This window comes from Sphingobium vermicomposti, assembly GCF_011762025.1.
Taxonomy (GTDB): Bacteria; Pseudomonadota; Alphaproteobacteria; order Sphingomonadales; family Sphingomonadaceae; genus Sphingobium; species Sphingobium vermicomposti.
Genome location: NZ_JAASQR010000002.1, coordinates 228,137 through 284,775, shown reverse-complemented (window position 1 = coordinate 284,775; position 56,639 = coordinate 228,137). Strand labels below are relative to the sequence as shown.

Here is a 56,639-nt window from a genome sequence, read left to right as displayed (position 1 = left end):
CGATGCGGTCCGACATCACGATCATTTTCGAAACAACCGTCAGAGGGGCCCGGCCCGCAGTCCTTATATGGACAGGCGATCGAAATCTTCAAGTTGTTCTTGTTGCAGAGTTACCAGCGTTTGGCATAGCGATCCGTGGAGCGCTGCATGGTGGCGATAAAATTTGAGTAATCGATGAATTCTGTAGCGATATACGGTGAGCATTTTCATCATGACGCTATAAATACAAAATATGGCGATATCGCCCTTGTTTCTGTATTTGACGTAACTATGTCATCCGTGATGAACTATTCATATTCTTGTGGCGAGGCTCAGAGCCTAATATTCGGCGACTAGCCGGACGCTGTCGTGGAACACGTGGCGTCCGGGAGTGATTACTCGAGGCGGTCTGCACTTCATAAAAGCTGACGGCTTTCCTCCCCTGCATCTTACAGGGAGACCACCTCTCCATCTTGTAAATCTGTCAAGTTCTGAGGGATAGTTCAATGTTGACGTCGTATAATCGGCTGCGGCCGGTCTCAAATTCATTGATCGAGCTTGAAGCTCTACTTGACCGATACCCCCAAGTTCACAAGAATGAAATTGCGGAGATCGGCGGGCTAGTTGCTCGACTATCGTTGATAGAAGAGGCCATTCTGTCGTCCAGGAAGGATCGTGCGGAAAAGCTGTACAATTTCCGCCGGGAACATGGCGACCACCATCGCGTGCCGACGACGGAATTGGTCGCCTTTCTCTCCTTTCCAATACTGATCGCAGCTGCCCTGTTATGGTGGGCATTCGCTTGATTTTTGTGGCGATCTGCTCGGCGACATCGAAGTTTTGAGATGCTATTGATTTATAGCCAAACGGAGGCCGCGAGCCGTGCCAGTCTAGGAGGTGATCCCATGAAACAAATCTTGGTTGCCACAGATTTCTCGACCAGGTCTGATCGGGCACTGCGGAGAGCTGTTTTGACAGCACGGCAGGTCGAAGCGGAGCTGACGCTTGTTCATGTCGTCGATGACGATCAACCTAACTATCTGATCGAAAGACAAAAAACTGCTGCGACCGAAATTTTGCAGCAAACGATCTCCACCTTGGCAGATGTGGATCAAGTGCGGGCCGAATGGCTGATCACAACGGGAGATGCTTTCACTGGCATACTGCAGATGGCCGAAGAAGCCGATCCCGCCCTCATCATCGTGGGCCCGCATCGTCGCCAATTTCTGGATACCTTCATCGGTACCACGGCTGAGCGAACAATCCGCCGTAGTCGACATCCCATCCTCATGGCCAATGGGGTTCCATCGGGCCCCTACCGGCGGAGCCTTGTGGCCGTCGATTTTGACGACGCTTCCCACGCAGCGATAAACGCGACGTCCGAGCTCGCTATCTCTGCGGCAGGCGACATGATCGCACTGCACCTTTTTGATGCGCCGGCGGTCGGGATGATGAAGAGAGCTATGGAGGTACAGGACGCGATTGATCATTATGTGAGTCAGCAGGAGGATCGGGCTCGGTCTGAGTTGACCTCGTTCCTCGCGAAATGCGGATTGGATTGCGCGCAGCTCATGCTTAGTCCGCTCAAAGGCTTAGCCTCAGCTGCAATCAGCGCCTGCGCAAGCGAGCAGGAAGCTGATCTGATCGTGCTTGGGACAAACCAGCGGAAGGGCTTGGAGCGATTTCTGCTTGGAAGCGTCGCCCAGGGGGTGCTGCTGGATGCCACACAGGACGTGCTTATTGTTCCCGTAATAGCGGCGGATGATCTCACCATCAACGGCTGACGAAGTCCCTGAGCCTTAGCCAATTTGAGTTTTGACCGGAGGCAAGGAGGCAGCTAGCAGGGATAGAAGCGCCAACCGTTTGGAGAGCGATAATCACCTCACCAAATACCAGCTTGCTGTGGTTAATCCTGCTCCTCCCGTTTTTGGGCAGCCTCGCCGCCGCCTTTCTGTCCTCAAGGGCGCGTGATACTGCCGGGATCATCGCTGGCATGGTCGCGCTTGTCGGCACGCTGCTGACCGCTTTTCTTTACCCGGCTGCGGCCGACGGAACAGTCCTTCGCAGCGAGATAGAATGGCTTCCCACCCTGGGGCTGAACTTAGTGGTTCGGCTCGACGGCCTATCATGGATCTTTGCACAGCTTGTCTTGGCAATCGGCTTTCTCGTTGTTCTGTATGCACGCTATTATATGTCGCGGGACGATCCTGTTCCCCGCTTCTTTTCATTCCTGCTCGCCTTCATGGGATCGATGCTTGGCTTGGTCATGTCTGGCAACCTGGTTCAGCTTGCCTTTTTTTGGGAGCTGACGAGCCTCTCTTCCTTCCTGCTGATCGGCTATTGGCACCAGAATGAAGCCGCGCGCAGTGCCGCGCGCATGGCGTTGATCGTCACGGCGGCGGGTGGGCTTTGCCTGCTGATCGGCCTGTTGCTGATAGGGCGTATCGTCGGAAGCTACGACCTGGAAGCGGTGCTGGCATCGGGCGACGCCATCAGGTCGAGTGAACTGTACCTGCCTGCGCTGCTGCTGATCCTGATCGGCGCCTTCACCAAGAGCGCGCAATTCCCGTTTCACTTCTGGCTGCCCCATGCGATGGCCGCCCCGACGCCGGTGTCGGCCTATCTCCATTCCGCCACGATGGTGAAGGCTGGCATATTCATACTCATCCGGTTGTGGCCGGTGCTCGCAGGGAGCGAGGCCTGGTACTACATCGTGACAAGCGCGGGACTGTTAACACTGCTGATTGGCGCCTGGGCCGCGATCTTCCAACAGGATCTGAAAGGCCTACTGGCATATTCCACCATCAGTCACCTCGGCATCATCACGTTGCTGCTGGGCATCGGCAGCCCGCTTGCGGCCGTCGCCGCTATCTTCCACACGCTCAACCATGCGACGTTCAAAGCCTCGCTGTTCATGGCGGCCGGGATCATCGACCATGAAGCGGGCACGCGCGACCTGCGACGGCTGAGCGGGCTGTACCGATTTATGCCGATCACTGCGACGCTGGCCATGGTCGCTGCCGCGGCGATGGCAGGGGTGCCGCTGCTGAACGGCTTCCTGTCAAAGGAAATGCTGCTTGCCGAAGCCGTGACAGATTATAACGACACGTGGCTGGACCAAGCCCTACCCTATTTGGCGACGCTGGGCCTGACCTTCAGCGTCCTTTACTCACTGCGCTTCATCCACCAGACCTTCTTCGGCCCGCGACCAACGAGCCTGCCGCGCACGCCGCACGAAGCACCACGCTGGATGCGGGCGCCGATCGAAGTGCTGGTCGTCGCCTGTCTTGTCGTCGGCATATTTCCTGCGGTGACCATGGGTCCTGTGCTTGAGGTCGCGGCCCGGTCGGTGCTGGGGCCGAACATGCCCACATACAGCCTCGCAATCTGGCATGGCTTCACCCGCCCGCTTTTCCTCAGCATCGTCGCGCTGGCGGTTGGGGCGGCCGGATATTTCGTCTTTGCACGACGATTGAATACCGCATCCGCCGTGCCGCTGCTGGGACGGCTTAAGGGCCGGCGGATGTTCGAGACGGTGCTGTCGATCCTGATCGGCGCGGCGCGACGGCTGATGAAAGTGGTGGCGACTGAGCGGCTCCAGTCGCAGCTGCGCGTGCTGGTGCTGGTCGGGTGCCTCGCGGGACTTCTGCCGTTCCTACGAGCTGGCTATGGGGTCGGGGAACTTGGCGTCACGCCGCTGGATCCCGGCTTCGGCGCGGTCTGGCTGGTGGGAGCAGCCTGCGCACTGGCCGGGGCATGGCAAGCGAAATATCACCGGCTGGCAGCCGTCGTGCTGGTATCGGGAACGGGGCTTGTCAGCTGCATCAGCTTCGTATGGCTGTCGGCGCCGGATCTGGCGTTGACGCAGTTGTTGGTCGAGACCGTCACCACGATCCTGCTGCTGCTGAGCCTGCGATGGTTGCCCAAGCGGCTGCCCGACGTCTGGCCGGAAGCGGGCACGCCGATCAGCGTCCGCGCGCGCAGGGCGATCGACCTTGTAATCGCGGGAGGCGCGGGCCTTGGCCTGGGGTTGCTGTCCTATGCCATCATGACCCGATCTCTGCCTGACACGGTCTCGCGCTTCTTCATCGAACGGTCTTATCCGGAAGCGGGCGGCAGGAATGTCGTCAACGTCATCCTCGTCGACTTTCGTGCGTTCGATACCCTGGGCGAAATCACGGTGCTAGCGATTGTCGCGCTGACCGTATTTTCCCTGCTGCGGCGGTTTCGACCGGCGAGCGAAAGCGTGCGCAGCCCGCTGCAGCAGCTTCAGCAGGATGCGTTCGACGAGGAACGAGACGACCGGTCGCGGGGCGATACACTGGCTGACTATCTGCTCGTCCCACGCGTGATTATGGAATGGCTTTTCCCCTTCATAACGGTGCTGGCGCTTTATTTGCTAATACGGGGACACGACCTGCCTGGGGGCGGTTTCGCCGCGGGAGTGACGATGTCGATCGCCCTCATCCTCCAATATATGGCGGCAGGCACGCGCAGCATCGAGGCGCGATTGCGTATCAAGCCGCTGAACTGGATGGGCATCGGACTGCTGACAGCGGTCGCAACCGGGCTGGGCGCTCTGATCTTCGGCTATCCTTTCCTGACCTCCTTCTTCCGCTATTTCGACGTGCCGCTGGTTGGAAAGGTGCCGGTCGCCAGCGCATTGCTGTTCGACCTGGGCGTCTTCCTGCTGGTGGTGGGTACGACCGCCCTCATCCTGATCGCCATCGCGCACCAGTCTATCCGGACCACCGGGCGCCGCCAACCCGAAGCGCGCCCTCAACCGCATGCGGGAGAGCAAGGCTGATGGAACTCGTTCTTGCGCTTGGCATCGGTATATTGGTGGCATCGGGCGTCTGGCTGCTGCTGCGCCCGCGCACGTTCCAGGTCATATTGGGGCTGTCGATGCTGTCGTATGCGGTAAACCTGTTCATCTATGCGATGGGCAGGCTGGCCGTCGACGCGCCGCCGCTGGTTGGATCGGGGCCACCCGATCCCGCGCTGTACGACGACCCGTTACCGCAAGCGCTGGTGCTGACCGCCATCGTCATTTCCTTCGCCATGACGGCGCTGCTGCTCGTCGTGCTGCTGGCGTCGCGCGGCCTCACCGGCACCGATCACGTCGACGGGGAAGATGGCGAATGACTGGCGGATGGACCCAGCATCTGATCGTCCTGCCGATCCTGATGCCGCTGATCGGTGCAGCGCTCATGCTGCTGCTCAACGAGCGCAGGACGATGGCCAAACGGATCATCGCGCTCTTTACCGTGACAGCGCTGCTCGCCACATCGATCACCCTGTTGGCCGGGGTTGCAGCGGCGGGCTTCAACAGCTCGCCCGCTACCCGCGCCTATCTGGTCGGCAATTGGGCGGCGCCTTTCGGTATCGTGCTTGTGTTGGACTGGCTGTCGGCGATGATGCTTGTGCTGACAGCGACGTTGGGCCTCACCTCCCTCATCTACGCGTTGGCGCGATGGGACCGTGCCGGCCCGCGCTTCCACGCGCTCTTCCTGCTTCAACTGATGGGCCTTAACGGGGCATTTCTGACTGGCGACCTGTTCAATTTGTTCGTTTTCTTCGAAGTGCTGCTAGCGGCGTCATTTGGCCTTTTGCTGCACGGATCGAGCAAGGCGCGTGTGAAGGCAGCGCTGCACTATGTGACGCTTAACGTTGCCACATCGCTCCTCTTCCTGATCGGCGCGTCGCTGATCTACGGGGTGACTGGGACACTCAACATGGCTGACTTGGTCGTGCGCATACCGGCCGTTGCGAACAGCGACGTGGCGCTGGTGCAGAGCGGGATGGCAATATTGGGCATCGCCTTCCTAGTGAAGGCGGGCATGTGGCCGCTCGGCTTCTGGTTGCCGCGTACCTATGCGGCGGCGGCGCCCCCCGTCGCCGCGCTCTTCACCATATTGAGCAAGGTAGGCATTTACGCGGTGCTACGCGTCTATCTGCTCCTCTTTGGTGGCGATCTGGGTTGGACCGGCAGCTATGGTGAGGAATGGCTGCTGTTCGGCGGCATGGCAACGATGGCGTTCGGCACAATCGGCGTGCTGGCCGCCCGCACATTGTCGCGCGTTGCGGGCTATTCGCTGATCATCTCGGCGGGCACGCTGATCGCGGCGATCGGCGCGGGCGCAGGCGATGTCCTGGCCGGCGCACTCTTCTACCTGGTCAGTTCGACGCTAGCGATCAGCGCCTTCTACCTGCTGATCGAGCTCGTCGAGCGGCAGGAAGCGTTGCCAGCAGGGGTCAGCGAACCGGTGTTCGACGATGAATATACCGGCGCGCTCAAAGAGGATGGGGAGGAAGAGATCGGCATCATCATCCCTGCCACCATCGCCATATTGGGCATAGGGTTCGCCTTCTGCGTGCTGCTGATCGCCGGCCTCCCGCCGCTCTCCGGCTTCATCGCCAAATTCGCGATGATCGGCGGATTGCTCGGACTGCAGGACAGGATCACAGGGTCGACCTGGGGCCTCATTGCGCTATTGATCGGATCAGGGCTGGCGGTGCTGGTCGCGACGACTCGCGCTGGCATCGATCTGATCTGGGCGCCGTCGAACAATCCGCAGCCGGTGCTTCGCCTTGCCGAAGTAGTACCGGTCGCGATGCTGCTGGCGGTGTGTCTCGGTCTCATGATCTTCGCGGGCCCGACGATGCGCTACATGGAACGGACCGGGCAGTCGCTGGGCGATCGGGAGGGCTATGTCGGCGCGGTCCTGAGCGCGCAGCGCGTGGGGGCTGGACGGTGAGGCGGCTCCTCCCCCATCCTTTGCTTGCGCTGCTGCTGTTCGTCACTTGGCTGTTGCTGACCCAGTCCTTCTCGCCAGGTCAAATGCTGATGGGCGCGATCGTTGCGTTTCTCGCCACCCAAGCGATGGCAGCATTGAAGCCGGAACCGGTGAAGCTGCGACAGCCCGCGGCCATTGCTAAGCTGCTGTCGATCGTCGTTGCTGACATCATCCGGTCGAACTTTGCCGTCGCATCGCTGGTGCTGTTCCGACGCCGCGGCCGGGTTTCCGGGTTCATCCACCTGCCGCTGGAGATTACCAATTCCTATGGGCTCGCGATTCTAGCCGTAATCATAACGGCAACGCCCGGCAGCTTGTGGGTCGAATTTGATCGACACCGCAGCACGGTCCTGGTCCATGTCCTGGATCTCGTTGATGAGGATCAGTGGATCGCCTTGATCAAGCGTAGGTATGAAGCTTTGTTGCTGGAGATATTCGGCCAATGACGTCCCTGCTACTCGCCTTGGCAATCACAGTGGCGCAAGTCATGCTGGGCTTGGCGATGATGTGCGCTGCCTACCGCATGATCCGGGGGCCCCGCGCGCAGGATAGGGTGCTAGGACTGGATACTTTGTACACCAATTCGATGCTGCTGTTGCTGAGCTTCGGCATACAGACCGGGCGAACGCTGTATTTTGAGGCAGCATTGGTCATCGCCCTTCTGGGCTTTGTCGGGACGGTCGGCCTGTCGAAGTTCCTGATGCGGGGGGAGGTAATCGAATGATCCAGGCACCGGACCTTCCGGGCTGGGCGGCGGTGCTAGTGGCGCTGCTGCTGCTCGCGGGTGCGCTAACGACGCTGATCGGGTCGATCGGTCTGTTGCGGATGGAGAGCTTTTACGAACGCGTACATCCGCCGACGCTTGGTAGTACACTGGGCATGGCGTTGATCGTGTTGGCGTCGATCATCTGCTTTTCCGTGCTCCGGTCGCGCCCTTCCGCCCACGAAGTACTTATCGGCCTATTCCTGACGGTCACAACGCCGGTCGCCTTCATGCTGCTAGCGCGGGCGGCACTGTACCGCGAACGGGTCGAAGGCGGCGGGTATTCCCCGCCAGTCGACGAAGGTGAGAAGTAGCTTAAGTTACTGCGCTGTTGACGCCTTCGTCGCGTGCATGGCCACCATCAGCGGCTTCTGCCACCAACCTGTTCGCGATCCACCATTTATCATCACCGATACCAGGCGAGTTTGCCGCCGCACAGCAAAAAGCCAAGCCGTGGAGCATTTGAACTCAGGCCAGCGGCACGGTAACTGTGCGATTTACCGAGGCAACGAGAGCACGTCCGCTCCAAACTGACGAGCCGGGCAAAAGGTGCTAGAGATCACCCGCTCCCTCATTGCTAGATAACCCCCATTGCTGCCATCGCTTCGGCGACGCGGACGAAGCCGGTGATGTTCGCGCCGAGGACGTAATTGCCGGGCGCGCCATATTCTTCGGCGGTCTCGGCGCAGCTGTCATGGATGCGCCGCATGATCGCGGCGAGGCGAGCCTCGGTTTCCTCGAAGGTCCAGCTGTCGCGAGACGCGTTCTGCTGCATTTCCAGCGCGGACGTAGCGACGCCGCCTGCATTGGCCGCCTTTGCAGGGCCGAACAATATGTTCGCATTCTGGAACAGGCGGACAGCTTCGGGAGTGCAGGGCATGTTCGCGCCCTCTCCTACGGCGACGACGCCGTTGCGGATCAGGGTCGCGGCATCATTTCCATTGAGTTCATTCTGCGTCGCGGACGGGAGCGCGACTTCGCACGGAACGTCCCACACGACGCCTTGCTCGACAAAATAGGCGCCTGCCCCCTTCAACCGCGCATATTCGGAAATGCGTTCGCGGCGAACGAGCTTGATTTCCTTGAGCAAGTCGAGGTCGATGCCTTCGTCGTCGACGATGTAGCCGGAGGAGTCCGAACAGGCGACCGCCTTGCCTCCGAATTCCTTGATCTTCTCGATCGCGAAGATGGCGACATTGCCGGAGCCTGACACCACCGCCCGCTTGCCTTCCAGGCTTTCGCCACGGGTCTTTAGCATCTGGTCCACGAAATAGACGGCGCCATAGCCGGTCGCTTCGGTGCGCGCGCGGGAACCGCCATAGATCAGGCCCTTGCCGGTGAGCACGCCCGCTTCATAGCGGTTGGTGAGGCGTTTATATTGGCCGAAGAGATAGCCGATCTCCCGCGCGCCGACGCCGATGTCGCCGGCCGGAACGTCGGTATATTCGCCAAGGTGGCGGTATAGTTCGGTCATGAAGGACTGGCAGAAGCGCATGATTTCGCGATCCGAGCGGTCGCGCGGATTGAAGTCCGATCCACCCTTGCCGCCGCCGATGGGAAGGCCGGTCAGCGCGTTTTTGAAGGTCTGTTCAAAGCCCAGGAACTTGATGATGCCGACATTGACCGATGGGTGGAAGCGCAGGCCGCCCTTATAGGGGCCGAGCGCCGAGTTGAACTGCACGCGGAAACCGCGGTTGATGTGGGTCTGCCCCTTGTCATCGACCCAGGGCACACGGAAGATGATCTGGCGTTCCGGCTCGCAGATGCGCTCGATGAGGGCGTTGTCCATATATTGAGGATGCTTGGCGACGACGAGCCCCAGGCTTTCCAGCACTTCTTCGACAGCCTGGTGGAATTCGGTTTCACCGGCATTCCGCCTCAACACGTCTTCGAATATCGGCAGGAGTTTCTCGTCGATACGGGGCAATGTCTTCTCTCTCTTTGTCGACATGAAATGGAATATTCGGGTTACCCGCGTGAGGGGCCGGGCGCGCTAATACCGCTCCGTCTAGACAGCTGCCTTCAGAGCATTTTCTAGATCGGCCAAAATATCGCTGATATGTTCTAGCCCGATGGAGAGGCGCACATACCCGGGCGAAACGCCTGACGCAAGCTGCTCCGCCTCATTCAACTGGGAATGAGTGGTGGAAGCAGGGTGTATAGCCAAGCTACGCGCATCACCGATGTTGGCGACGTGGTAAAAAAGTTCCAAGGCATTGATAAACTTCCGCCCAGCTTCCACCCCGCCGACAAGCTCAAAGCCCACGAGTCCCCCGTGGCCACCAGTCAGATATCGGTCGGCCCGCTCCTTGATGAGGCCATTCTGCTTAGATGGATAGATGACCCTCGTTATTGCGGGATGCTGCGCAAGATGGTCGGCAACGATAGCGGCGTTGGCACAGTGCCGCTCCATCCTCAGTGACACTGTCTCTATGCCCTGGATCAGCTGAAACGCGTTGAACGGGGACAAGGCTGCCCCCAAATCCCTCAACAAAACCACTCTTGCACGCAGTATGTAGGCGATTGGGCCAAGTGGCTTTGCCGCCTCGGTCCAGATGGCTCCGTGGTATGAGGAATCAGGCGTGTTCAGAAGCGGCTGTCTCTCCGGGGAGGCGGTCCAATCAAAATTGCCGCCATCAACGATCAATCCGCCGATTGAGGTCCCATGACCGCCCAAATATTTGGTGGCTGAATATACGACGATCGCCGCGCCATGCTCGATGGGTCGACACAGCAGCGGCGCGGCTGTGTTGTCCATGATCAAGGGAATTCCAGCCTCCCGGCCTATTGCAGCAACATCCGCAATGGGGAAGACTTCAAGCTTCGGATTGGGCAGCGTTTCCGCATAATAGGCTCGTGTCCGCTCGTCTGTTGCCCGCCGAAAATTTTCCGGATCGGAAGGATCGACAAAACGCACCTCAATGCCTTGATCCTTAAGCGTGTTGGCAAACAAGTTATATGTGCCGCCGTAAAGCGCTGTCGAGCTCACGACGTTGTCGCCACAGCGCGCCAGATTCTGTATCGCGTAGGCAGATGCAGCTTGTCCCGAGGCGACTGCCAGGGCAGCAGCGCCCCCTTCGAGGGCGGCTACGCGCTTCTCAAGCACGTCGGTAGTCGGATTCATGATCCGGGTGTAAATGTTGCCGAGTTCCTGCAATGCGAAAAGCGAGGCCGCATGCTCCGCATCGCGAAATTGGTAGGATGTTGTCTGATGGATCGGAACCGCCACCGACCCTGTCGTTGAATCAGCTCGCCATCCGGCATGAACAGCAAGCGTTTCAACCTTCTGTCGGCGTTCAGTCATGACAAACTCCGTTTAGATCAGCAATGTAGCGAGCCATGGTGGACTGGGCATAATAAAAAAGCAACGCCTTCGTTTCAATTACCAAATTTGACACGCTTGAAAATGAAACTAGTCATGATTGTGATCAACAGTAGTCGTACACAAGACTTAATTGTCAGAAAAGCAGATACATCTACAAAGTGGGCGTCCATTGAAGAGGCAAAGCCTTTTCCCTGACAACAATTAATTTCCCAGCATGCTGCCTTACATTAATTCCAGCACGCATTGAACGGCCTAAGGCTTGACTTTCCATCGGCATCAATCATGTTTGTCGAATATGACGAACGACCTAAGTCTTCTAAAGCCTTTTTCACGCGGCAGCAGCACGCCGCGGCTGCGCCCCTAGGCGCGCCCATCGTGCCTAGGGGTGACAGATCACCGTGCGATCACATCTTAGCGTCGCGTCCACCTGATGAGTTTATCCCGACCAAGCGACGCTTGTTCTCAATGCGCGAGACGCTTCTGAACGAGGGTATCCATGAAGAGCGGCAACGAAGTCTATTTTAGACAGAGAGCAGAGCATCACCTTGCCAAGGCAGCGGCGGCAGAGCGCCACGTTGCATGCGTGCATAGGCGATTTGCCAAAATTTATCTGGAGAGAGCGGCAGAAGCTGAGCTCGCCCAGAACATGCAAGCGGCAGCACCAGAAAAAATTTCCAGGAGGAATGCCGCTAATGCCGTGATTCCATCCTCTGTTTGCCATTGAGGCTGCAACTTCATTTCCCAAGCAGCGTAGTAATCCGTGTTAAAGTTTCGGAGTTGAGATGAAGACCAGGGCAATAATGATAATTTTAGGGCTTGCCGGTTGCGTAGACCTCCCCAGGGACCCGGACGAAACCCTAAAGCGAGTTCGCACCACGAAGGTGCTCCGCACCGGCATTATTTCAGATGCAAGCAGTGTTGCTACCAACGCGGAAAAATCGTTCATCACGAAACTAGCGAATGAAACGGGCAGCACACCCGAGATTGCGACAGGTCCGGCCGAGGAGCTGTTGCCCAAGATCGAGCGGGGCGAACTCGACATCGTGGTTGGACGATTTGGCCCGACCACGCCCTGGAACACGAGGGTTACTATGCTGCCACCGGTGGAGGAACTGAAAGAGCACGAGAGAGCTCCGCGAGCCGTAGTACGTAACGGAGAAAACGCGTGGGCAGCATTCCTGCACAAGCATGCACAGACATTGACAGAGGCTGCTCGATGAACCCGAAACTTCCCGACCCGGTACAAGAGGATCTTCGACAGGCTCACCGACTGGAATGGTGGACCCTCACCTGGATGTCTTCTGTGGTGATCGTCATGTGGTTCGTGATGGGCTCCAGCCAGGCTATGAAGACGGCACTTGTTGAGGACATTTTGAGCCTCGTTCCTGCTGTCGTGTTTCTTGTGGCCCTCCGCTTCGAGCGCCGGCGCCCGAACGCAGCATTTCCTTTCGGCTTCGATCGCGTTCAGAGCCTCTCATCGCTCATCGCAGCCGTGGCGCTTTGCGCTGTAGGCGCGATCCTTATCTTCGATTCGACTTCCTCGCTCCTCTCCCAAGAGCATCCAACTATGTTACCTGTGCGCGTCTTCGGACATGATATCTGGCAGGGCTGGTTGATGATAGCAGGGCTCGTCTACTCAGTCATTCCTCCCATGATCCTGGGGCGGCTCAAACAACCGATAGCGCATAGACTGCAGGATGAAGTCCTCGATACGGACGCAATGATGCAGAAGGCAGACTGGATGACGGGGCTCGCCGGGATCATCGGGATAGTCGGGACAGGTTTTGGCATCTGGTGGATGGATGCCGCAGCAGCTGCGTTCATTTCACTTAGCATCCTTAAGGACGGCGTAACCTCCCTGCGGGTGGCGACAGCCGAACTTGTAGATGGCGCCCCCCGCCGCCTTGGCCGGGTAGATTTGGCTAAGGATTCCCTTAAGCTTCATGAGAGGCTTAGCGAACTCTATCCGGGCTCGAAGGTGCGTCTTCGGGCGACCGGCCGCTACATTCATGCAGAAGTCTGCGGTCCGCTTCCGCATAGGGCGCCGACGGTCCAAGAAGTCTGGCGAGGGAACCCGGAACGCGCCTGGCGGCTTGCCCAAATTAGCTTTGTACCTGGGTCGGGAAGCACGTCCTGAACCGCCGGGTGTTTGCGCCTCCAGCGCGCCGCATCTATGGTCAGGCTATCGCAAACAGCATATAATCTGATGCAATTGCGGCTAGACAACTCGACCAGGACTAGAAAGGCATTTCCCAAGGACGTGCCCAAGGGACATGCCATTCCGCCGGCGGCGCTTCGAACCTGAGCAAAGTCATACTGCAGGTATCGTGCGGCGATATTCCAACGATTGGATAAGGCCGATCGGTTGTTATCGGATGCTTGAATACGCTGTCGAGTGTAGCGCCAATAAGTCCGGTGCGTTGATCGTTGTCGAGAGCGTAGGGAAGAAAGAGGTAGCCGCCACCCCCTGCAGTCAGGAGCGCTATCGACCCGACCTGGAACAACATGTGCGCACCATTGCTTCGGATGCGAAGTACGAGCTGATCCATACCAAAGAAGCTATCGTCGGCCGGGCGGCTGGACGAATGAATACAGTTCTTATCGCGTCGACGAGTCCAAGCAGGCCAACCGCGAAGCACCACCTGCGGATCGAGGCCGTGCGGCCAACGCTCTGTCGGCCTCACGCGCCATACAGCTTCGTCCAGTTCCTCAGGACGGCACGCGTCGATCAACAGGGGCGATGCGAGGCGAATGGTGCGGGCAAGATGGGTGCGAAATATCTGCAGGCGACGCGCACGGACCTCTGATTCCAACACCGCGAGCTCCAACCGGGTCGCTTGGTGGATGGCCTCAGGCGGGCGGGAACGGTTCATCGGCGACCCGTCAACCCGTTCGAAGCGATCACGAGTTGCAAAAAGCGCTGTGTGAGCGCACCAGCACCTTCGGAATAGGCGAACTCGCCCCAGTCTTCCCACCGCTCCACACGTTCGGCAAGCCATCCAAAGAAATCGTCGCGGGCTACATTCCCTGCGAAATCCTGCGACCAGAAGACACGCTTAGTCGGCATTCTGCTGTCACGGGCTAGGCCTGTAAGAGTGATGAGGAATCTCGTTCCGACGCGTTCGCGACTGAATATCCAAGGCAACCGGCTTGTTTGCGCCTCAAATTGCTGAATGGATGCCTCGCGAGCTTTCTCCGCGGCGCCCTGCCCTACCATTCTGACGGCATCGACGACGCTGCTCATCGGGAGATCGACCCAGGCTGGATCCCGGGTGGCCTGCAACATCGCCAGCGCTGATCGCCCCTCTTCAGTCAGACTAGCGTCGTGAACAGTGCCGTTAGCCAGCCCGGTTGATCCGAGCCACAACATGTAGAAGCGCCAGAACAAAATACTGTTTTCGAAAAGGTCATGCTTGCTTTCGATCGGATTCAGCTGTCTGCTGCCCATGGACGTCATCACGCGCAGCATCATCTCGAAATGTTCGGGTTCACCTGGACTTTGAAAGCCGAGGCGGCCTCGCCAGAATGCATCGCGCACACTAGACCAGACGTTTTCTTCGTCATCGACAAATCCTCTTGGTTCGGCACGCAGCCACCAACCCCAAGGAAGGTCGCACCTCATCGAGCCATGCGCCGCCATGATCAGGCTCCTCTTTGAGGATCAAGCCCGAGCGGTGGAAGAGGATCACCGCGGCGAGCTGGGATCGCGCACCCATCGGCAATGGCCCTGAGCTGAGCAGCGAGGTTCTGGACCTCCGTGCAAACATAGGTCGCGTCCCGGTACTTCCCTCCCGTTTCGGCGCTCAGGAAATGATTCAGATTTCTGCTCAGGTCGGCAGGAACCAGGTCGTAAAGATGATTGCACTCAAAACCAAACCACCATGCGTGATCATCCACGTGATGATCGCTTCCGTTCCGGATGGGGAATTGCCTGACCGCAACATGACAGATGCGACGTGCTTCGTACATGATGCGGCGCTCGGGCGTCGGCCCCTCTTCGCAGGTGGCGGAGTAACTTAGACCTCCGTGAACCTGGATGCCGAGACCAGCTGGAAGTGCCTTATGATCGTAACCATAGAGCGGATGCCGCATGGGCACGCCGACATAGCCGGAGAGGAAACCTTCGTCTCTGTCGCGCATCATGATGCAGTCGTAACCTGTGACGGGATCACGCCACGCAATCTTGTCGGCTTCGCCGAGCCATGGTCCATTCGAGAGGCCGGCGCGTGCGCCGTCGACGTAATAAACTTCGTCCGTCTGAATTGTAACATTACCCATTTTGTAAGGCTGACCCACAACGAGCGTAGTGTCGCCTTCGCATTTAATTATCTGATCCACATCCAAGCGGGCACTGACTAGATCCAACGCGCGGGCGTGCGCTTTCACTGGTATGAGGGCTGTACCGGTCGACGTGTCTCCCTTTCGGGCTAAGGTCGCGCGGGTCGTCTTTTTCGCCATGTGCTGCACCTTCTTCTGTGTTGAGAAACGCAAGCCTGCTTTGTCCCATGCCCGCCTAGTGTGGGGCGCCGGTGACCGCGCATCTATGGCAAACCACTCAAGACGAGCGGTTCACACTTGGATCAAAATCGGCCAATCTTAGCAGTCGGGAGATCACCTTTCGGGGCTGGGCCGCTTAGATTTATGAGCACCGGATTCCACCTGCTACGGTTTGATACGCAAATCCACTCCGGCCCAAACGCCTGCGGATTGGCGGATGACGTGTAGATGTTCGCCTCCAGCCACTTTTCTTCCTTCAACCGTTCAGCCGTCTCGAGCCACCATGTTTTCAAATCCGCATTCCACCGATAGCCACGCGATTTAAGCGCACCCTTCGTTTCGAATGCAGCACCTTTGGCATGCACGATCCAGCTGTCGCGCGAAGAGCGTTCGATGAGCTCCCGCATCGCGGTTCGCCCTGGCGACACCTCATGGGCAAGCAGCGCAATGGTGCTATTGACATCGCTCGCCGCTCTGTGCGCGCAATTGTAGTAACCGACCTGCGCAAGCAGGTAGCCGAGGCCGCGTCCGTCAAAACCGAAATCGCGCCATGGGACTTCAACGCAGCTGCACGCCCAAGCACCGCCAGCGGCATCGGGAATCTCGTCTTCGATCCGCGGACGGTCAAAACTGGCGTTGTGGGCAACGACGAGATCTGCATGACGGAGAATACGCGCCACCAAGCCTTTATCCATTGACTGACCCTTTAAGATCTCATCGTTGAGGCCTGTGAGTTTCATGATCTCATTTGTCAAAGGACGGCCAGGGTCCTGCAACCAGCAGAACTCACGACCAACATTGGTTATGCGACCTACCTCGTCGTACCTAAACTGGCGCATGGCGAGCTCGATAATAACGTCCTGTTTACGATCCAGGCCCGTGGTCTCGACATCGACAACTACTCCTAGGTAGGGAGAGTTAGGGTCGCCCACGCCTGTTGGCCCATCGACGAGATGCAGTTGGTGCAGTACCCTTGTTCCGCCCCCTGCAAACATCGGAATGCCTTTCGCTGCACAGGCGCTCGAAAGCATGGTCAAGAGGCTAATCCCCTGCGAAACGAACCGGAACGCTTTTTGATACGGCCGAGACGGGAAACATTGGCCCGAGATGGACGAACCCTGCGGGCCCGTGAGCCGCGACTGCTCTTAAGCGGACTAGAAGGGCTTGGATTAGAACTTGCGCTGCCCTCTCTAGCTTTCATACCGCAGACGGGGATCAGTTGATCTAAGGGAGGAACGCTGTCCTCGTCCAAATCATCATCCCCGGTAAGCCCGTCGATGTCATCGGGAGACGCATCCAGTCCGAGGCAAAGGCCATGAAGAATTATCGCCCGCTGAAAGTTGGTACGGTCCAGACAAGCATCCAGCGCCGACATGCCGTCGAAGAGCCGGCGAGGCACCATAATCCACGCCATGGCATCATAGCCGATGCCTCCCCGTTCGAACCGGTAGGCGGTTTCGGCTGCGACGAATGCAACGCGGCAGAGCGCACGACGGGTGGTGATAACAACCTGATCGTCATCGCGATCAGAGCCAAGAGGGTCCTCGATCTGATACCGTGATTGGACAGGGTCAGCGGCGTTGAACGAATGTTCCATGGTTCCGTCTCCGTTACCGACTTGATGCCTCCCGCTGACGGACATTTCAGCCCGTCACTCGTCCCAGATATGGTTAACAGTTCAATGTTTCAATATCTGTTGAAATGTTATTTTTACGGGGTGATTTTTTCGCTTCGTGACGATCACTAAGAGCCCGAAACCCTATTCAAAGGTTCAATGGTTCATTATCTATTGACCATGGAATTGACGTCGCTTCCCATCCTGGCCGCTCTCGGTCAGCCAACCCGCTGGCGGACATTTGAACTGCTTCTAGAGCAGGGCGAAGGGGGAATGATCCAAGGAGAAATCGCCAAAGCGCTTGGCTTAGACAAGAACCTGATGTCCACACATCTAAAAGTTTTGAAGCTAGCCGGCCTTGTCACTTCCGAAAAAAATGGGCGCGAGGTGACCTACCGCGTCACGCCGGCAGGCGCGCGTGAGGCCGCCATGATCATTCTGGAAAGAATTGATAGAGCTAAAGCGATTTAGCTCATCTGCCGGCACATTCCTGAATATTCAAGTCTCGCCCTTGCGCAAGAGGACGTCTGCGCGGGCAGCAATCACCATATTCCGCCAGATTACGTGCTATCGCAACCGGCACCAGCCGAAGGACTATGGGATGATGAAGTGCGATGCCTTGGCGAATATCGACATTGCCGAGCAGCTGCGATGGAACCCGCAATCCGATGCGCGACAGCACCTCTTCTCGTGAGAAGGCATGACAAGCATGGAAAGCCCGGATGCGGTTCTCCCCCACAGACACCTTCAGCGTCGCTGTATAGAGGGTCTTTTGCTGTGAGACAGCCGAAAGAAGGCATGGCGGGACAAAGGCGAGACCCTCGTTGCAATGGCCCCGCGATTGATGGCGGACAATCGATGGGAAGCCAGCTACAACACGCGCCATCAGATGCATGCATGGTCGCTCCTGCTGTTGACAGGCCTCTAAGATGTGTCCGCCATAATATTGTTCAATAATAATTGAACAATTTATTTTTACGCACCCTGGGCTCGCGATGTCTGACAAGCCCAGGCACCTGAACGCCATTCACCGGAGAAAACTACATCCTGTCAATCTCGACAGCAGACTAGTATCCGACTGAATGACTAAGTATAAGAGTGGCCTGGATTATCGATCCTGATTATTCAGTTCAATCACCTTCAAGCGATACCAATCCAAGCAAGTCCTCAAGGGCAATTGTTGCATCAGTGCACTTTTCTCCCTGCACTCCCAAGACAATAGCCGGTAAGGGAACATTGCGCTGTTGGCCAATACGTGCGAAATGCACGTCGGAGTTAAAGATGGAGCCGTCCTCAACCCAGATGTCGTGCTTCCCATCCAGGCTACATGTATCCCAGTCGATCTCCTTAACAAGGATGTCCTGTAGTTCAGCGTCAAGCGGAGCAACTGCTGCCACCATCCGGCCGTCGTTAAATGGAGCCGCCAAAATCTTGTAATATCGCATGAGAGTTCCTGTTCTTCAAAAGCCTTGCCTATCTCCCAGTTCCTAACAGAAGGTTGCGCCAGTCGAGATGTTCTGTGCCGCGATCCGGTTACGGGGCAGACCATGATTACCGGATGTCACCATAACGATGCCCTCCTTGCCAAAATCGAGGTGCCGGCAAGCCTCAGCCGAGCCCATACGATCACCAAAGCGCTTAGGCACGATGGCTAGCGCAGTGAACTCGGCAAATAAACGAGCACGATCCACTGCGCCGCGTAAAACGTCGAGGCGAGCGTTCGCGCCAAGTTTGGCAGCGTCCCATCGGCAGCGTTTGTTGCAAGCGATGGCATCAGCATAGTCAAAGAATGTTGGTCCGCACCCAACGGCCAGAAGGCTGCCGCGCTGCAAATTGAAACCTCTTGCATGTTGATGTCCTAGCGCGTTGCTGCTGTTCCGCTCCAGCATAGAAGCGATACCGCTCGTTGCTTATTAGCATGAGCATTGCCCCACCGAACCATCCTGCCGGTGCGGGGCCTCACGGGCGCAGCGGGCACTCACCGGCTAAACGTCTGCTTGGTGATGGTGATGATGAAATGATCCTCGAGTGAACCTGTTCACCTTCAGCCAACCGGTGCTGCAACCACCACGGGACCGGCAGGTGGTAAGTTTCAGACGAACCCTTGCGCCCCCTGCCGTTAACCCGGCGAAAGAAATCGACACGCAGGCCAGAGTCTCGGGAAGTTCCAAAAGTCTGACCAACCATATTGGTGATCAAACTCAGTATGGAGAAAAGACTTGAACGAACTTAACTTAACTGGGGTGGACCCGCTACGCTGGCTGGAAGTCCAGCGTCGGGTCTCCATCGTACAGGATTATCTTGCAATTCCTTTGCCGACCGAAATGGATCAAAAGAGACACTCTGCCCGCCTCGGCCTCAGCATCAACCAGTTCATGGCGCTAGTTCGCGCCTGGCGTGACTATGGAAGTGCCGCCAGGATGGCTGCATCTGGCGCTCACCGCGGCGCGCCGCGCAAGCCTAGCCGCCTCACTCTCCACCCCAAGGCCAGGGAGGTGGCCGCCAGAGCGATCGAGGAGATGGGACCCACCGCAGCGCTGCCAAAAATTATGCATATGATAAGCGAGCGTTGTGCCGCGCTGGATGTCAAAACACCCTCCCGCGCGACGGTTTGGAACATGGCGATGACTGCTCGCCAGCGCCATGAGAGCGGCGAGACCGGAATCGTAATAGGCACCTGCAAGGTGCGCTTGCCAATGGCTACTGAGAACGGGCTGGCATTGCCGGCGCTTACCATTGCCGTGAGAGCCAACGATGGGGCAATCCTCGCTGCTGCGATGGAAGCAGCCGACTGGCAGTTGGCATCCATGACGATTGCTTCCGCCTCCCCAGGAGATACAGCGGTGCGCGCAGACATGGAGCTGCTTACGCGAACACCCTCTGATAGCATTCGAAATGGCGTCCTGCCGATCCTCGGCGCGCAGGCCAGGTCGGCCATTTCCCGAATCTTGGGCCGAGGGATTGGCCAGATCCGTTTGATCTATCAGCCCACCAAGGCGCTTGCACCGGAGCGTTTGTTGACGACCAAGGAGGACCGACCACTCTCTTGCGCAGATGCCCGCACGCTGATCATGGCGACGGTGTACAGGCACAATGCCGCACGCAGTGCACGCGATGCCTCCTGGATCGATGCCGCTACCACTGCGAAACCCGCTTGAGTAACGCGATCAACTTGGCAGGAGGCTCCTTCTCCTCTCCGGCTTCGGGTCCGGGGAGCAGTTCTGCGTTATAAGCGTCCACTTCAGCACTGAGCCTCACAATGTCATCTGGGCGAGCCTGCGCGAAACAGTGTTCACCGAACGTCTTACCAGGCACGAACTTCACGCGCCCCATTCGCCCACCAATCAGCGGACGAACATAAGCACCGAAGCGGCGCGCCTTTGTCGATGGCTGGAGATGACCCTTCATTCCCGCTACCGTCATCTGGTCTGCATGATCCGCCCAATCATTGGTGTCCAACCCGATGACAATTTCGCTGCGCTCTAGTTTATCGGTCCACGCCAGCCGATCGAACGACCTCAGCTCAATCCGTTCAAGCGCATTCTGCGCAGCGAGAGCATAACCTTTATGGCTTTCACGCGCGTCGCCAAGGGCAGCTCCAAAAACAATCCGCGATCCCCGATCAATCACAAGAAAGGCGGCGAAGATCCCATTAACGTGCGGCAACTCGCACGCACAGCAATCGAAGGCCACGTCGTGGCCGGGCGCCTGCTCCTTCATCCGGCGACGCCGTTCCGCCTCCACGAATTTACGGAGCGTCATGTAGCTTGGCCAATGCTCTTCTGCCAGCCCGGTGTACTTTCCATAGGCCTCACCAAGAGCAATCGCGAGTCGCCGAACGCTGCCGTTCGGATCGGCATCCACGACGGGGACGACGAGCTTCTGAAGATTGTTGTGATGCGCCGTCGTTCTGCTGCGGGGCATATCGGCGGCGACACCGATCGAAGATAGCGACCGCCTCTCACGCCACGCGGCGTACAACTCGTACCAGCGGTTCAAACTCAACTTTGTCTCCGCCGCCGCTTCTTCAGGAGTAATCGGTCGGGGGCTCTCGTACTTAAGCAGAACGCGCAATCTTGATATCGCGACCTCACGCTGCTCGGGCGAAAGCGCATTCCACAGAGTTCGCTCTTGGGCTGGCAACGGGTGTCCGAACGCCGCCGCTAGAATCAATTTGTCACCGCCGGTACGCGTACCGCGCCCCTGGGCGGCATCATTCGCCGCAACCAGTTTCTCAATCTTCTCAACCATCAGCGGCTCTTTATCGCATATCCATCTTGCGGTCGACTCAATCAGCTCAGCATCTCCAAAATACAGCTATCGGCCGATTTAGCCTTAACGAGCTGTGCACCATCAAAATGAATATACAAACATCAATCGATTGACATGCGGCAATATACAACTATCTATCGAGTCACAGAAGCCGACGAGAGGACACTTCGAATGCACGAACCTGACACCGACCGGAATGATTTCCCCGACAATCCCATCCAATTGCGCGAGATGGTCACTGATCGCGCTGATTGCGACGACGCCGCCGAAAGGCGCCGTCGCTCGTGGCGCCGCGCCACGAATGGACGAACCACGTCCTTCCGCCACTCACGCCATCGGCCGCAGGAGCGCACATGAGCGGCCCGCTTGTCGTGCGGTAAATAGGCGCTCGTGCCGTATCCACCGCCCCCTGCTGCTCGCCGCCACACTATGTCGGCACACGCATCGACCTGAATAGTTGACTGCCTCTTTTGCCATCGATCCCGACCACCAACCCACCTGCCCAAGGAACACCCAATGAAAACGCGCCGTATGTCCCGTTCAGCCCACAACCGCAATGCGAGTAGGGTTATGCTCGCCCGAGGCGAATACCGACGGGCTCTCCAACCCACACACCCGTTTAAGCCGGGCCCGATGGATGTACAGATAGAACTGCCACAAGTTGCATACTTCTTCGCCGCCACAACGGGCCGGTTTCTCGACACATCGGTCGGTCAACATCGAAACAACATGGATTTGACTAAGGTTTGAACCGAGCCACCTGAAATCGCCGACTTGACCTCCTGAAAAACAGGTGGCCGGTCCGGCGCAATACTGGGTTCGCTGGCCCGAATTAACCGAGACCGTGCACCGGCGGTCGGCGGAACGCCGACGCACGTCCTGAAGGAATGCCCATACATGACCACGAAAAAGTCCACCCGCTCGTCCAGCCCGCGCTCCAGCCGGAAGGCCACGAGGCCGCCCAGCGCCCGGTGCGCGCCGTTGAATGTCATCCACCTTCACAACTATCTCAAGGCGACGCGCCACCTCTGCGACGCCAAGCGCAGGCGTCACGTCTTCATCTTCGACATCGCGCAGACCATCGGGACGAACGTCCGCAAGGCCGACTTCGACGTGCCCCTCCGCGCCGAACTGAACTTCATGCTCACCTGATTTAACCCGTCATCGTCCCGGGGCGACGCCTCGGGGCGGCACCTTCCGTGCCAGCCCAAGGAGAACTGTGCTCATGTCAAACAATCACCCGAAGTTTGAGTTCAAGCAGACCAGCCGCGATCCCAAGCGTCGGAAAGGCCTCGAGGCGCTTGCGCGGAACCTGCCGGACTTTCGCCCTCGACGGGAAGATACGCTTATCGGGGACCCCACGCAGGTTCCGGCCGAACTGCTCCTCACGGAGCGTGAGTTCGAGCTGCTTCTTGAGCACGCAAATGCCCGATATCATGCCATGCCGCAGCCGGGACTGGGCGATGTGAGCGATCCGCCGAGCCACATTCATGCGAAGGCCGAGGTGGAACGTCTCCACCGCCATATCATGAAATCCCTCTCCTACTTCGGCCGCCCGGGAGACGATGCGTGAGCGCGGTCCTTGACGTTATCGAGCCGTGCAAGGTGCGCATCCCGCATCCGATGGAATGTCGGCCCCGCCGTCCCGAGATCGGCCCCGCCTGGTCGCCCGGTCGCCATCAGCGTCGCGACCCGCGTGACGCCGGCAAGCCGCACGTCGCCGATCCGCCGACCCGCTATGCGGCCAAGCTCGTCGCGGCCGAGAACCTCGGCGCCGTCCGCATCAACTTCGTTTACGCTGCCTTCATGTCGATGACGGCCGCGCACAGCGAGAAGGCCGGCCGCGACCAGTACTTCGAGGGGCCGCACGAGACTTACGGCTTCCGATGGGACGAGGTGAACCCCACGCGCCTCGACCTCCAGTACCAGCCCATCCAGGTCGCGTGGAAGTCCATCGCCGGCAGGGAGCACCACATCACTCTCGACTGGGTCGTCGAGACGGAAACGAACGACATCGTCTTCGGCGAGGACAAGGCCAGCGAAGACTATTTTGACGAGCCGGACCTCAACGAGAAGCTGGAGTTCGCACAGGCGCTCCTGGAAGACTTCGGCGCATCGTTCAAGCGGCGGGTCAAAGGCGGCCTGAGGAACGATATCGAGCGCCGGGTCGTAAAGGACATCTTTGACGCCCGCCGCACCGAACTCGCCGACGGTTTGGCAGTTCGTGTCCGCCAGCACATCCGCGAGGCTGGCGGTACTTTACCGCTCGGCGAGGTGCTACGGGTTATCAACCTGCACGACGCCCTGTCGCTCGACACTGCCCGCGCGCTGATGTTCCACCGCGTCCTTTCGATGCCGATCTCGGCGCCGCCGATGCTCGACACGCCCGTGACGCTCCCGCTGGCAGCTAACAAAGGTGCTCTGCGCGCCTTCCTCGCGGACTTCGTGCCGGCACGAGGAGCGCAGGCGTGATCATTCCATTCTATTGCCCCGAGGGACACGTCCTCAAGCTCAACCAGAACGGCGCGAGTCGGCTGATCCGCTTCGAAGAGGCGGTCGGCGATGGCCTCATACGCTGCCGCTATCTCGATGGCGATGAAGAGGTCGTGCTCGTGGCAAACGGACGGGGCGGACCGCGTGGCCTGCTCACGGTCGAATGGATGATCGCCGCCTTTCACGCCGGCATTTTGGTCGATCCTCAGTATCAGGCGGAGACCAAGCGCCGGCGCGAGGATGTGCTCCATCTCGACCGTCCGGCCTGCGAGGCGATGGATTCGCGCGTCGGCTGGCGCTATGATTGGGCCGACGCGGCCCTGCGCGACGGGATCGTAAAGACCGAAGGCGCGGCCGGTCTGTGGATCGGCCGTAACGACCACGGCGGCGACAAGCCCGGCGCCCGCTCGCTCCTGCGCTGGATGGCCGATCTCAAGAAGTACGGATACCGGATAGGTGCGCTGGTCAGCACGGCCGGTCGCGAGAAGGGGCACAGCCCACTCCCCGACGTCGAGGACCGCCTGGTCCACAAGTGGGCGATGCGATACTGGCGCCCCAGCGCACTGAACGGCCGCCTTGCAAACAAAGAGGAGGCCGCCGCCATGGTCTACAGCGACTGGCGGGAACTGAAGGACCTCGGCGTGCCATTCCTCAGCACGCAGGAACCGTCGGCCGAGACGGTCCGTGAGCGCATCAACAGCCTCGAATGCTACTCGACCTACGCTTCACGCTACGGTCGGCCGGCGGCGGACAAGATGTTCTCGCCGAGCGGCGAGCCCGTCGCCGTCGATCATCCCTTCGAGCGCATCTTCATGGACGGCGTCGAGTGGGAGCACAGCGTCCATTACCTCGAGAAGCTGAAGATCCCCGTCGCCAAGATGAAATCGACCATCGCCATGGACGCCTTCTCGCAGTACGTCTTTCCCCATCCGACGTTTGCCGGGGCCTTTCGCCCGCAGTTTGGAATCGCGGCGCTCCGCTCCGTGATGATGCCGCCTGACCTCACGCCAGAAGAGATCGTCGAGGATCCGGAGGCGGCGATGATATACGCCCTGCCTTCGGACGTCATGTACGATCGGGACCGCACAATGATTCCGCCGCGCGCAGTGCCCGGCGCCATTAAAACATTCTCCACTGCCGAACTCGCCGAAGCGTACCACCACGACGCCAAGTCCAAGCTCGAGAACTATCACAGCTTTGTTAAGGCGAGCCTAGCCGAGATTCCCGGCCGAATCCTCGGTCCGCGCCACAAGCACGACATCGGCTACAACCCGATTAAGAACACGCAGGTCACCCGCGCCCAGTACGTAGCGCTCGTGGAGCAGTGCCGCCGCCAGTGGAACACGACGCCAAAGGCATCGCTGGGCGAACGCTCCCCCATGGACGTCATGAAGGCCTTTATGAGGAGCGGCGCAGCGCGTCTGACCGATCCGAAGGAGGTACGACGCACCTTTGCGAGCACACCCAAAAAGCCCTGCATCATGACGGACAACGGACTGGTCTTCGACAACGTCCACTACCGCTTCAACCGCGAGGGCGTCGGCAAGGCGCTGAGCTCCAATTACCACAGGACCTCTTTCGCCAAGCGCATCAAAGGCGGAGCCAAAATCGAGGTGCTCCCCCGTGTCTGGGACGACGACATCGACATGATCGAGGTCTTCGACGAGGTGAACAAAGAGTTCTTCCCGATGTGGTCCACTGATCCCGGCTACACCGGTGGCCTCAACCGCTGGGAACATCACATCTACATGAAGGAGCTGCGCGTTTCTTGTCCCGGCGGCACGAAGAGCCGCAGCCGCGTACAGAACAAGGCCAGGTACATCTCGGAACGCCAGCGGATCCTGTCCGGCCTCAGCTTCCGCGACCGCGAGAAGCCGATCGAGATCCTCGAAGCCGAGGAGCGCCGCCTGTCCGGCAAACGGGCCCAGAACCCCGGGTGCGCTCAGGTGCCGGAACTCGGCATCCCCACCGTGATCGATGGCGGCAAGCGCGAGGACACTCCGATGCCGCCTCCACAGAAGAAGGAGGAGGAGCAGTCCGAGCGGCCCGAAGGCGCCGACGACGTGCGTTCCGATCCCTCCAAGCAGATCGCCGAGGATCTCGGCGATGCCGAGGCGATAGCCTCCCCGTCGTGGGACTTCAGCGCCGGCATCGATGACAACGACGAAGAGGAGGATGATTGAACATGACGACCTACAAGAAGCCCAAGCGCATCACGGGGCTAGCCAGGCCCGATCCGTATGACTTCGTCGCCCAGGCGCGTGCTGAGCACGCCCAGGAAGTCGTTGAGAACATGTGGGTGGACACCGCGCGTCAGCGGCAGCCTCTCAACGAGATCCGCAAGTACATGCGCATCAGCAAGAAGAAGCGTCGCGGAACGCCGCTGGGTGGGCGCCGCCTGAGCCAGTTCAGCCAGGCCGGCAAGAGCGCGATTGCCGAACGCCTGATCTACGAAGTTGAGCAGGAGGCGATCGAGGCAGGAGCTGAGCCCAACCCGTATCGTGTCATCCACATCACCATCAGTGCGCGGATGACGCTGAAGATGCTCTTCCTGGCGATCCTCAACCGCCTCGCCGACGACTTCGCGGATCAGGACGGCAAGGCGCTTAAGGTCACCCACAAGGCGAAGGGCAGGATCCGCGGCGCGTCGGGCGACAACGTCATGATCCTAGAGCAGCGCATCGAGGAGTGGGTGGCGCGGCTAGGGGTGGAGCTGATCGTGATCGACGAGGTCCAGCTGCTGGCAACCAAGGACGAACGCAGCATGACCGACCCGGACTACGGCCAGACCGTCCTCACCGCCGACGCCTTCGAGGTCACCAAGAAGCTCCAGTCGTTCATCGACCGCGGTGTCGTGCCGATCGTCTTCATCGGCGACGAGACGTCGGAGAGCTTCTTCAAGATCAACAGCCAGTTCGCCGCCCGCCTCGGCACGGCGCTCGAACTCCCGCCGCTTAACGTGAAGAAGGCGTCGGATCGCAAGCAGTTCATGGACTTCTGCAAGGAGTATGACCGCCAGCTCGTCGCCCGGGATGCTTCGCCTGTCCCGACCTGTCTCACCGACCACGCCGTCCTCACCGGATTGATCACCGCGTCTGGCGGTCACATCGGCCGCGCCGCCAGGCTCATCCAAGTCGCGATGCCCGCAGCGCTCGAGCGCGGCGCGGTCACGATGGAGGCCTACGACCTCAGCAACGCGGTTCGCGACTATGCCATCGACCTAGGCTGGATCGGCTACGATCCGTTCTCGGTGGTCGCCCCCGCGGTCACGATCACCGACGAAGACGAGTCGGCGACGATCGAACAGGATCCCGCGGATGCTGCCGATGCGGAGTCCGTCGATGCGGAATGAGCTTCTCGACGGTCGCCGACTGCGCTTCCCGGTGCGGATGGGTGACCGCGAGAGCATCCCTGGGACAATCGTGCGGGGCGTGCGTCAGCACGTCCTCGTCCGCACGGCCCCTGTGTTGGAGGCGGCGGGCGTCAACCTCCGGCACGCCGGGCTGGCGCAGATCGCCAGCGCTGAGGAGTTGGAGCGGCTCGCCTTCGTGACGCGATGCCCTGCCAACGACTTCATCGCCAGATCGGGTGAGCGCCTCGTCTCGCGCAACAATGACAGGTCTTACGAAGCCAGGTTCGGCCGTCTCGTCATCCCGCGGGTCTATCTGGAGTTCAACCGCCGCCGCATCGGCCCGACCACCCTCGAAGGCGATGCCTACCACCGCGTCAGCTGGATGAATGCCCTGCTACCCTATTGTCCCGAGAGCCTCGAGCGGCTTGTGGACCACTGCGAACACTGTGGTGCCAAACTAGGCTGGTTGCACACAAGGGGCGTCGGCCAGTGCGACCATTGCTGCGAGCAGGTGAAGGCCTCGACGGAGCGGCCGCTTCCCGACATCTTGGCTGACGACTACCGCTTCTTCGCCCTGCTCTCGTCCCCCAGCGCTTCAAGTGTAGAGGAGGCCTGCGCACAGTTGCCGCGATCGCTGGCGAAGGTATCGCCCGGATCGCTCGTCCGTCTCGCACTCCTGCTCGGCGGACTTATTCAGCCCGAGCCGGTTGCGACCACCAGCCGCAATACCGTTCCGTCCTTGCCCGCGCCAATGCTGGCTGCAGTCGCGTCGTCGGGAACGGCGCTCCTGCGCTCGTGGCCCACCGGCTTCAGGTCATGGGTTGCTGACAAGCTCGAGGACCTGCGCGCATCGCCGGCAGATCTGACGGCGCTGCGGTCGAGGTTGAAGAGGTTCGCAGACAAGGCGACCGAGCCTGCGGACCTGGTCGATGCAGTAGTCTCGGCATTGCCCGACCTGCACAGGCACGCCGCCCATGCCTTCGCGATTGACCGTCGATACTATCTATACAAAGATGTACAACGCGTGCTCGGCCTGTCCTCCCCCGCAATGGACGCTCTCAAAAGTTGGCCCGGCATCGAGTTCCTGAAGCTCAATGAGGCTGGAAAAGAGCAGGGCCAGTTCAACGTCGAACAGATCGACAAGCTGCTGCCCGTCTTCCGTGAATCCGTCTTCATTAGCGGCTGCGCATCGGGGTTCGGCCTGCCGATCTATGCGATCGAGCAGCTATGCGCTGCCGAGGTTCTGGAATGGGAGGACCACGCCGCCCTCCTCGCCACCACGGCTGCCGCGAAGGTGCGGCGAGAGAGCGTAGGCCGCCTCGTTGAGGAGATATCCGGAAAGGGCCGCCGGGACGAGATGCCCAGAGACTGCGTTTCCCTCGCCATCGCCACCAGGCGGATCGGCGGTCGGCTCAAGCCGTGGGCATCCATCATCGATGCGCTCCGCAAAGGCCGGTTGTCGTTTTGGATGCCTGAAGGCAAACTTTTCATTCCCACCCTGCGGGTCCGGGCAAAGGATCTTACTGGCTTTCAGGCCATCGTAGATGCGGAGGCACCGGACGGAATGCCCGTCTTCACAACGGTCAGCCAGGAAGACGCGGCCGAAATCCTTAACCTCGCACCTAAGCGCGTCACGGCTCTTAGCCGGCAACTGGCCTTCCCGTTCGAGCGACAGGGGCATGGTCTGGCAGCGTCACGCGCGGCGGTGCTTGCCGCAGCGGCCGAGATCGCGTTCAATGCCGAGGTGGCGCTGCACGAGAATGTGCATCACCGTCAGGTGGACAACATCATGGTGGCACGCAGCATTGCGCCGCTCCTCTCCGGCTGGAGGCGGCGCGATCTGGTTCAGGATGGAATCATCCCGCCACCTCCGATCATTGTTCCCAAAAAACAGTCCAGCCGCTGACGTCCTCATATGGATGATAATAGTCGATTTCAGCTAGATATCATCCTCACGTGAACCACTCGCACCGCCCCAGAGATGATTGCCAATTTCGGCGCGAGGATCCGAGTGCGTCGGGTCATGCTCGCAATAACGCAAGCGGACGCACGCTCTTTGGGCGACAAATCTGACACTTGAGATTTCAGGTTTCTTGGCGTGTCACTCGAAAAATCCCCTCGGGCTGGCTATAATCAAGATGCTGTTGAGGCGGTCAGCGGGCCTGAAACTATCAGTCAGAAACCACGGAAAACAGAGCCAATGACAAACTAAAGTTGTGCCAGCGGTCTTGGTAACTGCCAACATTTTGGTTTTCCGCTGAACATAAGTTATCAGCGGTTTTGAACTAAGTGTTCCGGCCCGCGCGCCGCCCCTTTGCCGCCACTTTATCAACAGCCTGTCGCGACAGCGGCGCGCGTCTATAACCGGCGACTGTTACGCTGCTCACGGAGCATCTGCCGGGACCCTAACGGCGATACGTGAAAGGCTCCGTCTCGCGCACCGGATCGGTGGGCATCATGCCAACTATCACATTATCGCCACATAATTTTTGGTGAAACGGTCGCTGTGGACCTCCCACAGGACGGGGGTGTCCTTTTCGACGAACCAGCCGTCGCCCGCGCCGTAGGTCGTGGCTTCCCCAGTACGCTCATCGGTCAGCGTGACGTTCCCTTCGACAACCAGGGCATGTTCCGAAAAGGGATAGGTCATGCGGAACTTGCCCTTGACCGTCGCGAAATAGCCGCACGACACCGGCGTGCTCGGATCGCCATGGATCATCTTGCCGAAGCAAAAGCCGGGACCGTCGAGAATTTCGGAACCCAAGTCGGCCACGGTGCCCCACGCATCGAGTTCGGGGATGTTGTTTGGATGTACGGGAAACATGATTAATCTCCTATATTCCGCCGATTAGCGGCGGCCGTTGAAATAGCCGGTAAGCTGGTGCCAACTCTTCGCGGCGGACATCATGCCCCGCCGGAACCCATCCTTGCCCAGCACCCGCATATGCGGGATCGAACGCATGAGGTCGTAGCGGGCGGAGCCTTCGCTCATACCCTCGGCCAGCACCTTACAGACGATGTGCGACGGGGTGACGCCAAAGCCGGAATAGCCCTGCACATAAAAGGCATTGGGGCGACCGGACAAAGTGCCGATCTGTGGAAAGAGATTGGCGCTGCACGCCATCGGTCCGCCCCAGGCATGGTCGATCTTCACATGTTGGAGGTACGGAAAAGTCTTGAGCATCAGCGGCCGGGCCCAGGCGGCAATGTCGGACGGGAAATATTCAATAAGTTGCGTTGCCGACCCGTACAAAAGCCGATTATCCGCCGTGACCCGATAATAATCTATCACCGGCCTGATATCGCTATACGCACCCCGAATCGGGCTGATGCGCTGGATCAGTGCTTCGGGCAGCGGCTCCGTCGCGATCTGATAGGCATAGGTGTTGATCGTCTTGCCATATATTTCCGGTTCCAGCCCGGCCAGAAAGCTGTCGCAGGCCCACAGCAGCTTGGACGCCCGCACGCTCCCGGCATTCGTCCGCACGGTGATGCGGTCACCATATTCGACGCTGATCACCGGGCTGTTTTCGAATATCCGCGCGCCAAGGCCGACGAGCGCCTTGGCCTCGCCAAGCAGCAGGTTGAGCGAATGGACATGACCGCCGCCCATATGCTTGATCGCGCCGGCGAACACGTCCGATCCAATGACCTGCTGGACGTCCTTGCCGACCAGCAGCTCGACATCCTCATCGGGATCGGCAGCGCGAAATTCGTCGACCCAGCCGCGCAATGTCTTCAACTGCCGCTGATTATAGGCGAGATAGGCGTAGCCGCGCTGAACGTCCGCATCGATATTATATTTTTCCGCACGCCCGCGCAGGATGCCCGCGCCCAGGCTGGCAATCTCGAACAGCGTTTCCAGCCCTTCCTTGCCGATATGGCGCGCCACCTTGTTGATGTCATGGCCGATGCCCGCCATCACCTGTCCGCCGTTACGGCCCGTGCCGCCATAGCCCAGATGGCGCGCCTCCAGCACGGCGATGCTGGTATAGCCCTTCTCGGCCAGTTCCAGCGCGGTGTTGATGCCCGAAAACCCGCCGCCGATCACGACGACATCGACGTCGATATCGTCCACCAGCCGGGGGAACTGGAGATCATATTTTTTGGTGGCCGTATAATAATTGAGGGCGTCCAACCGTCGCATCTCTTCCCCCATCGACCATCTCCTGTTGTTCGACAGGAAATCTGACGTGGAAACGAAGCCGACGATATTGCAGATTACGACAAGAACAGGACGAAATACGCCACGAAGCCGAAGCGCTGAGGAGCGCCCGCTTGTTACCTCTCGTGCGCGGTTTTGCGCCCCCGGATCAGCGGGCGGCCCGTCCAGCCGCGATAGGCCCGCGACAGGACCGAGCGTTCCGAATAGCCCAGCGCCTGGACCAGCCCCGCCACGTCGCGCGCCCCCTCCCCCAGGCGCGCATCGGTCAGCCGCGTGCGGTGATCGCGCAACAATTGCCGTAGCGACGTTCCCTCCTCCGCCAGACGGCGTTGCAGGCTGCGCGGCGGCACCCCCAGCGCTGCGGCCATCCCGTCCAATGTGATCGGTCGCTTGTCGAGATACATGGCAATGAGCCATTCCACACGCCCCGCGAACGTCTCTTCAGACTGGTGCACCTGAAGCAATTCCGTGACGTGCCGTTCCAGAACCTGCAACAAGTCGCGATCTTCGACGCGGTTGACCCGGTCGACGTCCTGCCGGGACAATAGCAGTCCGTTGGTGGGCTGATCGAACAGTACCGGAGCGCGAAACAGGCGTCGCAGCGCCCCCGTATCGGCAGGCGCTGAATGTTCGAAATGAACCTCCATCGGCCACCAGGGGGACGTCAGGCAACTGCGGATCAGTTCGCAGGTCGCCATCACGGCATATTCGGCATCCTGCCGCCGGGGCCAGATGCGCGGGTCGTGGATGCGATAGGCCCACAGCACATCCTCGCCCGCGTTCAGCAGGCCGGACGAAGTCGATGTCTGAAAAGCGGGCAGATAGCGATCCATGCGCGCGAACGCGTCACCCAGCGTGCCTGACAGCGAAAATATCAGTCCTGTCGGGCCGATATCGGCAGGCCGAAAGCAACTTCCCATTTCCGCGCCTAGATGCGGCGCGCCAAGCAGGTCCGCCGCATCCTCCAGCAAGGCGACATAGCGGGCTAGCGGCATGATCGCATAGGGGTCGATCAGTCCAGCAAGCGCGACATCATGCTGTTGCAGCAGCGCGGATACCTTTTCATCGTCTCTATCCAGCCTTTCGATCAGGCGCTGCACGCTGACCGCCCGAATGGTCGGAACCGGCGGTGCGCTCGGCGTTCTTCGACGCGCCATGTCATCCCCTCGCTTTCAGCAATGCGCCCTGCCCGCATCACGCACCATATCTCCAGTTTCGACAAGGCTTGAACAACTTATCATGATAAGTTATATGCGACCAGTATCGAAGAGAGGATGGGCGCGAATGACATATGCGGGCGCAATCATTGCCGGGTCGTTGGAATATGGCGAAACGCTCTCCACCGTGGCCAACCCGGCCACCGGCGGGTCGGCAGGCGAAGTCGCGACGGCTGACGCTGCGGCCTGCGAACGGGCAATCGGGGCGGCGCGCACCGCTTTTGCCGACTGGGCCGCCACGCCCGATGCCGACCGGCAGGCGGCGGTTTCGCGCTGCGCCGACATTATCGAGGAACATGCCGAAACCCTCGCCCAACTGCTCACCGCTGAACAGGGAAAGCCGCTCAACGGCATGGGCGCGCGGTTCGAAGTCGGCGGCGCAGCCGCATGGACCCGGCACACCGCCACCCTGTCACTCCCGGTCGAATATGTTCAGGACGACGACGACACCCATATCGCCATCCATCGTCGCCCGCTGGGCGTGGTCGCGGCGATCACCCCGTGGAACTGGCCGCTGATGATCGCGATCTGGCAGATCATGCCCGCGATCCGCGCAGGCAATACGGTCGTGATCAAGCCGTCGCCCTTCACGCCGCTCACGACGCTCAAGCTGGTGGAACTCTTGCAAGAAGCGCTGCCGCCCGGTGTCCTCAACGCCGTCGCCGGGCCGGACGCGCTTGGTGCCATCCTGACTTCGCATCCCGATGTCGCCAAAGTGTGTTTCACCGGGTCCACCGCGACCGGGCGCAAGGTGATGGCGAGCGCCGCGCCGACCGTGAAACGCCTGACGCTGGAACTGGGCGGCAATGATGCGGGCATCGTCCTCCCCGACGCCGATCCCGCGGCGATTGCCGAAGGGCTGTTCTGGGGCGCGTTCATCAACAATGGGCAGACCTGCGCGGCGTTGAAGCGCCTGTTCGTGCATGACAGCATCTATGACGCGGTGTGCGATGCGCTGGTCGCCTATGCCGCAGCGGTCAAGACCGGCCCCGGCACTGACGAGGACAGCATGCTGGGTCCGCTGCAAAATGAGATGCAGTTCCAGAAGGTCGTCCGGTTGGTGGACGAAGCGCGGGCCAGCGGCGCGCGCATCCTGACCGGCGGCAGCCCTACGCCCGGCAACGGCCTGTTCTATCCCATCACCCTGGTGGCGGACGCAAAGCCGGGCATGGCGCTGGTGGACGACGAACAGTTCGGTCCTGCCTTGCCGATCATCCGCTACACCGATGTCGATGAAGCGATCGCCGCGGCCAATGCGGTCGATGTCGGCCTTGGTGGATCGATCTGGTCGTCCGACATCGCGCGGGCGCGCGACCTGGCGCTGCAACTGGAATGCGGCACCGCATGGGTCAACAAGCACGGTGCCATCCGTCCCGACACGCCTTTCGGCGGGGTCAAGGCTTCGGGCTTTGGCGTCGAGTTCGGGCCGCACGGCCTTGGCGAATTTCTGTCCCTGCGCGTCCTGCACGACTGACGCAGCCCCCGTCATTTTTCGGAGTTTGACCATGACCGACAAGCGCGCCCTGGCGATTGCCACCATCGACCGTTTCACCGCCGCCCCTTTGGGACATTTCATTTCAGGCAAGCCGGTCGCGGGCGAAGGAACGGTCTTCGACATTCTTGAACCGGGCACAGGCGGCGTGCTGGGCCAATGCGCCGACGCGACCGAGGCGCAGTTGGAGGCGGCGGTGGCCGCCGCGCGCGACGCCTTTCCCGGCTGGGCCGCGACACCGGCGGAGGAGCGGCGCAGGATACTCAACCGCATGGCCGACCTGATCGTCGCGCGCGCGGACGAAATCGCGGCGGTGGAGTGTCTGGACGCCGGACAATGCTGGCGCTTCATGTCCAAGGCGGCGCTGCGCGGGGCGGATAATTTCCGCTTCTTCGCTGACCGCGCGCCCGCCGCCGCCGACGGACAGGCGCTGCCCGCGCCCGATCATCTGAACTATACCACGCGCAAGCCGATCGGCCCGGTGGCGGTCATCACGCCGTGGAACACGCCCTTCATGCTGTCGACGTGGAAGATCGCGCCCGCGCTGGCGGCGGGATGCACGGTGGTGCACAAGCCTGCCGAATGGTCGCCCTATTCGGCGCGGCTGCTGGTGGAAATCGGCGCGGAGGCGGGGCTGCCCGCTGGCGTGTTCAACGCCGTCAACGGTCTGGGCGAAACCACCGGCCGCCGCCTGACCGAGCATCCCGATATCAAGGCAATCGCCTTTGTCGGCGAATCCTCGACCGGCAGCGCCATCATGCGGCAGGGCGCGCAGACATTGAAGCGGGTGCATTTCGAACTGGGCGGCAAAAATCCCTGCATCGTGTTCAACGACGCCGATCTGGATGGCGCAGTCGATGCCGCGATGTTCATGATCTACTCGCTCAACGGTCAGCGTTGCACATCCTCGTCGCGGCTATTGGTCCAGCGCGATATCTATGACACGTTCGTTACCAGGATGGCCGAGCGCGTGAAGAGCCTCAAGGTCGGCGACCCGTTCGACCCGGATACGGAGGTCGGCCCCCTGATCCACCCCCGCCATTTCGCCAAGGTGGCAAGCTATGCCGGGATCGCCGCCGAAGAAGGCGCGACCATCGCGGCGGGCGGCGCGCCAGTGGAGGGCACGCAGGGCTTTTTCTTCCAACCCACATTGTTCACCAATGCCGAACAGACGATGCGCATCGCGCGTGAGGAGATCTTCGGCCCGGTGCTGACCGCCATCCCCTTCGATGACGAAGCCGATGCAATCGCGAAGGCCAATGACGTCGACTATGGCCTGGCGGGCTATCTGTGGACCAACGACCTTTCCCGCGCACTGCGCGTGTCCGACGCGCTGGACGTCGGCATGGTCTGGGTGAACAGCGAGAATGTCCGCCATCTGCCCACCCCCTTCGGCGGCGTGAAGGCCAGCGGGATCGGGCGCGACGGCGGTGACTGGAGCTTCGATTTCTATATGGAAACGAAGAATGTCGCCCTGGCACGGGGCACGCACAAGACACAGCGGCTGGGCATAAAGTGAGCGCCATCGACCTTAGGCCCGACGCCTGCCTGATCGACGGGGAATGGCGCGCGGGGGAACGATGGCTCGACGTCCATAATCCCGCCGACAACCGCCTGATCGCGCGTGTGCCCGCCCTGGGCGCGCGGGAAACGCAGGAGGCGATTGCAGCCGCCGCGCGTGCCTTGCCGGGCTGGGCCGCCCTGCCCGCGTCCGCGCGCGCTGATGCGCTGATGCGCTACCACGACCTCATCCTGGCGCATCGTGACGAGCTGGCCTGCATATTGACCGCCGAACAAGGCAAGCCGCTGGCCGAAGCACGCGGCGAGATCGGCTATGCCGCCAGCTTCATCAGCTGGTTCGCCGCCGAAGCGATGCGCGCTTATGGCGAAATCATTCCCGCGACGCAGGCCGACCGCCGCATCATGGTCATCAAGCAGCCCGTCGGCGTGGTCGCCGCGATCACGCCCTGGAATTTCCCGGCGGCGATGATCACGCGCAAGCTCGCCCCCGCGCTCGCCGCCGGGTGCACCATCGTTATCAAGCCCGCCGAACAGACCCCCCTCACCGCCTTCGCGCTGGGCGCACTGGCGCTGGCGGCGGGGATTCCCGCAGGCGTCGTCAATATCGTGACCGGCGATCCGGTGGCGATCGGCGGCGTGCTGACGGCAAGTCCCACGGTGCGCAAGCTCAGCTTCACCGGATCGACCCGCACCGGTGCGCTCCTTTATGCGCAATGCGCGCCGACGGTGAAGAAGCTCAGCCTCGAGTTGGGCGGCAACGCGCCTTTCATCGTGTTCGACGATGCGGATATGGCAGCAGCGGTCGAAGGCGCGATAATCGCCAAATTCCGCAACGGCGGCCAGACCTGTGTCTGCGCCAATCGCTTCTATGTGCAGGACGGAATCCATGACCGCTTTGTCGAAGCGTTCGCAGCAGCGGCGGCGGCGCTGACCATCGGCCCCGGCGACGCGCCCGATACGAAAATCGGGCCGTTGGTCGACGACGCGGCGGTCGCAAAGGTGACAGCGTTGATCGCGGACGCGAAAGCCAAGGGCGCGGTGCCGGTCGGGCCGCAGCGGTCGCCCACGGGCCGGTTCGTGCCGCCGATGATCCTGTCCGGCGCAGCGGCGGGCATGCGGATGCTGGAAGAAGAGATTTTCGGCCCGGTCGCGCCGGTCGTGCGGTTCACTGATGAGGCGGAAGTGATCGGCCTGGCGAATGCCGCGCCCGACGGTCTGGCCGCCTATATCTTCACCCGCGACCTTGGCCGAAGCTGGCGGATGGCAGAGGCGCTGGAGGTCGGCATGGTGGGCGTCAATACCGGGGCCATCTCGACCGAAGTCGCGCCCTTTGGCGGCATAAAAATGTCCGGCCTCGGTCGCGAAGGATCACGCCACGGGCTGGACGACTATCTTGAACTCAAGACGATGACGGTCGCGCTGTGACGAACCGATCCTTAGCGATCCGGCGCGAACCGTTCGAGCGCCTTGGCCAGCGCGCGCGCTTCGGCGATGAAATCGCGCAGCCGCTGCTCGCCAAAGACGTCGGCATAAGCGGACAGCATGGGCAGCGTATGGGTTGCGGTGCCCTGCACCAACCGCTGCCCCTCGTCGGAAATGGAAATGACCGACCGGCGGCCATCATTGGGGTCGATGCGGCGCACGACCCATTGGCGATCGACCAGTTCGCGCAGGATTCGCGTGACGGTGGGGGCGTAGAGCAGCGCTTCCTTGGCGATGCTGCTCGCGTCCAGTTCCTCGACGTCGGCCAGCACGCGCAGCACGCGCCATTGCTGTTCGGTGACGTTTGCTTCCCGCAAGATGGGGCGGATGGGCGCCATCACCGCTTCGCGCGCCGCCAGCAACGTGCCCGCAAGCGATTCGGAATATCGGGTCATCCCGGTCTTGGCCTTTGCCACGCGCATTCCTTTCGAAGACCAGCCCGATTGATTCGGGTACAACCATTTATCGCGTTAAGCAGTGGTCGCAAGAGGATAAGCCGATGATCTGTAATGGCCATATCTATGGCGTCATCCTCAACGACAGCCGGGAACTGGCCCGGTTGGCACCTGCGTTCCAGGAAAAGCCCTATCTCGCCCCGCCCGTCGCGCCCGTCGTTTATATGAAGCCGGCGAGCACAATGTCCCACGGCACGGTGCGACTAAAGCCGGGCGAGCAAGCCGTCGCGGCGGCCACGCTGGCGCTGCTGATCGCGCGGGATGCGACGGGCGTCAGTCCTGATCAGGCGATGGCGTGCATCGGTGCCGCCGCGCTCGCCATCGACATCACCTATCCGCAGGCCGATTATTACCGGCCCGCCGTCGCGCAACGCAATGCCGACACGTTCCTGGTCATGGGGGATTGGGGATCGCCCGCGCTGGCGGACCGGATCACGACCATGATCGACGGGCAGGCGGCGCACAACTGGTCGCTCGACCGGCTGGCCCGATCGCCCGACCGGCTGATCGCCGACATATCAGCCTTTCTGACTTTACGGGCCGGGGACGTGCTGTTGGTGGGTCTGCCCGGCGACGCACCGCAGGTAGGCGCGGGCGTCACGCTCCGCGCGGAGGCGGCAGGCTTTGCGCCCGCGGTAGCGCGGGTTGAGGAGACGACATAATGAAGCGCGCACGTATCTATCATCGCGGGCGAGACATCTGGGTCAGCGTTTCCGCCGACGGGCAGAGCCTGCACCTGCCCGATGGCAGCTTCATCCCCGCCGATGGCGCATCATGGTTGCCCCCGGTGACACCTGGCGCGTCAAGCTATGCTCTGGGCCTGAATTTCGCCGATCATAACAAGGAACTGGGGTTCGCGCCCAAGCTGGCGACGCCGCTGATCTTCATGAAGGGCGGCAATTGCTTCGTCGGCCATGAAGGCGACACGCCACGCCCAGCCGACGGCAACCAGATGCACCCCGAATGCGAGCTGGTGGCGGTCATCGGTCGACCGGCCCGCAACGTGACGAGCGCCGAGGCGCTCGACTATGTCGCTGGCTATACCGTTGCCAACGACTATGCGATCCGGGAATATCTGGAAAATTACTACCGGCCCAACGCGCGAGTGAAGAACCGCGATGCGACCACGCCGATCGGCCCGTGGATCGTCGATGCGGCCGACGTGCCCGACCCGCAGGCGCTTGCGATCACCACCCGCGTCAACGGCGAACTGGTTCAGAACGGCACGACCGCCGACATGATCATGTCCGTCGCCGAACTGGTCGCCTATTTGTCGTGTCATAGTACGCTGATGCCGGGCGACATGATCCTGACCGGCACGCCGCAGGGCGTCCATTTCTGCGCGCCCGGCGACCGGGTAGTGACCGAAGTGGAGGGCATCGGTCGCCTCGTCAATCACCTGGTCGCGGGCTGAAGGGGGCAGATATGGCACACGCTACCGTCGAATATACCGCCAACGTCGAGGATGCATTTGACCTCAATGCGCTGCTAGCGCTCATCGCCCGCCATATGCGGGACGAAGCGGGCGGCGTATTTCCGGTCGGCGGCATCCGCGTGCGCGGCATCAGGCTCGACCATTATGTCATCGCCGATGGCAAGGGGCCGGATGACGCCTTTATCAATATCGACGTCAAGATGGGCGTTGGCCGTTCCGCCGAGTTCCGCCAGACCTATTTCGATGCCCTGTTCGCGGCGGTGCGGAGCTTCCTTGAGCCGATGTTCACGCAGCGCCCTCTGGCCCTGTCCATGTATGTAGAGGAAGCCGAAGGCTGGAAGGCGAACAGCATCTACGACCGGTTGAAGAAAGCGCACTGATGCCCCTTGCCCCCGATATCATCGAAACACTGGCCGCCCGCCTCGACGAAGCGGAAAGGACGCGCACGCAGATCGGCCAGTTCTCGCTGGAACATCCCGACATGACACTGGAAGACGGCTATGCCGTCAGCCGGGCATGGGTGGACAGGAAACTGGCCGGGGGGCGCACGGTCATCGGCCATAAGATCGGCCTGACCAGCCGCGCGATGCAGCGTTCGTCCAACGTGACCGAACCGGATTTCGGCACGTTGCTGGACGATATGCTGTTCCTCGACGGCCATGATATTCCTATCGATCGCTTCATCGAACCGCGCGTCGAGGTCGAACTGGCCTTCATCCTGAAACACCCGCTCAAGGGGCCGGGCGTCACCCTGTACGACGTGCTGAACGCCACCGACTATGTCACGCCCGCGATAGAGATCATCGACGCGCGCATCGAACGCATCGACCGGGCGAGCGGCGTCACGCGCAAGGTGTTCGACACCATTTCCGACAATGCCGCCAATGCGGGCATCGTCCTTGGCGGGCGGCCGGTGAAGCCAGACGCGGTCGATCTGCGCTGGGTGTCCGCCCTGCTCTATCGCAACGGCGTCATAGAGGAATCGGGCGTCGCGGCGGCGGTGCTCAATCACCCCGCCAACGGCCCGGCCTGGCTCGCCAACAAGATCGCGCCCCACGGCGAATGGCTGGAACCGGGGCAGATCATCCTGGGGGGCAGCTTCACCGCGCCGGTGTTCGCGCGCGCGGGCGACAGCTTCCATGTCGACTACGGCCCGCTGGGGTGCATTTCGGTGAGGTTCACATGATCCCGTTCAAGCACAGGCTAGCCGAAGGAAAGCCCCTGATCGGACTGTGGCAGGCGCTCGCCAATAATTACACCGCCGACATCTGCGCCCGGCTGGGCTTCGACTGGCTGTTGTTCGACGGCGAACATTCGCCCAACACCGCCCAGACGCTCCTCGGCCAGTTGCAGGCGGTCGAGCGCCATGGCCCAGAACCGATCGCGCGTGTCCCGGCCAATGATCCGGTCATCATCAAGCAATATCTCGACATCGGTTTCCGCACCCTGCTGATCCCCATGGTCGACACCGCAGAGCAAGCCGCCGCCGCCGTCGCCGCCACCCGCTATGCGCCGGAGGGCATAAGGGGCGTGGCGAGCGGGACCAGCCGTGCCGCCGGTTTCGGCATGACGCCGAACTATCTGGCCAATGCGGCGGACGGGCTGACGGTGATCGTCCAGATCGAAAGCCGCATCGCCCTCACCAATGCCGCCGCAATCGCCGCCACGCCCGGTGTCGATGCAGTCTTCATCGGCCCCGGCGATCTCGCCGCCTCGCTCGGCCATCTTGGCGATCCGGGCCATGCAGAGGTCCAGGACGCCGTTGCGCAGGCAATGACGGCCATTCGCGGCGCGGGCAAACCAGCGGGCATATTCGCGCTGTCGCCCCAACATACGCGCCAGTGCTGCGAGCAGGGCTATGCCTTCGTCGCGGCGGGCACGGACATCGGTTTGCTGGTCAAGGGGGGCAAGGCCCTGCTCGACGAGGTCAGGGGATAAGCGCGTTCGACCGGAACGCAGGAAAAAGGAGTTCGCCGCGATGGGCAAGGTTTCACTGGTAGCCAAGATCACCCATGTGCCGTCAATGTATCTGTCGGAACTGGAAGGGCCGCATAAAGGCTGCCGGGAAGCGGCGATCGAAGGGCATCGCATCATCAGCCAACGGTGCCGCGACCTGGGTGTCGATACGCTGGTCGTGTTCGACACGCACTGGCTCGTCAATTCGGGCTATCATGTGAATTGCTCGGCCCGGTGGGAGGGCATCTACACCTCCGGCGAGCTGCCGCATTTCATCAAGGACATGCCCTACGCCTGTGACGGCAACCCCGCACTGGGCGAGCTGCTGGCGGCGGCAGCGACGCGTGCCGGTGTGCACACACGCGCGCATCAGATCGCTTCACTGGAGCCGGAATATGGCACGCTGGTGCCACTTCGCTACATGAATCCCGACCAGCATTTTCGCGCGGTGTCCGTCTCGGCGCTCTGCATGGTGCACGCGCTGGAAGATTCGATGACGCTGGGCCGCGCCATGCGCGAAGCGGTGGAGCGGGACTATGACGGAAACGTCGCCTTCCTCGCCAGCGGCTCGCTATCCCACCGCTTCGCCCAGAATGGCGAGTCGGAGGAATATATGAACAAGATCTGGAGTCCGCTGCTCGAAGCGGTCGACCGGCGCGCGGTGGAGATGTGGGAAACGGGCGACTGGCGCAGCTTTGCCGGGATGCTTCAGGACTATGCCAGCAAATGCCATGGCGAAGGCTTCATGCATGACACCGCGATGATGATGGGGGTGCTGGGCGGCGCGGATTATACGGGCAGGGCCGAAGTGGTGACGCCCTATTTCCCCTCGTCGGGCACGGGCCAGATCAACGCCATCTTCCCGGTTTGACGCGGCGCGGCTCCTGCCTGCGCAGGAGCACATATTCCCAGCCCATCAGTTGGCGTCAGCGAAAGCAGCATGGGGATGAACGGCGGTGATATGCCGCCGCCGAAGCGGCAGCACCAGCAGGACAAAGCTGAGCACGAAGCAGCCGATGCAGACCCATTCGACGCCGGTGAAATCGCCTCCCCCGATCAGGCGGCCCGAAATGATCGGCCCTCCCCCCAGGCCGATCATCTGCACGGCGATGGCCGCGCGCATCATCAGGCCCTTGCCATCCATCTCGTTGACGGCACCCAGGATAAAGGGCTGAACCATGTTCCACAGGAAATTGAATCCGCAGACCGCGATGAGGAAGGTGGTGGCACCGGGCGTGCCGATCAGCATGCCGATGCACAGGACCCCGCCCAATATGCCGACCGTGAATACATGCATCCGCCCGATCCGTTCGGCCAGCACGATGGCGGCGAGCGCGCCACCCACCGCCACGACCTGCGAAATGAACAGGGCGTCGGCGACATTCTGCTCCCGAAGGCCCGCGGCGATGCCGATCAGGAACAGATTGGCCCACGCAATGCCCTGCGCCAGATTATAGACAAGGACGCCGGTCAGCGCCGAGATCATCAGCAGGACCGGCGGGCCCAGGGCGGAATGGCCTTCATGCTGATGCTGATGCCGATCGTCGGACGAACGCGGCAGGAAGGGCGCGCAGGCGATGGAAAGCAGCGTCACGACCGTGAAAATCAGGAATATGCCCTTGAGGCCGATCGTGTCGAACAGCATCGGCGCTTGCCAGATGCCAAGCGCGCCATAGGCTAGCAGGACGACCAGATAATAGGCCAGATTGCGGTCGGTGCGCCGGGTCAGGCCGACGAAGCAGAAACTCAGGCTGATGACGCCGCCCTCGCCCAGCCCAGCCAGGAAGCGGGCCGCGCCAAAGCCGCTGCCACCCGCCGTGAGCGCCGACGCGAAATTACCCGCGCCCGCGACCAGCAGGCATCCGATGGTCAGCATCCGCCAGTCGAAGCGGTTGCCGACGAACGCCAATATGACGGTCATCAGCGCAACGGCCGACATCTCGATCCCCGCAAGGTCGACCGCCTGCGTCTCTGTCAGATGAAGCTGCGTAACGAAACCCTGCACCAGCGCGGGTTGCACGATGAAGGACAGGACACCGATCGTTCCCAGCAGGACGAAACTGGCGATGGCCAGCGGGTGGTCCGGGTGGGATCTGCCGCGCATAGTGGCCTGCCCCGTCATCTCAAAGCCCCCGCGCCGGGCCGACCATCACAGCGACACCCGCACCGTCGCGCCATAGCTGGCAGGCGGCGCATAATAGGAAGTCGTCCCCAATATGCCCAGATTGAGCGTATAGGCGCGATATTGTTCGCCAAAAACATTCTTGCCCCATAGCGACACGTCGAACCTGTTGCTGGGGTCGGTCCAGCTCAGCGACATATTGGTCACATTATAGGCGCGCTGGATCGATGACGCCGCGTTGGTAACTTCCAGAAACTGCTTGTCATACCATGCGCCATCGACCTGCACCGCGCCCGTCCCTGCTCCCACATCGAAATCATAGCGGACGAGGTAGTTCAGGCTGAACCGGGGCGCGTTCGGAAACTGTGCATCCTTGACGGTCGCATCGGGAAAGACGCAGCGGAACGCGCCGCCGATATTCGTGCAATATTGCGCGTCGGGCGCGCCGGGGAACAATTCTGGTCCGATCTGTTCACCCGCCGCACGCACGGTCTTGACCTTCGACGTTTCCCAGCTGCCGCCCAGCATCATGTTGAGGTGATCGACCGGCTGCCAGGTGATTTCAACTTCGGCTCCGGTGGCGAGCGCGTCGCTGTTCGACACCTGCGGCGTGCCGCCGATCATGGCGAATGCCTGATAATCCTCATAGATATAATGGAACAGCGTGGCGTTCACCCGCAGTTTCTGGTCGGGAGTCGACAGTTTCGCCCCCAGTTCGAAACTGTGCAGCGTTTCGGGCTTATGCTGGAACAGATCGGCCGTCACGGTCGGGGCGAGCGTCCAGTTCCCCCCCTTGATGCCGCGATTATAGGAAGCAAAGATCAACGTGTCGCGGTTGGGCTTGTAATTAAGCGACACGCGCGCCGCATAGTCGCCATGACTTATGCGGTTCGCACCGGGCCTCTGGCTTGAAAATGTCTCGTCCGTCGCCAGCGTCTGGTCGGGAAAGCCGATGTCGCTGAGCGTCGAGATATAATCCATGGACTTGCTATCCTTGGAATAGCGCAGCCCCGCGATCAGCGATAGTTCGGGGGTCAGCTGATACTCGCCCTGACCAAAGACGGACCAGTTTTTGGAGATCAACGAATAGCGTTCCAGCACTTGAGGCGCGTTGGCGGCACCGTTCAGATCGATGGCGTTGCCGATCACGGGCGCGCCGATCGTCGTCATCGTCCCCTTGGTCCGCATGTCGAGATAATAGCCGCCGACCTGCCATTTCAGCGGGCCGGAACCGCCGGAAAGGCGCAGTTCCTGCGAAATCTGATCATATTTGGCCGTGGTGCCAAAAACGATCACTTCGATCGGCAAACCGTCGCCATCCTCCAGATAATCTTTCTTGAGCGTGGTGTAATTTGTGATCGACGTCAGTTCGACATCCCCCAGCTTCCAGGTGACATTGGCCTGACCGATATGGACGCGGCGGTTGAGATGGCCCGCCGTGCCGGAGAAATTGTCATAGGGCGACGCCTTCGCCCCGGTGATCCCGTTGATGACGCCGCCGGGTCCATTGGTGAGACCGGCCGAATTGACGCGGCAATAGCCGTTCGCTTCGAACACGCAATTTTCGAACGAGTATGCCCCGGTCGGCACCTCATGATCGCGCGAATATTTGTACCATAGTTCCACCATCAGGTCGGGCGTGACGTCGATCTGCGTCGTCGCGCGCAGGGAAAAGGCGTTCTGGCCGCCCACATCCTGCCCGGAACTGACCAGGCCATTGGCCGCGTCGGTATCCTTCGCCTTGATATAATTGCCGCCCAGCGCGCGGCGCATCGACAGGCGGGCGCGCCATCCCTCGACAATTTGGCCGCCGATCGCACCTTCCAGCGATCGTTGTTCGAAGCGGCCATAGCTGCCCTCGACATAGCCGTTCAAATCACGGTCGGTGGCACCGTGGCTGAGATAATGGACAACGCCGCCGGTAGCATTGCGTCCGAACAATGTGCCCTGCGGACCACGCAGCACCTCCACCCGCTCGATATCGAACAGTTGGCCGCTGATCCCGTTGATCGACCCCATATAGGCATTGTCGGTATAGACGGCGACGGGCGCTTCCAGATAGTCGGTGAAGTTGTTCTGGGAAATGCCGCGCAGGTTAAAGATCGTCACGTTGGGCGACCAGGCATTGATGTGCATCGCCGGAATCTGCTGCGTGATTTCAGTGGTGTTGGTGATGCCCAGCTTCTTGAGCTGGTCGCCGGAATAGGCCGAAATCGACACCGGCACGTCGCGCAGACTCTGCGCGCGCTTCTGCGCGGTGACGATGATCTCGCCGAAGGGATTGTCACTTCCGGCGGGCGCAGCCGGGGACAGACCAGGGTCGGTTAATTCGGAACTATCCTGAGCAAGGACGGGCTGACTACAAAGCAATATTGCGATCAACGATGCCGACCTTAGCCACATTGCAGACGAATTGATCATATCAGCCCCCTATTTTTATACCGATGATTCCCGCGTGCATCCGACCTCTTTCAGCTGTTGAATAACTTATCATGATAAATTACTCAACAGAAATATTAGCTGGAGCGCCAGCCCTTCAGGAACACGGAGCATGTCCATGAAAAGGTTCGATGGGAAAGTTGCGTTGATCACGGGCGGCGGCAGCGGGATCGGCGCTGCGGCGGCCCGACGCATTGCCCGCGAAGGTGGCAAGGTCGTCCTCTTCGGACGTCGGGAAGCGCCACTCATGCACGTCGCCAAGGAATGTAACGGCATCGCGGTGGTTGGCGACACGACCTGCCTGGCCGACATAGAGCGAGCGGTCGACCGCGCGGGCGATACGTTCGGTGGTCTCGACATTCTGGTCGTGAGCGCAGGCATCGAGCAGTTCGGTTCGGTGGAAAGCATCTCGCTCCCGGACTGGCATCGCGTGTTTGATATCAATCTGGATGGCGCGATGATGGCCGCACGGAGCGCCATCCCTTCGATGCGGGCGCGCGGCGGGGGCGCGATCATACTGGTCTCGTCGGTCGCTGGCCTCGTCGGCGCGCCGTCCTACGCCGCCTATTGCGCGTCGAAGGCGGGGATGCTGGGCCTCAATCGGTCGATCGCATTTGACTATGGGCCGGAAAATATCCGCTGCAACGCGATGTGCCCCGGCTGGACCCTCACCGAACTTGCGCTGCGTGAGATCGAGGATATCGCGCGGGAAAAGGGCATCGACGCCCAGCAGCTTCAAGATGAGTTGACCAGCATCTACCCGTTACGACGCATGGCCCGGCCCGACGAAATGGCAGCGGCCATCGCTTTTCTCGCGTCCGATGATGCCTCCTTCGTCACGGGAACCGCGCTTAGCGTCGATGGCGGCGGCGGCATCGTCGATGTCGGCACGCTACCCTTTCTTTGAAGGTCGCGTCTTGTCAGCCGTGGCGCTCAGGTAGCGTTCCGCCAGCGCGCAGGTTCGTTCGATGATCATCGGCCCCTGCGTCTGCGCCGCCTCGGTCTCGTAGCGCGTCTGCATCCAGCCAAGATAAGTGGTTCCGCGCAAAAACAGGAATAGCGGCAACAGCGCCTCATGCTCCGGGGGCAAGGCGCGCTGCTGGCGATAGCCGCGCAGCAGCGCCTGCATCAGCTGCTCATAATCGCTCTGATGGCCCAGGAAAAATAATGCGGTGGCCAGCTCGAACATGTGCCAGCCAAAGCCGCAATCGTCGAAGTCGATCAGATTGACCTGCTCCCCGTCGAACAACATGTTTTCCGGCACGAAATCGGCGTGGATCAGGCCGTATCGGTCGCCATCCTTGCCGAATGCGGCAAGGTCAGCCGCAGCCTGCACCCGCGCCCGTTGCAGCAGTGCGACCTGCGCTTCCGTCAATCCGGGCATTTTCCAGAACTGGCCCCAGAACGGCTCCGATCCGATCAGCCCGTCCTCGTCCCAGGCGTGGCGCACCATTGTCCCTGCGCCTGTCCACGTCCGCGAATGATTGTGCACGCGCGCCGCAAGCGCCCCGACTTTCTCCATCGCCGCAATCGCTTCGGCTCCCGTCAGCGTGAGCCCGTCATCCGCCGATCCGATCGGCGTTCCCGGCAACCAGTCAAGGAAATCGACCTGACGCGGCTCAGGCACAGCGGGATGCGTGACCGTGACCAGCGCCTCGCCCCCATGGCTGAGCGCAGCGGCAGGCGCACCGACACCGGCATCGGCCAGCGCCCGCATCCAGACCAGCTCCGAACGCAGCGCAGCGGCGCTGTGATAGCCATGCCGGTGAATACGCACGGCAAAACGGCGTCCATCGTCGCGATATACGGAAAACACCGCATTTTCGCGATATTTCACCGGGGCCAGCCCGGTGAAGGTGCCGGGCCACTGCGCCAGCGCCGCTTCCGCCATCTGCCGGAGCGCGGCGATCTGTTCGTCGGGGGTCTGGAGATAGAATGTTTCGATAGCCGTGGGCATCAGCGGGCCACTTCTTCCAATGTTTCGTCAAGCGCGGCCAAAAGAATGTCCGCCTGTTCACAGGTGAACACCATGGACGGGCGCATTTTCAGGATATTGTCGAACGGGCCGATGCGGCTGAGCAGCACCCCCTTGTCCTTCATCGCGTTGACGACCTTTCCGGCCAGGGGCGACGGTGCCTTCGTCGCGCGATCCGCGACCAGTTCCAGCCCAAAGAACATGCCACGGCAGCGGACGTTGCCGATGATCTCATGGCGCGCCATCAATCCGTTCATCCGCTCGCCGACATAGGCGCCGACGCGCGCGGCATTGGCGATCAGCCCTTCATTCTCGATGACGTCCAGCACGGCGGCGCCCGCAGCGGTCGCGACAGGATTGCCGCCGAACGTATTGAAATAATTCGCGCTCCTGCCAAACTCGTCGATCACGTCATAGGTCGAAATAACGCTGCCAATCGGAAAGCCGTTACCCATCGGCTTGCCGGTGGTGATGATGTCAGGGACGATGCCATGATACTGGTGCGCCCACATCGCAGCGCCGGTGCGGCCGAAGCCCGACTGCACTTCGTCCGCGATGACGATGCCGCCAGCCGCGCGCACCATGTCCACCAGACCGGCAAGATAGCCGGGCACATATTCAGGCAACCCTTCATTCGCGAAGGACGGATCGATCAGCAGCGCCGCCAGCTTGACGCCGTCCGCCTGCAACGACGCAATCGCGGCCCGCGCTTCGTCCAGATAATGGTTGGCCAGATCGGCGTCGGTGCGGCCCTGCCGATGGCGATAGGGGTCGGGCACCTGCACCAGCCGCGCGAAATCGGGGAAGGCTTCGGGCACCGGAAAGGCGGTGCAGATCGACGCCAGCACCGCTGAATTGCCGTGATAGTTGAAACTGCTGGCGATGATGCCGGTGCCGCCCGTGACGTGCCGGGCAATGCGCAGCGCCAGTTCGTTCGATTCGGTGCCGGTGCAGGTAAAGAACACGCCCGCCTGGGCATAGTCGGTGGTCGCGGTCAGCCTTTCGGCATAATCGACGACATTGTCATGCAGATAGCGCGTATTGATGTTGAGCGCCGCCAGTTGCCGCGATGCGGCCTCCACCACATGCGGGTGGCAATGGCCGACATGCGGCACATTATTATAGACGTCGAGGTAGCGCCGCCCTTGCGCATCGAACACCCACGCCCCCTCGCCCCGGACCAGATGCAGCGGCTGATCGTAAAAAAGCGGCGTGCCAGTCCCCAGCACCTTCTTGCGTCGCTCCAGCAAAGAGCGGTCGTCATCATTCATGCAGGGCATCTCCCAGGCCAATGGGCAAGTTATTTATCATGATAATCTATTGCCGTCCAGAGGGCGGCGCAAGGGGCGCGTCAACCTTCGTCGGCGTCCGCCAGCCTGCGCTGCTGCGCCCGCCAGCGGGCCGGGGACAGCCCGGTTTCGGCGCGAAACGCCCTGCCGAAATGCGCCGGATCGTCAAAGCCCAGCGCGAAGGCGACATCTCCTGAATTAAGCGCGGTATAATGAAGCAGCCGCTTCGCCTCCAGAAAGATGCGGCCACGGATCACCTCGGACGCATTCTGCCCCGCCCCCTCCCGGCACGCGCGGTTGAGCAGATAGGGGGTGGTGCCAAGCAACGCCACATAGGCATCGACCGTGCGACAATCCCGAAAACGCTGGTCGAGCAAGGTCAGGAAACGAGAGAACAAGGCTGCCGCCTTCGGAGGCGCGGCCTGTTCGGGCCGGTCGGCTTCGATCAGGCGAGCGAGCATGACCATGATGAGTTGCACCTGCGCGCTCACGACATGCTTCAGGCCCCAGGAAGGAAACCGATGCTCACGCTCCAGTTCCAGAAACATCTCCCGCACGCGCGCAGCAAGTTCGCCGGGGATTTTCGTGACCAGCGGCATCCTGGCCAGGGCTTCCACCGGCGGAGCATCGACGTGGCTCAGGACATTCGACAGGAAATCATGCGACAGGCTGAGCACGATGGCGTCGGCCGTCGCGTCGGCCCTGAACCCGTGAACGACGCTGGCGGGCAACCATGTGAGCGTGTCGGGAACCAGATCATGCTGCGCCCCGTCGACGGTGAAACGACCTTCGCCCTGCAACCAGTAGGAAAGCTGGTGCAGATGCGGATGGACATGCGGCTCGACATTGCCATGGTGCAACGCCCCTCGATCGCTGACCCTTTCCACATGGATGAAGCGTGGGTCGATATCCCGGATATGCTGCCCGTAGATGAAATAATAAGGAGGCGATGAGGTCGGACGCACAGATTAAAACCTATCCCGTTTTTGAGAAAATGGCCAAATCTTTTCACGTCCCGCTCGCGCGGCGCCGGTCATCCGATGCCATGACAGGGCAACGGACATGGGAGGGACGGGATGTTCATTCGCGACGCTTGGTATGTGGGTGCGTGGAGCCACGAGCTGGATACGACATCCATGATGTCGCGTCGGCTGCTGGGCGACAATGTCCTGTTCTTTCGCACGACCGGCGGCAGCATCGCCGCCATTCGCGACCGATGCAGCCACCGCTTCGCCCCGCTGTCGATGGGACGGCGCGAGGGCGATTGCGTGCGCTGCATGTATCACGGACTGGTGTTCGACGCCGACGGGAAGTGCGTGGAAGAACCGGGCCGCAAGGGCGTCAGTCCCAACACGGATGTCCGCAGCTATCCCACGGTGGAGCGGTACAAGCAGGTCTGGATCTGGATGGGCGACCCGGCAAAGGCCGACGCCAGCCTTATCCCCGACTGCCATTATCAGGATGATCCGGCCTGGGCGTCCATCCCCGCCTACATCCATTACAAGGCCGACTATCGCCTGATCCTCGACAATCTGCTCGACTTTTCGCACCTGACCTATGTGCATGAAAATACGTTGGGCGGATCGGCCACCATCGCCCACATCCGCCCAAAGGTGGAGCGCAACGGCGACACCGTGCGGCTGACCCGCTGGTATCTGGGAGAGCCGGGCATCGCCCCCTACCTCAACGGGTTCGGCACGTTCGAAGGACCGGTCGATCGCTGGCACATTTATGAGCTGCACATTCCGGGCAACGTGTTCCTGATGGATTCGGGCAGCGCGCCCGCTGGCAGCGGCGCGCCCGAAGGACGGCGCGTGGACGAAGCGATGCAATTCCGCGCAACGCAGATCGTGACGCCGGAGGATGAGCAGAACAGCCATTTCTTCTGGAGCTACGCCCATAATTTCAACATCGGCGACGAAGATTTCACGCGCAAACTGGCCGCGCGCATCGCGGAGGGGTTCGAGGAAGACCGGCTGATGATCGAAGCGCAGCAGGATGAGGTGAACCGCAGCCCGAATGACAAGATGGCCTTCATCATCGCCGACAACGGCCTGGCACTGGGCCGACGCATCATCGACGAAAGGCTCGCCGCAGAGCAAGTTGCCGCCGGATAGCGCCGGGATAGCTCAGATCTATCGCGGCAACAGAAATCGCGCCTTGGCCAGGCATTCCATCCATTCCGCGCGCGGGCGGCTGTCCGCGACAATACCAGCGCCCAAGTCGATCCGGCCCGTGCCGCCGCTATGGTCGGCGGTGCGAATGGCGACGTTGAAGGCAGCGCGTTCGGCGCTCATCATGCCAATGGAGCCGGTGTAGACGCCCCGGTCGAAACCCTCCAATTCGGCGATGACGCTGGTCGCCATGATCTTGGGCGCTCCGGTGATCGATCCGCACGGAAACATCGCTTGCAACACTGCCAAGCTGTCGATCCCCTCTCGCAGGCGGCCAGAAATAGTAGAGGTCATCTGCCAGACGCTGGGATAGGCTTCTATGTCGAACAGGCGCGGCACCTTGACGCTACCGGGGACGCAGACACGCGACATGTCATTGCGCAAAAGGTCTACGATCATAAGATTTTCGGCGCGGTCCTTGCTGCTCATCGACAGTTGCCGCGCGCTTTTGCGGTCTGCCCTTGCGTTGCAGCCGCGGCGCGCCGTGCCCTTCATCGGTCGCGCCTCGACTTGTCCATGCTGCATGCGGAAAAACAGCTCGGGCGAGAAAGACAGGATATGGCGGTCGCCTGTCTGGATGAACGCGCCGAACGGAGCGCGCGCGCGCTCCCGCACGCAGCCATAGAAGGCAATCGGATCGTCAATGTCGATTGTCGCCGGAAAGGTCAGGTTGACCTGATACAGGTCGCCGTCCCTGATATGCTGGAGCGCCTGTCTCACCATAAGCTCGTAGCGTGCGCGACCGATCGCGGGGCGCAGCGGCCCCAGCGCAATACTGTCCCCGCCCCGACGCGTCGCAAAAGCGCGCTGCTGCGCAAAAGCCGCGAACCATAGTAGCGGGGCGGAAGTGGCGCCCGGCGGCAGCCGCGACGAATGGGCGGCCATGGCATCGAACGCCTGCCCCGCGCGATAGGACAACAGTCCGACCAGTGTAGCGCCATCCGCCATCGCCCGGCGCATTTCGCTAAGCAGCGCGGGCAATCGCCGGGGGTCGTGGGTCGTGAATATGCGGGAGGGTTCGGTGAACAATATCGCCTCGCCGCGCTGCTGATCATCGATCAGAGCACAAGGCGCGCCTCGTGCCGCCACCGCTCTAAGGGCGATGGCAACATCCTCCGGCTCGTTGACCGCGCAGCTCAGCCCCTCCCCAAACCAGCCATACGGTTGCGCCGCCAGGGGTCTAACGTCGTTCATGGGGCGGGGTTCACCCTGTGTTGCAGATTCCCCCGATGCGCTCGCTGCACAGATGTCGCGGCCAGCGCCATGGGTCAGCGCCGGACCGTGACCTCGACCCCGGCCAAGCCCCTGGTCAGCGCGAAAGGCTTGTCGATATTCACGCACGCCTCAATCACACCGCCCCAGCCGACGCATATGTCTCCCAGTTGATGGGCGAATGTCTCGATAAGGGGGATGTGCACCTGCGCCAGCGCTTCTGCCGCGGCGGCTATCCGCCGATAATCGATCGTTTCGCCGATCATCGACACACTTTGCGCCTCCAGCAGTAATTCTACCGTTATCACCAGTGGCTGCCGCCGACCGATCTCGTCCGGGTTGATGCCGATGTCCGCCAGCAGCGGCAGTTCGCGCACCCTGACGCGCGTTTCGCTATTCTGATGGGGGGGGCTCATGCCTGCCTCTCCGCCGCGATTGCCGTGTTCTTCAGCAGGCACGCGATCGTCATCGGGCCTACGCCGCCGGGCACAGGCGTGACGGCACGCGCATGCCCCAGTTCATGTGTCGCGCAATCACCGACCAGCCTGGTAGTCCCGTCATGCTCCACCACGCGCGTGATGCCCACGTCGATGACGATGGCACCGGGCTTGACCCAATAGCCGCGCACCAAATGCGGCGCGCCTGCCGCCGCGACAATCACGTCGGCACCGCGCGCGATGTCGGGCAGGTTGCGCGTCTCGATATGCGTGACCGTCACCGTCGCTTCCCGCTCCAGCAACAGCATCGCCACCGGCTTGCCCACGATGTTCGATTTCCCGACCACGACGACGTTCAGGCCGCGATAATCGTCGATCACTGTGTCGAGCAGCAGCATGATGCCAAGCGGCGTGCAAGGCACCAGGCCCCCTGTGCCGGTCGACAGTCGCCCCACATTGACCGGGTGGAAGCCATCGACGTCCTTTTCCGGCGAAATACGGTCCAATATCTTCATGCTGTCGATGCCAGCGGGCAAGGGCAACTGAACCAGTATGCCATGCACGCTTCGGTCTTCATTCAGCGCGTCAATCAGGGTAAGAAGGCTTTGTTCGTCGCACTCCGCCGGCAATCGCCTCTCGATCGACCGGATGCCTGCCTTGCCGCATTCGCTGATCTTGCGCCGGACATAGACGTCGCTCGCTGGGTCGTCGCCCACCAGCACGACGGCCAGCGCCGGTGCTATGCCACGCGCCTTGAGTTGCGCCACCATTTCGGCGGTATCCGCCGTCACGGCGCGCGCGATTTCCCGCCCGTCGATCAGTTCGCTCATATATCTATCCCCGAAACACGACGGTGCGCCTGTGGTTGAGGAATACCCGGTCGTCGAGATGAAGCCGAACCGCCTCCGCCAGCACGCGGCGCTCGATGTCACGCCCCTTGCGAACCAGTTCCTCAGGCGCATCGGCATGGCTGATCGGTTCGACGTCCTGATGGATGATCGGCCCTTCATCAAGGTCGGCGGTCACATAATGGGCGGTCGCGCCGATCATCTTCACGCCCCGCTCATGGGCCTGATGATAGGGCTTGGCGCCCTTGAATCCGGGCAGGAAGCTGTGATGAATATTGATGCAGCGACCCGACAGGAATGCCGACAGATCGTCAGAGAGTATCTGCATGTAGCGGGCAAGGACGATCAGTTCCGCCCCGGTTTCGGTCACGACCTGCTTGATCCGCGCTTCCTGCTGCGGCTTGCTATCCTTGGTGATCGGGAAGAAATGATAGGGAATGTCGCCGATCAAGGACGTGTGCAGGCCCTCGCGCGGGTGATTGGAGATGATCGCGACGATATCCATCGGCAATTCGCCGATGCGGCTGCGATAGAGAAGGTCGCCCAGGCAATGGTCGAATTTGGAGACCATCAGCACGACCTTCTTGGGCTGCGCGCGGTCGCGCAAGGTCCATTCCATGTCGCAGGCGCGCGCGATGGGCGCAAATCCCTCCCGCAACATGTCCAGCGTCTGACCGTCGCCGGAACGAAAGGCGACCCGCATGAAGAAAAGGTCATTCAGGGGATCGTCGAACTGCTGGGCGTCAACAATGTTGCATCCCCGTTCGGCCAGATAGCCCGCCACCTTCGCCACCAATCCGGGCCGATCGACGCATTGCAGGCGCAGGGTGCAGATATCGGTCATGGAAGACTCCCTTGCTTGGCCGGGACGATGGACCTGCGTCACGCCCGACCGATTATGTTTCATGGCAAATGCCAGTTCCGGTCGCGGCGTCAGGGCCGCTCGTCATATCCGTTGATCCAGGCGATGGTCTTTTCCAGCCCGCCGAAGGGATAGAAATGCAGCCGCACCCGGCCATGGTCCGGGCCGATCCCACGCGCTAGGCTCGCCACCAGCCTGTCCGGCCCCATCGACCCGAACAGCTGCGCGATGGAGATGCCATATTTGGCGAGGACGGCGGCGGATGCACCCACGCCGCAGCGCGCGGCAAAGCGGATGAGCGTCTTGATGCCCGCAGGCCCCGGCACCCCGATCCGCACGGGCGCGTCAATGCCCCTGCCTCGCAGCGCGCGCAGCCATTCCAGCACGCGTTCGCCGTCAAAGGCAAATTGCGTCACGATCAGCGGAGCCATGCCGCGCCGCTCGATTTCGGCACATTTGGCTTCCAACACGGACCAGCATTGCTCTTCGCTCATGTTCGGATGGCCTTCGGGATGGCCGCCGATGCCGATGGCGGTCACGCCCATCCGCTCGAACGCGCCGCTACCGATCAGGGCGCTGCTGTCAAAAAACGGGCCTTCGGGTTCTGACGGGTCGCCAGCAATGACGAAACAGCGCTTCACCCCCGCCTGAGCCGTCGCGGCAGCCAGATACTCCTCGAACTCCGCAGCCGACGCGATCCGGCGGGCGGAAAAATGGGGCATGGGTTCAAAACCCCGCGCGCGCACCAGCTTGATCGCATCCAGCCGGGCGGACAGCGTTTCGCCGGGCAGGAACGTTACCGCCACGGGCGTTTCGGGCGCCATTGCAGGTGCGGCGGCGCGCAGCGACTCAACATCCTTCGCAGTCATTTCGATCGAGTAGCCGTCGACCATGTTGAGGGCCGGACGATCCCAGTTCGGGTGAATGACGGGCTTGTTCACGGTCCTTCCTCCTGTTGTGCGATTAGCCCTAGCGCATATGAATAACTTCGTATAGATGAAATGTTCATGGACGTGAAGTTGATGCTAGCATGCCTGAACGCTGGCCCCAGCACCTCACGCCCTCGGATTTCACCAGGCAAAACGGAAAGGTGCTTGACCATGAGCGATAAAAATCTTCAGCAACTGCTCGACGAAAAGGAAGATATCGTCGAGTTCCTGCGCAACCAGCAGACCGGCCCCAACGCCTATCCGGGGGTCCCGCCCGAATATAGCAACTGGCGTGACGAACAGCGCGCATGGGCCGAAAGCGCCGTGCTCTTCAACCAGAGCTTTCACATGGCCGACCTGCTCGTCACCGGGCCGGGGGCGTTCGACATGCTGGCTTATCTCGCCCCTAACAGCTTCAAGGGCTTCGTCCCCAACCGCGCCAAGCAGTTCGCGCCCGTCACGCCCGAAGGCTATGTGATCGGCGACGTAATCCTCTTCTATCTGGAAGAAGAAAAGTTCGAGCTGGTCGGCCGCGCGCCCTCCATCGAATGGGTGGAATATTGGGCCTCGACGGGCAAATGGGACGTCAAGGTAGAGCGTGACGAACGCACTGCCGCCCGCCCGCTCGACCAGCAAGGCTATCGTCGCAACTATCGCTTCCAGTTGCAGGGACCGAACGCGATGACCGTGCTGGGCAAGGCGATGGGTCAGACCCCGCCCGACCTCAAATTCTTCCACATGGCGCCGATCACCATCGCTGGCGTCGAAGTCCGCGCGCTGCGCCACGGCATGGCGGGCCAGCCGGGTTACGAACTGTTCGGCCCCTGGAAGGATTATGACACCGTCCGCAACGCCCTGATCGAAGCGGGCAAGGACGACGGACTGACGCTGTGCGGCGGTCGCACCTATCCGTCGAACACACTCGAATCGGGCTGGATTCCCTCCCCGCTGCCAGCCGTCTACACCGGCGAAGGCACAAAGGATTTCCGTGCCTGGCTGGGCGCCCGATCCTATGAAGGCATGTGCTCGCTGGGCGGCAGCTTCGTATCCGACAATATCGAGGATTATTATCTCAACCCGTGGGAGCTGGGCTATGGCATCATGGTCAAGTTCGACCATGATTTCATTGGTCGCGAAGCGCTGGAAAAGGTCAAGGACCAGCCGCATCGGCAAAAGGTCACGCTGGCGCTCGACAATGAAGACGTCGTGCGGGTGTTCAGCTCCATGCTGCAAACCGGCGACAAGGCAAAGTTCATGGAGTTTCCGAGCGCTGTCTATTGCATGCATCCCTATGATGCCGTCCAAAAGGACGGGAAGACGGTCGGCGTATCGACCTGGATCGGCTACACCGTCAATGCGGGCCGTTTCCTTGCGCTGGCGATGGTGGATGCCGAACATGCCGTGCCCGGCACCGAAGTCACGCTGCTATGGGGCGAACCGGATGGCGGCACGTCCAAGCCCACCGTCGAACCCCATGTCCAGACACCGATCAAGGCGACCGTATCACCGGTTCCCTATTCGGAAGTGGCGCGCGAC

The 56,639-nt window shown here is 61.1% G+C and carries 58 protein-coding genes (2 of these 58 running past the window's edge); 34 read left to right on the top strand and 24 right to left on the bottom strand.

Features of this window, described 5'->3' with window-relative positions; all coding sequences use genetic code 11:
• On the bottom strand, positions 1-92 hold the 5' end (the start) of the coding sequence (locus FHS54_RS16585) for an HP1242/YdcH family protein (RefSeq protein ID WP_341785946.1). 265 nt of this gene lie to the left of the window's left edge; the window shows 92 of its 357 coding nt (coding positions 1-92); it begins with the start codon at positions 90-92; the stop codon falls past the left edge of the window.
• Between the two features lie 393 nt (positions 93-485).
• Between FHS54_RS16585 and FHS54_RS06210 the strand changes: the two genes are divergently transcribed.
• From FHS54_RS06210 to mnhG, 8 genes are all read left to right on the top strand, one after another.
• On the top strand, positions 486-785 hold the full coding sequence (locus FHS54_RS06210) for a hypothetical protein (protein ID WP_167302953.1): 300 nt from the start codon (positions 486-488) through the stop codon (positions 783-785).
• Positions 786-884: 99 nt separating this feature from the next.
• A complete protein-coding gene (locus tag FHS54_RS06205; protein ID WP_167302952.1) occupies positions 885-1,763 on the top strand; it encodes a universal stress protein in 879 nt (292 codons plus the stop codon).
• A 113-nt stretch (positions 1,764-1,876) separates the two neighbouring features.
• On the top strand, positions 1,877-4,786 hold the full coding sequence (locus tag FHS54_RS06200; RefSeq protein WP_243855672.1) for a monovalent cation/H+ antiporter subunit A: 2,910 nt from the start codon (positions 1,877-1,879) through the stop codon (positions 4,784-4,786).
• Positions 4,786-5,124, top strand: a complete 339-nt coding sequence (locus FHS54_RS06195; RefSeq protein WP_167302951.1) for a Na+/H+ antiporter subunit C — start codon at positions 4,786-4,788, stop codon at positions 5,122-5,124. The genes FHS54_RS06200 and FHS54_RS06195 overlap by 1 nt, the downstream gene beginning before the upstream one ends.
• Positions 5,121-6,737, top strand: a complete 1,617-nt coding sequence (locus tag FHS54_RS06190; protein ID WP_167302950.1) for a monovalent cation/H+ antiporter subunit D — start codon at positions 5,121-5,123, stop codon at positions 6,735-6,737. Before FHS54_RS06195 ends, FHS54_RS06190 begins: the two co-directional genes overlap by 4 nt.
• Positions 6,734-7,222, top strand: coding sequence for a Na+/H+ antiporter subunit E (locus FHS54_RS06185; RefSeq protein ID WP_167302949.1), 489 nt, complete (start codon positions 6,734-6,736; stop codon positions 7,220-7,222). The genes FHS54_RS06190 and FHS54_RS06185 overlap by 4 nt, the downstream gene beginning before the upstream one ends.
• A complete protein-coding gene (locus tag FHS54_RS06180) occupies positions 7,219-7,500 on the top strand; it encodes a K+/H+ antiporter subunit F (RefSeq protein WP_037466092.1) in 282 nt (93 codons plus the stop codon). Before FHS54_RS06185 ends, FHS54_RS06180 begins: the two co-directional genes overlap by 4 nt.
• Entirely contained in the window at positions 7,497-7,853 is a 357-nt protein-coding gene (mnhG, locus tag FHS54_RS06175; protein WP_208404806.1) for a monovalent cation/H(+) antiporter subunit G, read from the top strand. Before FHS54_RS06180 ends, mnhG begins: the two co-directional genes overlap by 4 nt.
• A 263-nt stretch (positions 7,854-8,116) precedes the next feature.
• On the opposite strand, the gene gdhA is transcribed toward mnhG, so the two are convergent.
• Both gdhA and FHS54_RS06165 read right to left on the bottom strand, forming a co-directional pair.
• Complete coding sequence (gene gdhA, locus FHS54_RS06170) at positions 8,117-9,466, bottom strand: NADP-specific glutamate dehydrogenase (protein ID WP_167302948.1); 1,350 nt, start codon at positions 9,464-9,466, stop codon at positions 8,117-8,119.
• A gap of 81 nt (positions 9,467-9,547) precedes the next feature.
• A complete protein-coding gene (locus FHS54_RS06165) occupies positions 9,548-10,843 on the bottom strand; it encodes an O-acetylhomoserine aminocarboxypropyltransferase/cysteine synthase family protein (RefSeq protein WP_167302947.1) in 1,296 nt (431 codons plus the stop codon).
• Positions 10,844-11,360: 517 nt separating this feature from the next.
• On the opposite strand from FHS54_RS06165, the gene FHS54_RS06160 reads away from it, so the two are divergent.
• The 4 genes from FHS54_RS06160 to FHS54_RS06145 all read left to right on the top strand — a co-directional run bounded on the left by FHS54_RS06160 (position 11,361) and on the right by FHS54_RS06145 (position 13,671).
• On the top strand, positions 11,361-11,588 hold the full coding sequence (locus FHS54_RS06160; RefSeq protein ID WP_167302946.1) for a hypothetical protein: 228 nt from the start codon (positions 11,361-11,363) through the stop codon (positions 11,586-11,588).
• A gap of 58 nt (positions 11,589-11,646) precedes the next feature.
• Positions 11,647-12,084: a hypothetical protein gene (locus FHS54_RS06155; protein ID WP_167302945.1), complete on the top strand. Its 438-nt coding sequence runs from the start codon at positions 11,647-11,649 to the stop codon at positions 12,082-12,084.
• Complete coding sequence (locus FHS54_RS06150) at positions 12,081-13,001, top strand: cation diffusion facilitator family transporter (protein ID WP_167302944.1); 921 nt, start codon at positions 12,081-12,083, stop codon at positions 12,999-13,001. Before FHS54_RS06155 ends, FHS54_RS06150 begins: the two co-directional genes overlap by 4 nt.
• A 136-nt stretch (positions 13,002-13,137) precedes the next feature.
• Positions 13,138-13,671, top strand: coding sequence for a hypothetical protein (locus FHS54_RS06145; protein ID WP_167302943.1), 534 nt, complete (start codon positions 13,138-13,140; stop codon positions 13,669-13,671).
• A gap of 62 nt (positions 13,672-13,733) precedes the next feature.
• On the opposite strand, the gene FHS54_RS06140 is transcribed toward FHS54_RS06145, so the two are convergent.
• The 3 genes from FHS54_RS06140 to FHS54_RS06130 form a co-directional block, all read right to left on the bottom strand.
• On the bottom strand, positions 13,734-14,504 hold the full coding sequence (locus tag FHS54_RS06140) for a hypothetical protein (protein WP_167302942.1): 771 nt from the start codon (positions 14,502-14,504) through the stop codon (positions 13,734-13,736).
• A gap of 2 nt (positions 14,505-14,506) precedes the next feature.
• Positions 14,507-15,322 (bottom strand): hypothetical protein, encoded by an 816-nt coding sequence (locus tag FHS54_RS06135; RefSeq protein ID WP_208404805.1) that lies wholly within the window; start codon positions 15,320-15,322, stop codon positions 14,507-14,509.
• A 122-nt stretch (positions 15,323-15,444) separates the two neighbouring features.
• Positions 15,445-16,392, bottom strand: coding sequence for a 3'-5' exonuclease (locus FHS54_RS06130; RefSeq protein WP_243855706.1), 948 nt, complete (start codon positions 16,390-16,392; stop codon positions 15,445-15,447).
• Between the two features lie 284 nt (positions 16,393-16,676).
• Between FHS54_RS06130 and FHS54_RS06125 the strand changes: the two genes are divergently transcribed.
• Both FHS54_RS06125 and FHS54_RS06120 read left to right on the top strand, forming a co-directional pair.
• A complete protein-coding gene (locus tag FHS54_RS06125) occupies positions 16,677-16,922 on the top strand; it encodes a hypothetical protein (protein WP_167302941.1) in 246 nt (81 codons plus the stop codon).
• 213 nt (positions 16,923-17,135) lie between these two features.
• Positions 17,136-17,447, top strand: a complete 312-nt coding sequence (locus tag FHS54_RS06120) for an ArsR/SmtB family transcription factor (RefSeq protein ID WP_167302940.1) — start codon at positions 17,136-17,138, stop codon at positions 17,445-17,447.
• A 1-nt stretch (position 17,448) separates the two neighbouring features.
• Here the strand turns inward: FHS54_RS06120 and FHS54_RS06115 are convergent, their stop codons facing one another.
• The 3 genes from FHS54_RS06115 to FHS54_RS06105 all read right to left on the bottom strand — a co-directional run bounded on the left by FHS54_RS06115 (position 17,449) and on the right by FHS54_RS06105 (position 18,865).
• Complete coding sequence (locus FHS54_RS06115) at positions 17,449-17,871, bottom strand: hypothetical protein (protein WP_167302939.1); 423 nt, start codon at positions 17,869-17,871, stop codon at positions 17,449-17,451.
• A gap of 235 nt (positions 17,872-18,106) precedes the next feature.
• The gene (locus FHS54_RS06110) at positions 18,107-18,421 is read right to left on the bottom strand and encodes a DUF2997 domain-containing protein (RefSeq protein WP_167302938.1); all 315 of its coding nucleotides are present in this window, start codon (positions 18,419-18,421) and stop codon (positions 18,107-18,109) included.
• Between the two features lie 42 nt (positions 18,422-18,463).
• A complete protein-coding gene (locus FHS54_RS06105) occupies positions 18,464-18,865 on the bottom strand; it encodes a hypothetical protein (RefSeq protein ID WP_167302937.1) in 402 nt (133 codons plus the stop codon).
• A gap of 139 nt (positions 18,866-19,004) precedes the next feature.
• Between FHS54_RS06105 and FHS54_RS06100 the strand changes: the two genes are divergently transcribed.
• Both FHS54_RS06100 and FHS54_RS06095 read left to right on the top strand, forming a co-directional pair.
• Positions 19,005-19,199, top strand: coding sequence for a hypothetical protein (locus FHS54_RS06100; protein ID WP_167302936.1), 195 nt, complete (start codon positions 19,005-19,007; stop codon positions 19,197-19,199).
• The gene (locus FHS54_RS06095) at positions 19,196-20,134 is read left to right on the top strand and encodes a hypothetical protein (RefSeq protein ID WP_167302935.1); all 939 of its coding nucleotides are present in this window, start codon (positions 19,196-19,198) and stop codon (positions 20,132-20,134) included. Before FHS54_RS06100 ends, FHS54_RS06095 begins: the two co-directional genes overlap by 4 nt.
• Here FHS54_RS06095 and FHS54_RS06090 read toward each other — a convergent pair.
• Complete coding sequence (locus FHS54_RS06090; protein ID WP_167302934.1) at positions 20,112-21,227, bottom strand: hypothetical protein; 1,116 nt, start codon at positions 21,225-21,227, stop codon at positions 20,112-20,114. The genes FHS54_RS06095 and FHS54_RS06090 overlap by 23 nt on opposite strands.
• A 918-nt stretch (positions 21,228-22,145) precedes the next feature.
• On the opposite strand from FHS54_RS06090, the gene FHS54_RS06085 reads away from it, so the two are divergent.
• The 6 genes from FHS54_RS06085 to FHS54_RS06060 all read left to right on the top strand — a co-directional run bounded on the left by FHS54_RS06085 (position 22,146) and on the right by FHS54_RS06060 (position 28,999).
• On the top strand, positions 22,146-22,400 hold the full coding sequence (locus tag FHS54_RS06085) for a hypothetical protein (protein ID WP_167302933.1): 255 nt from the start codon (positions 22,146-22,148) through the stop codon (positions 22,398-22,400).
• A 73-nt stretch (positions 22,401-22,473) separates the two neighbouring features.
• Entirely contained in the window at positions 22,474-22,821 is a 348-nt protein-coding gene (locus FHS54_RS06080; protein WP_167302932.1) for a hypothetical protein, read from the top strand.
• A complete protein-coding gene (locus tag FHS54_RS06075; protein WP_167302931.1) occupies positions 22,818-23,720 on the top strand; it encodes a hypothetical protein in 903 nt (300 codons plus the stop codon). The genes FHS54_RS06080 and FHS54_RS06075 overlap by 4 nt, the downstream gene beginning before the upstream one ends.
• Positions 23,717-25,924, top strand: a complete 2,208-nt coding sequence (locus FHS54_RS06070; protein ID WP_167302930.1) for a hypothetical protein — start codon at positions 23,717-23,719, stop codon at positions 25,922-25,924. The genes FHS54_RS06075 and FHS54_RS06070 overlap by 4 nt, the downstream gene beginning before the upstream one ends.
• A gap of 2 nt (positions 25,925-25,926) precedes the next feature.
• The gene (locus FHS54_RS06065; RefSeq protein WP_167302929.1) at positions 25,927-27,093 is read left to right on the top strand and encodes an AAA family ATPase; all 1,167 of its coding nucleotides are present in this window, start codon (positions 25,927-25,929) and stop codon (positions 27,091-27,093) included.
• A complete protein-coding gene (locus FHS54_RS06060) occupies positions 27,083-28,999 on the top strand; it encodes a TniQ family protein (RefSeq protein ID WP_167302928.1) in 1,917 nt (638 codons plus the stop codon). The genes FHS54_RS06065 and FHS54_RS06060 overlap by 11 nt, the downstream gene beginning before the upstream one ends.
• A gap of 561 nt (positions 29,000-29,560) precedes the next feature.
• Here the strand turns inward: FHS54_RS06060 and FHS54_RS06055 are convergent.
• The 3 genes from FHS54_RS06055 to FHS54_RS06045 form a co-directional block, all read right to left on the bottom strand.
• Positions 29,561-29,917 carry a cupin domain-containing protein gene (locus tag FHS54_RS06055; RefSeq protein ID WP_167302927.1) on the bottom strand — a complete coding sequence of 119 codons (357 nt, stop codon included), beginning with the start codon at positions 29,915-29,917 and terminating at the stop codon, positions 29,561-29,563.
• 24 nt (positions 29,918-29,941) lie between these two features.
• A complete protein-coding gene (locus FHS54_RS06050; RefSeq protein ID WP_208404804.1) occupies positions 29,942-31,252 on the bottom strand; it encodes an NAD(P)/FAD-dependent oxidoreductase in 1,311 nt (436 codons plus the stop codon).
• 122 nt (positions 31,253-31,374) lie between these two features.
• On the bottom strand, positions 31,375-32,415 hold the full coding sequence (locus tag FHS54_RS06045) for an AraC family transcriptional regulator (protein WP_167302926.1): 1,041 nt from the start codon (positions 32,413-32,415) through the stop codon (positions 31,375-31,377).
• A 127-nt stretch (positions 32,416-32,542) separates the two neighbouring features.
• Here FHS54_RS06045 and FHS54_RS06040 point away from each other — a divergent pair, with 127 nt between their 5' ends.
• From FHS54_RS06040 to FHS54_RS06030, 3 genes are read left to right on the top strand one after another with little or no spacing between them, the layout of a single operon-like run.
• The gene (locus tag FHS54_RS06040) at positions 32,543-33,949 is read left to right on the top strand and encodes an aldehyde dehydrogenase family protein (protein WP_167302925.1); all 1,407 of its coding nucleotides are present in this window, start codon (positions 32,543-32,545) and stop codon (positions 33,947-33,949) included.
• Positions 33,950-33,980: 31 nt separating this feature from the next.
• Positions 33,981-35,486: a 5-carboxymethyl-2-hydroxymuconate semialdehyde dehydrogenase gene (hpaE, locus tag FHS54_RS06035; RefSeq protein WP_167302924.1), complete on the top strand. Its 1,506-nt coding sequence runs from the start codon at positions 33,981-33,983 to the stop codon at positions 35,484-35,486.
• Positions 35,483-36,913 (top strand): NAD-dependent succinate-semialdehyde dehydrogenase, encoded by a 1,431-nt coding sequence (locus FHS54_RS06030; protein ID WP_167302923.1) that lies wholly within the window; start codon positions 35,483-35,485, stop codon positions 36,911-36,913. Before hpaE ends, FHS54_RS06030 begins: the two co-directional genes overlap by 4 nt.
• Before the next feature lie 11 nt (positions 36,914-36,924).
• Here the strand turns inward: FHS54_RS06030 and FHS54_RS06025 are convergent, their stop codons facing one another.
• On the bottom strand, positions 36,925-37,386 hold the full coding sequence (locus FHS54_RS06025) for a MarR family transcriptional regulator (RefSeq protein WP_208404802.1): 462 nt from the start codon (positions 37,384-37,386) through the stop codon (positions 36,925-36,927).
• An 83-nt stretch (positions 37,387-37,469) separates the two neighbouring features.
• On the opposite strand from FHS54_RS06025, the gene FHS54_RS06020 reads away from it, so the two are divergent.
• Genes FHS54_RS06020 through hpaD form a run of 6 tightly spaced genes read left to right on the top strand, consistent with a single transcriptional unit; the run spans position 37,470 to position 41,687 of the window.
• The gene (locus FHS54_RS06020) at positions 37,470-38,087 is read left to right on the top strand and encodes a fumarylacetoacetate hydrolase family protein (RefSeq protein ID WP_167302922.1); all 618 of its coding nucleotides are present in this window, start codon (positions 37,470-37,472) and stop codon (positions 38,085-38,087) included.
• A complete protein-coding gene (locus FHS54_RS06015; protein WP_167302921.1) occupies positions 38,087-38,839 on the top strand; it encodes a fumarylacetoacetate hydrolase family protein in 753 nt (250 codons plus the stop codon). Before FHS54_RS06020 ends, FHS54_RS06015 begins: the two co-directional genes overlap by 1 nt.
• 11 nt (positions 38,840-38,850) lie before the next feature.
• Positions 38,851-39,240: a 5-carboxymethyl-2-hydroxymuconate isomerase gene (locus FHS54_RS06010; RefSeq protein WP_167302920.1), complete on the top strand. Its 390-nt coding sequence runs from the start codon at positions 38,851-38,853 to the stop codon at positions 39,238-39,240.
• Positions 39,240-40,046, top strand: coding sequence for a 2-oxo-hept-4-ene-1,7-dioate hydratase (gene hpaH / locus FHS54_RS06005; RefSeq protein ID WP_167302919.1), 807 nt, complete (start codon positions 39,240-39,242; stop codon positions 40,044-40,046). The genes FHS54_RS06010 and hpaH overlap by 1 nt, the downstream gene beginning before the upstream one ends.
• Positions 40,043-40,798, top strand: coding sequence for an HpcH/HpaI aldolase family protein (locus FHS54_RS06000; RefSeq protein WP_167302918.1), 756 nt, complete (start codon positions 40,043-40,045; stop codon positions 40,796-40,798). The genes hpaH and FHS54_RS06000 overlap by 4 nt, the downstream gene beginning before the upstream one ends.
• Before the next feature lie 40 nt (positions 40,799-40,838).
• Positions 40,839-41,687, top strand: coding sequence for a 3,4-dihydroxyphenylacetate 2,3-dioxygenase (hpaD, locus tag FHS54_RS05995; protein WP_167302917.1), 849 nt, complete (start codon positions 40,839-40,841; stop codon positions 41,685-41,687).
• A gap of 45 nt (positions 41,688-41,732) precedes the next feature.
• On the opposite strand, the gene FHS54_RS05990 is transcribed toward hpaD, so the two are convergent.
• Both FHS54_RS05990 and FHS54_RS05985 read right to left on the bottom strand, forming a co-directional pair.
• Entirely contained in the window at positions 41,733-42,920 is a 1,188-nt protein-coding gene (locus FHS54_RS05990) for an MFS transporter (RefSeq protein WP_167302916.1), read from the bottom strand.
• A 45-nt stretch (positions 42,921-42,965) separates the two neighbouring features.
• Positions 42,966-45,359, bottom strand: a complete 2,394-nt coding sequence (locus FHS54_RS05985; RefSeq protein WP_243855670.1) for a TonB-dependent receptor — start codon at positions 45,357-45,359, stop codon at positions 42,966-42,968.
• 136 nt (positions 45,360-45,495) lie between these two features.
• On the opposite strand from FHS54_RS05985, the gene FHS54_RS05980 reads away from it, so the two are divergent.
• Entirely contained in the window at positions 45,496-46,284 is a 789-nt protein-coding gene (locus FHS54_RS05980) for an SDR family NAD(P)-dependent oxidoreductase (protein ID WP_167302915.1), read from the top strand.
• Here FHS54_RS05980 and FHS54_RS05975 read toward each other — a convergent pair.
• The 3 genes from FHS54_RS05975 to FHS54_RS05965 form a co-directional block, all read right to left on the bottom strand.
• Entirely contained in the window at positions 46,270-47,334 is a 1,065-nt protein-coding gene (locus tag FHS54_RS05975; RefSeq protein ID WP_167302914.1) for a phosphotransferase enzyme family protein, read from the bottom strand. The two genes, FHS54_RS05980 and FHS54_RS05975, sit on opposite strands and share 15 nt — an antisense overlap.
• Positions 47,334-48,623: an aspartate aminotransferase family protein gene (locus tag FHS54_RS05970; RefSeq protein WP_167302913.1), complete on the bottom strand. Its 1,290-nt coding sequence runs from the start codon at positions 48,621-48,623 to the stop codon at positions 47,334-47,336. Before FHS54_RS05970 ends, FHS54_RS05975 begins: the two co-directional genes overlap by 1 nt.
• A gap of 80 nt (positions 48,624-48,703) precedes the next feature.
• Positions 48,704-49,606 (bottom strand): helix-turn-helix domain-containing protein, encoded by a 903-nt coding sequence (locus FHS54_RS05965; protein WP_167302912.1) that lies wholly within the window; start codon positions 49,604-49,606, stop codon positions 48,704-48,706.
• Between the two features lie 111 nt (positions 49,607-49,717).
• Between FHS54_RS05965 and FHS54_RS05960 the strand changes: the two genes are divergently transcribed.
• Entirely contained in the window at positions 49,718-50,758 is a 1,041-nt protein-coding gene (locus tag FHS54_RS05960) for an aromatic ring-hydroxylating oxygenase subunit alpha (RefSeq protein ID WP_167302911.1), read from the top strand.
• An 18-nt stretch (positions 50,759-50,776) separates the two neighbouring features.
• On the opposite strand, the gene pabB is transcribed toward FHS54_RS05960, so the two are convergent.
• The 5 genes from pabB to FHS54_RS05935 form a co-directional block, all read right to left on the bottom strand.
• The gene (gene pabB / locus FHS54_RS05955) at positions 50,777-52,009 is read right to left on the bottom strand and encodes an aminodeoxychorismate synthase component I (RefSeq protein WP_167302910.1); all 1,233 of its coding nucleotides are present in this window, start codon (positions 52,007-52,009) and stop codon (positions 50,777-50,779) included.
• A gap of 74 nt (positions 52,010-52,083) precedes the next feature.
• Entirely contained in the window at positions 52,084-52,443 is a 360-nt protein-coding gene (locus FHS54_RS05950; RefSeq protein WP_167302909.1) for a dihydroneopterin aldolase, read from the bottom strand.
• Positions 52,440-53,294, bottom strand: a complete 855-nt coding sequence (locus FHS54_RS05945) for a bifunctional 5,10-methylenetetrahydrofolate dehydrogenase/5,10-methenyltetrahydrofolate cyclohydrolase (RefSeq protein WP_167302908.1) — start codon at positions 53,292-53,294, stop codon at positions 52,440-52,442. The genes FHS54_RS05950 and FHS54_RS05945 overlap by 4 nt, the downstream gene beginning before the upstream one ends.
• 4 nt (positions 53,295-53,298) lie before the next feature.
• A complete protein-coding gene (gene purU / locus FHS54_RS05940; protein WP_167302907.1) occupies positions 53,299-54,156 on the bottom strand; it encodes a formyltetrahydrofolate deformylase in 858 nt (285 codons plus the stop codon).
• An 89-nt stretch (positions 54,157-54,245) separates the two neighbouring features.
• Entirely contained in the window at positions 54,246-55,115 is an 870-nt protein-coding gene (locus FHS54_RS05935; RefSeq protein WP_167302906.1) for a methylenetetrahydrofolate reductase, read from the bottom strand.
• Between the two features lie 159 nt (positions 55,116-55,274).
• Between FHS54_RS05935 and desA the strand changes: the two genes are divergently transcribed.
• Positions 55,275-56,639 carry the 5' portion of a syringate O-demethylase gene (desA, locus tag FHS54_RS05930; protein WP_167302905.1) on the top strand. Its footprint extends 36 nt past the window's final position, so only the first 1,365 of its 1,401 coding nucleotides appear in the window; it begins with the start codon at positions 55,275-55,277; its stop codon lies off the right edge, out of view.

Coding starts and splice junctions, on each gene's coding strand:
- FHS54_RS06050 (WP_208404804.1), bottom strand. CDS start 31,252: ATGGGGGAAGAGATGCGACGGTTGGACGCCCTCAATTATTATACGGCC.
- FHS54_RS05975 (WP_167302914.1), bottom strand. CDS start 47,334: ATGCCCACGGCTATCGAAACATTCTATCTCCAGACCCCCGACGAACAG.
- FHS54_RS06020 (WP_167302922.1), top strand. CDS start 37,470: ATGATCTGTAATGGCCATATCTATGGCGTCATCCTCAACGACAGCCGG.
- FHS54_RS06130 (WP_243855706.1), bottom strand. CDS start 16,392: ATGCTTTCGAGCGCCTGTGCAGCGAAAGGCATTCCGATGTTTGCAGGG.
- FHS54_RS06010 (WP_167302920.1), top strand. CDS start 38,851: ATGGCACACGCTACCGTCGAATATACCGCCAACGTCGAGGATGCATTT.
- hpaD (WP_167302917.1), top strand. CDS start 40,839: ATGGGCAAGGTTTCACTGGTAGCCAAGATCACCCATGTGCCGTCAATG.
- FHS54_RS05950 (WP_167302909.1), bottom strand. CDS start 52,443: ATGAGCCCCCCCCATCAGAATAGCGAAACGCGCGTCAGGGTGCGCGAA.
- FHS54_RS06080 (WP_167302932.1), top strand. CDS start 22,474: ATGTCAAACAATCACCCGAAGTTTGAGTTCAAGCAGACCAGCCGCGAT.
- FHS54_RS06160 (WP_167302946.1), top strand. CDS start 11,361: ATGAAGAGCGGCAACGAAGTCTATTTTAGACAGAGAGCAGAGCATCAC.
- FHS54_RS05990 (WP_167302916.1), bottom strand. CDS start 42,920: ATGCGCGGCAGATCCCACCCGGACCACCCGCTGGCCATCGCCAGTTTC.
- FHS54_RS06055 (WP_167302927.1), bottom strand. CDS start 29,917: ATGTTTCCCGTACATCCAAACAACATCCCCGAACTCGATGCGTGGGGC.
- FHS54_RS06150 (WP_167302944.1), top strand. CDS start 12,081: ATGAACCCGAAACTTCCCGACCCGGTACAAGAGGATCTTCGACAGGCT.
- FHS54_RS06205 (WP_167302952.1), top strand. CDS start 885: ATGAAACAAATCTTGGTTGCCACAGATTTCTCGACCAGGTCTGATCGG.
- hpaE (WP_167302924.1), top strand. CDS start 33,981: ATGACCGACAAGCGCGCCCTGGCGATTGCCACCATCGACCGTTTCACC.
- FHS54_RS05980 (WP_167302915.1), top strand. CDS start 45,496: ATGAAAAGGTTCGATGGGAAAGTTGCGTTGATCACGGGCGGCGGCAGC.
- FHS54_RS06135 (WP_208404805.1), bottom strand. CDS start 15,322: ATGGCGAAAAAGACGACCCGCGCGACCTTAGCCCGAAAGGGAGACACG.
- FHS54_RS05945 (WP_167302908.1), bottom strand. CDS start 53,294: ATGAGCGAACTGATCGACGGGCGGGAAATCGCGCGCGCCGTGACGGCG.
- FHS54_RS06000 (WP_167302918.1), top strand. CDS start 40,043: ATGATCCCGTTCAAGCACAGGCTAGCCGAAGGAAAGCCCCTGATCGGA.
- FHS54_RS06140 (WP_167302942.1), bottom strand. CDS start 14,504: ATGGCGGCGCATGGCTCGATGAGGTGCGACCTTCCTTGGGGTTGGTGG.
- mnhG (WP_208404806.1), top strand. CDS start 7,497: ATGATCCAGGCACCGGACCTTCCGGGCTGGGCGGCGGTGCTAGTGGCG.
- FHS54_RS06040 (WP_167302925.1), top strand. CDS start 32,543: ATGACATATGCGGGCGCAATCATTGCCGGGTCGTTGGAATATGGCGAA.
- FHS54_RS06060 (WP_167302928.1), top strand. CDS start 27,083: ATGCGGAATGAGCTTCTCGACGGTCGCCGACTGCGCTTCCCGGTGCGG.
- FHS54_RS06120 (WP_167302940.1), top strand. CDS start 17,136: ATGGTTCATTATCTATTGACCATGGAATTGACGTCGCTTCCCATCCTG.
- purU (WP_167302907.1), bottom strand. CDS start 54,156: ATGACCGATATCTGCACCCTGCGCCTGCAATGCGTCGATCGGCCCGGA.
- FHS54_RS06195 (WP_167302951.1), top strand. CDS start 4,786: ATGGAACTCGTTCTTGCGCTTGGCATCGGTATATTGGTGGCATCGGGC.
- FHS54_RS06085 (WP_167302933.1), top strand. CDS start 22,146: ATGACCACGAAAAAGTCCACCCGCTCGTCCAGCCCGCGCTCCAGCCGG.
- FHS54_RS06065 (WP_167302929.1), top strand. CDS start 25,927: ATGACGACCTACAAGAAGCCCAAGCGCATCACGGGGCTAGCCAGGCCC.
- FHS54_RS06045 (WP_167302926.1), bottom strand. CDS start 32,415: ATGGCGCGTCGAAGAACGCCGAGCGCACCGCCGGTTCCGACCATTCGG.
- FHS54_RS05960 (WP_167302911.1), top strand. CDS start 49,718: ATGTTCATTCGCGACGCTTGGTATGTGGGTGCGTGGAGCCACGAGCTG.
- FHS54_RS06155 (WP_167302945.1), top strand. CDS start 11,647: ATGAAGACCAGGGCAATAATGATAATTTTAGGGCTTGCCGGTTGCGTA.
- hpaH (WP_167302919.1), top strand. CDS start 39,240: ATGCCCCTTGCCCCCGATATCATCGAAACACTGGCCGCCCGCCTCGAC.
- FHS54_RS06090 (WP_167302934.1), bottom strand. CDS start 21,227: ATGGTTGAGAAGATTGAGAAACTGGTTGCGGCGAATGATGCCGCCCAG.
- FHS54_RS06210 (WP_167302953.1), top strand. CDS start 486: ATGTTGACGTCGTATAATCGGCTGCGGCCGGTCTCAAATTCATTGATC.
- FHS54_RS05985 (WP_243855670.1), bottom strand. CDS start 45,359: ATGATCAATTCGTCTGCAATGTGGCTAAGGTCGGCATCGTTGATCGCA.
- FHS54_RS06180 (WP_037466092.1), top strand. CDS start 7,219: ATGACGTCCCTGCTACTCGCCTTGGCAATCACAGTGGCGCAAGTCATG.
- FHS54_RS06110 (WP_167302938.1), bottom strand. CDS start 18,421: ATGCGATATTACAAGATTTTGGCGGCTCCATTTAACGACGGCCGGATG.
- FHS54_RS06165 (WP_167302947.1), bottom strand. CDS start 10,843: ATGACTGAACGCCGACAGAAGGTTGAAACGCTTGCTGTTCATGCCGGA.
- FHS54_RS05970 (WP_167302913.1), bottom strand. CDS start 48,623: ATGAATGATGACGACCGCTCTTTGCTGGAGCGACGCAAGAAGGTGCTG.
- pabB (WP_167302910.1), bottom strand. CDS start 52,009: ATGAACGACGTTAGACCCCTGGCGGCGCAACCGTATGGCTGGTTTGGG.
- FHS54_RS06125 (WP_167302941.1), top strand. CDS start 16,677: ATGAAGAATTATCGCCCGCTGAAAGTTGGTACGGTCCAGACAAGCATC.
- FHS54_RS06015 (WP_167302921.1), top strand. CDS start 38,087: ATGAAGCGCGCACGTATCTATCATCGCGGGCGAGACATCTGGGTCAGC.
- FHS54_RS06145 (WP_167302943.1), top strand. CDS start 13,138: ATGCCATTCCGCCGGCGGCGCTTCGAACCTGAGCAAAGTCATACTGCA.
- FHS54_RS06115 (WP_167302939.1), bottom strand. CDS start 17,871: ATGCATCTGATGGCGCGTGTTGTAGCTGGCTTCCCATCGATTGTCCGC.
- FHS54_RS06190 (WP_167302950.1), top strand. CDS start 5,121: ATGACTGGCGGATGGACCCAGCATCTGATCGTCCTGCCGATCCTGATG.
- FHS54_RS06105 (WP_167302937.1), bottom strand. CDS start 18,865: ATGCTGGAGCGGAACAGCAGCAACGCGCTAGGACATCAACATGCAAGA.